At 73.2% G+C, this 57,565-nt stretch carries 40 protein-coding genes; 20 read left to right on the plus strand and 20 right to left on the minus strand.

Translation table 11 applies throughout. The features are described from left to right. The 4 genes from E1284_RS05150 to E1284_RS05165 form a co-directional block, all read left to right on the plus strand. Positions 1 to 500, plus strand: a 500-nt coding sequence (locus E1284_RS05150) for a universal stress protein (RefSeq protein WP_131937597.1), incomplete at its 5' end; no start/stop codon positions are given. A gap of 106 nt (positions 501 to 606) precedes the next feature. Continuing rightward, a complete protein-coding gene (locus E1284_RS05155; protein WP_131937599.1) occupies positions 607 to 1,479 on the plus strand; it encodes a universal stress protein in 873 nt (290 codons plus the stop codon). Between the two features lie 72 nt (positions 1,480 to 1,551). Next, the gene (gene ppk2, locus E1284_RS05160) at positions 1,552 to 2,337 is read left to right on the plus strand and encodes a polyphosphate kinase 2 (protein WP_243714263.1); all 786 of its coding nucleotides are present in this window, start codon (positions 1,552 to 1,554) and stop codon (positions 2,335 to 2,337) included. Positions 2,338 to 2,408: 71 nt separating this feature from the next. Then, positions 2,409 to 5,066, plus strand: coding sequence for a bifunctional acetate--CoA ligase family protein/GNAT family N-acetyltransferase (locus tag E1284_RS05165; protein ID WP_131937603.1), 2,658 nt, complete (start codon positions 2,409 to 2,411; stop codon positions 5,064 to 5,066). A 10-nt stretch (positions 5,067 to 5,076) separates the two neighbouring features. Here E1284_RS05165 and E1284_RS05170 read toward each other — a convergent pair whose 3' ends face one another. The 3 genes from E1284_RS05170 to E1284_RS05180 all read right to left on the minus strand — a co-directional run bounded on the left by E1284_RS05170 (position 5,077) and on the right by E1284_RS05180 (position 9,504). Beyond that, positions 5,077 to 6,441, minus strand: coding sequence for a wax ester/triacylglycerol synthase family O-acyltransferase (locus E1284_RS05170; RefSeq protein ID WP_207923573.1), 1,365 nt, complete (start codon positions 6,439 to 6,441; stop codon positions 5,077 to 5,079). A 165-nt stretch (positions 6,442 to 6,606) separates the two neighbouring features. Continuing rightward, positions 6,607 to 8,628 (minus strand): right-handed parallel beta-helix repeat-containing protein, encoded by a 2,022-nt coding sequence (locus tag E1284_RS05175; protein WP_131937607.1) that lies wholly within the window; start codon positions 8,626 to 8,628, stop codon positions 6,607 to 6,609. A gap of 267 nt (positions 8,629 to 8,895) precedes the next feature. Continuing rightward, the gene (locus E1284_RS05180) at positions 8,896 to 9,504 is read right to left on the minus strand and encodes a TetR family transcriptional regulator (RefSeq protein ID WP_243714264.1); all 609 of its coding nucleotides are present in this window, start codon (positions 9,502 to 9,504) and stop codon (positions 8,896 to 8,898) included. A 156-nt stretch (positions 9,505 to 9,660) separates the two neighbouring features. On the opposite strand from E1284_RS05180, the gene E1284_RS05185 reads away from it, so the two are divergent. Then, complete coding sequence (locus E1284_RS05185) at positions 9,661 to 10,431, plus strand: SDR family NAD(P)-dependent oxidoreductase (protein ID WP_131937610.1); 771 nt, start codon at positions 9,661 to 9,663, stop codon at positions 10,429 to 10,431. Between the two features lie 85 nt (positions 10,432 to 10,516). Next, positions 10,517 to 11,389, plus strand: a complete 873-nt coding sequence (locus E1284_RS05190; protein ID WP_131937612.1) for an enoyl-CoA hydratase/isomerase family protein — start codon at positions 10,517 to 10,519, stop codon at positions 11,387 to 11,389. Positions 11,390 to 11,600: 211 nt separating this feature from the next. On the opposite strand, the gene E1284_RS05195 is transcribed toward E1284_RS05190, so the two are convergent. Further along, complete coding sequence (locus E1284_RS05195; RefSeq protein ID WP_131937614.1) at positions 11,601 to 13,025, minus strand: aldehyde dehydrogenase family protein; 1,425 nt, start codon at positions 13,023 to 13,025, stop codon at positions 11,601 to 11,603. Positions 13,026 to 13,318: 293 nt separating this feature from the next. Between E1284_RS05195 and E1284_RS05200 the strand changes: the two genes are divergently transcribed. After that, entirely contained in the window at positions 13,319 to 14,281 is a 963-nt protein-coding gene (locus tag E1284_RS05200; RefSeq protein ID WP_207923575.1) for a YihY/virulence factor BrkB family protein, read from the plus strand. Between the two features lie 29 nt (positions 14,282 to 14,310). Here the strand turns inward: E1284_RS05200 and E1284_RS05205 are convergent, their stop codons facing one another. After that, complete coding sequence (locus E1284_RS05205) at positions 14,311 to 15,246, minus strand: AraC family transcriptional regulator (protein WP_131937618.1); 936 nt, start codon at positions 15,244 to 15,246, stop codon at positions 14,311 to 14,313. Between the two features lie 104 nt (positions 15,247 to 15,350). On the opposite strand from E1284_RS05205, the gene E1284_RS05210 reads away from it, so the two are divergent. After that, the gene (locus tag E1284_RS05210) at positions 15,351 to 16,094 is read left to right on the plus strand and encodes a class I SAM-dependent methyltransferase (RefSeq protein ID WP_131937620.1); all 744 of its coding nucleotides are present in this window, start codon (positions 15,351 to 15,353) and stop codon (positions 16,092 to 16,094) included. 113 nt (positions 16,095 to 16,207) lie between these two features. Here E1284_RS05210 and E1284_RS05215 read toward each other — a convergent pair whose 3' ends face one another. Further along, on the minus strand, positions 16,208 to 16,894 hold the full coding sequence (locus E1284_RS05215) for a PaaI family thioesterase (RefSeq protein WP_131937622.1): 687 nt from the start codon (positions 16,892 to 16,894) through the stop codon (positions 16,208 to 16,210). A 113-nt stretch (positions 16,895 to 17,007) separates the two neighbouring features. Between E1284_RS05215 and E1284_RS05220 the strand changes: the two genes are divergently transcribed. Both E1284_RS05220 and ligA read left to right on the plus strand, forming a co-directional pair. Next, the gene (locus E1284_RS05220) at positions 17,008 to 17,697 is read left to right on the plus strand and encodes a TetR/AcrR family transcriptional regulator (RefSeq protein ID WP_207923576.1); all 690 of its coding nucleotides are present in this window, start codon (positions 17,008 to 17,010) and stop codon (positions 17,695 to 17,697) included. Positions 17,698 to 17,775: 78 nt separating this feature from the next. Beyond that, positions 17,776 to 19,767 carry an NAD-dependent DNA ligase LigA gene (ligA, locus tag E1284_RS05225; RefSeq protein ID WP_131937624.1) on the plus strand — a complete coding sequence of 664 codons (1,992 nt, stop codon included), beginning with the start codon at positions 17,776 to 17,778 and terminating at the stop codon, positions 19,765 to 19,767. Positions 19,768 to 19,788: 21 nt separating this feature from the next. Here the strand turns inward: ligA and E1284_RS05230 are convergent, their stop codons facing one another. Continuing rightward, positions 19,789 to 20,211 carry a VOC family protein gene (locus E1284_RS05230; RefSeq protein WP_243714265.1) on the minus strand — a complete coding sequence of 141 codons (423 nt, stop codon included), beginning with the start codon at positions 20,209 to 20,211 and terminating at the stop codon, positions 19,789 to 19,791. A 130-nt stretch (positions 20,212 to 20,341) separates the two neighbouring features. Between E1284_RS05230 and E1284_RS05235 the strand changes: the two genes are divergently transcribed. Further along, positions 20,342 to 21,964: a GMC family oxidoreductase gene (locus E1284_RS05235; protein ID WP_207923577.1), complete on the plus strand. Its 1,623-nt coding sequence runs from the start codon at positions 20,342 to 20,344 to the stop codon at positions 21,962 to 21,964. Continuing rightward, a complete protein-coding gene (locus E1284_RS05240; RefSeq protein WP_243714266.1) occupies positions 21,961 to 22,758 on the plus strand; it encodes an enoyl-CoA hydratase/isomerase family protein in 798 nt (265 codons plus the stop codon). The genes E1284_RS05235 and E1284_RS05240 overlap by 4 nt, the downstream gene beginning before the upstream one ends. A gap of 1 nt (position 22,759) precedes the next feature. Here E1284_RS05240 and E1284_RS05245 read toward each other — a convergent pair whose 3' ends face one another. After that, on the minus strand, positions 22,760 to 24,163 hold the full coding sequence (locus E1284_RS05245; RefSeq protein ID WP_131937630.1) for a glucose-6-phosphate dehydrogenase: 1,404 nt from the start codon (positions 24,161 to 24,163) through the stop codon (positions 22,760 to 22,762). Positions 24,164 to 24,407: 244 nt separating this feature from the next. Further along, entirely contained in the window at positions 24,408 to 25,667 is a 1,260-nt protein-coding gene (locus tag E1284_RS05250) for a hypothetical protein (RefSeq protein ID WP_131937632.1), read from the minus strand. 154 nt (positions 25,668 to 25,821) lie between these two features. Here E1284_RS05250 and E1284_RS05255 point away from each other — a divergent pair, with 154 nt between their 5' ends. Together E1284_RS05255 and E1284_RS05260 are read left to right on the plus strand one after the other, a co-directional pair. Then, on the plus strand, positions 25,822 to 26,907 hold the full coding sequence (locus tag E1284_RS05255; RefSeq protein ID WP_131937634.1) for an NAD(P)H-dependent amine dehydrogenase family protein: 1,086 nt from the start codon (positions 25,822 to 25,824) through the stop codon (positions 26,905 to 26,907). Between the two features lie 25 nt (positions 26,908 to 26,932). Next, positions 26,933 to 27,670: a glucose 1-dehydrogenase gene (locus tag E1284_RS05260; protein WP_131937636.1), complete on the plus strand. Its 738-nt coding sequence runs from the start codon at positions 26,933 to 26,935 to the stop codon at positions 27,668 to 27,670. A 126-nt stretch (positions 27,671 to 27,796) separates the two neighbouring features. Here E1284_RS05260 and E1284_RS05265 read toward each other — a convergent pair whose 3' ends face one another. The 9 genes from E1284_RS05265 to E1284_RS05305 form a co-directional block, all read right to left on the minus strand. Further along, the gene (locus E1284_RS05265; protein ID WP_131937638.1) at positions 27,797 to 29,350 is read right to left on the minus strand and encodes a pectate lyase family protein; all 1,554 of its coding nucleotides are present in this window, start codon (positions 29,348 to 29,350) and stop codon (positions 27,797 to 27,799) included. Between the two features lie 32 nt (positions 29,351 to 29,382). Next, complete coding sequence (locus E1284_RS05270) at positions 29,383 to 30,966, minus strand: carbohydrate-binding protein (protein ID WP_131937640.1); 1,584 nt, start codon at positions 30,964 to 30,966, stop codon at positions 29,383 to 29,385. Positions 30,967 to 31,291: 325 nt separating this feature from the next. Then, the gene (locus E1284_RS05275) at positions 31,292 to 32,350 is read right to left on the minus strand and encodes a dienelactone hydrolase family protein (protein WP_131937642.1); all 1,059 of its coding nucleotides are present in this window, start codon (positions 32,348 to 32,350) and stop codon (positions 31,292 to 31,294) included. Beyond that, a complete protein-coding gene (locus E1284_RS05280) occupies positions 32,350 to 33,705 on the minus strand; it encodes a Gfo/Idh/MocA family protein (RefSeq protein ID WP_341770371.1) in 1,356 nt (451 codons plus the stop codon). Before E1284_RS05280 ends, E1284_RS05275 begins: the two co-directional genes overlap by 1 nt. Positions 33,706 to 33,732: 27 nt before the next feature. Next, positions 33,733 to 34,995 carry an ABC transporter substrate-binding protein gene (locus E1284_RS05285; protein WP_131937644.1) on the minus strand — a complete coding sequence of 421 codons (1,263 nt, stop codon included), beginning with the start codon at positions 34,993 to 34,995 and terminating at the stop codon, positions 33,733 to 33,735. Positions 34,996 to 35,034: 39 nt separating this feature from the next. Continuing rightward, a complete protein-coding gene (locus E1284_RS05290; protein WP_131937646.1) occupies positions 35,035 to 35,910 on the minus strand; it encodes a carbohydrate ABC transporter permease in 876 nt (291 codons plus the stop codon). After that, positions 35,894 to 36,901 carry a carbohydrate ABC transporter permease gene (locus tag E1284_RS05295; protein ID WP_131937648.1) on the minus strand — a complete coding sequence of 336 codons (1,008 nt, stop codon included), beginning with the start codon at positions 36,899 to 36,901 and terminating at the stop codon, positions 35,894 to 35,896. The genes E1284_RS05290 and E1284_RS05295 overlap by 17 nt, the downstream gene beginning before the upstream one ends. Positions 36,902 to 37,109: 208 nt before the next feature. Further along, the gene (locus E1284_RS05300) at positions 37,110 to 38,072 is read right to left on the minus strand and encodes an aldose epimerase family protein (protein WP_131937650.1); all 963 of its coding nucleotides are present in this window, start codon (positions 38,070 to 38,072) and stop codon (positions 37,110 to 37,112) included. Then, on the minus strand, positions 38,069 to 39,031 hold the full coding sequence (locus E1284_RS05305) for a LacI family DNA-binding transcriptional regulator (protein ID WP_131937652.1): 963 nt from the start codon (positions 39,029 to 39,031) through the stop codon (positions 38,069 to 38,071). Before E1284_RS05305 ends, E1284_RS05300 begins: the two co-directional genes overlap by 4 nt. Before the next feature lie 145 nt (positions 39,032 to 39,176). On the opposite strand from E1284_RS05305, the gene E1284_RS05310 reads away from it, so the two are divergent. The 4 genes from E1284_RS05310 to E1284_RS05325 are packed head-to-tail and all read left to right on the plus strand — an operon-like array spanning position 39,177 to position 45,084. Continuing rightward, a complete protein-coding gene (locus E1284_RS05310; protein ID WP_131937654.1) occupies positions 39,177 to 40,064 on the plus strand; it encodes an NAD-dependent epimerase/dehydratase family protein in 888 nt (295 codons plus the stop codon). A gap of 12 nt (positions 40,065 to 40,076) precedes the next feature. Then, complete coding sequence (locus tag E1284_RS05315) at positions 40,077 to 41,129, plus strand: mandelate racemase/muconate lactonizing enzyme family protein (protein ID WP_131937656.1); 1,053 nt, start codon at positions 40,077 to 40,079, stop codon at positions 41,127 to 41,129. After that, positions 41,126 to 43,033 (plus strand): DUF6807 family protein, encoded by a 1,908-nt coding sequence (locus E1284_RS43815; RefSeq protein ID WP_131937658.1) that lies wholly within the window; start codon positions 41,126 to 41,128, stop codon positions 43,031 to 43,033. The genes E1284_RS05315 and E1284_RS43815 overlap by 4 nt, the downstream gene beginning before the upstream one ends. Then, on the plus strand, positions 43,030 to 45,084 hold the full coding sequence (locus E1284_RS05325) for an aldehyde dehydrogenase family protein (protein ID WP_165965132.1): 2,055 nt from the start codon (positions 43,030 to 43,032) through the stop codon (positions 45,082 to 45,084). The genes E1284_RS43815 and E1284_RS05325 overlap by 4 nt, the downstream gene beginning before the upstream one ends. 24 nt (positions 45,085 to 45,108) lie before the next feature. On the opposite strand, the gene E1284_RS05330 is transcribed toward E1284_RS05325, so the two are convergent. Both E1284_RS05330 and E1284_RS05335 read right to left on the minus strand, forming a co-directional pair. Further along, positions 45,109 to 50,580 carry an ATP-binding protein gene (locus tag E1284_RS05330; RefSeq protein ID WP_131937662.1) on the minus strand — a complete coding sequence of 1,824 codons (5,472 nt, stop codon included), beginning with the start codon at positions 50,578 to 50,580 and terminating at the stop codon, positions 45,109 to 45,111. A gap of 138 nt (positions 50,581 to 50,718) precedes the next feature. Beyond that, on the minus strand, positions 50,719 to 52,752 hold the full coding sequence (locus tag E1284_RS05335; protein ID WP_131937664.1) for a SpoIIE family protein phosphatase: 2,034 nt from the start codon (positions 52,750 to 52,752) through the stop codon (positions 50,719 to 50,721). 137 nt (positions 52,753 to 52,889) lie between these two features. On the opposite strand from E1284_RS05335, the gene mftG reads away from it, so the two are divergent. Further along, positions 52,890 to 54,455, plus strand: a complete 1,566-nt coding sequence (gene mftG, locus E1284_RS05340) for a mycofactocin dehydrogenase MftG (protein WP_243714267.1) — start codon at positions 52,890 to 52,892, stop codon at positions 54,453 to 54,455. Positions 54,456 to 54,523: 68 nt separating this feature from the next. After that, positions 54,524 to 57,328, plus strand: a complete 2,805-nt coding sequence (locus E1284_RS05345; RefSeq protein WP_131937666.1) for a LuxR C-terminal-related transcriptional regulator — start codon at positions 54,524 to 54,526, stop codon at positions 57,326 to 57,328. The last annotated feature ends 237 nt before the right edge of the window (positions 57,329 to 57,565 follow it).

Here is a 57,565-nt window from a genome sequence, read left to right on the forward strand (position 1 = left end):
CGGTGGCGCTGCGGGTGCCGGCCAGGGCGGATCGGCCGGTGGTGGTGGTGCGGTCGGCGGCGCCGCGTGATGGGCTGGTGGTGGTCGGGGTGGACGGTTCGTCCGGTGGTGATGCGGCGCTGGGGTTGGGGTTTGAGGAGGCGGCGCTGCGCGGCTGGCGGCTGCGGGCGGTCTATGGCTGCTGGGAGCCGGGTGCGGCGCCGGGTGGGGATCTGTCGCTGTTCGGTGATGAGGACGCGCTGCGCCGGGTGTGCGGTGCCGTGCTGGAACGCGCGGTGGCGCCCTGGCGGGTGAAGTACCCCCACGTCCAGGCCACGACGTCGCTGGTGCTGAAGTCGCCGCGCCAGGCGCTGCTGGAGGCGGCCGAGGACGCGACGTTGACGGTGGTGGGTGCGCGTGGCACGGGGGTCGTGGAGTCGCTGACCCTCGGCGCGACCAGTGATGCGCTGCTCAAGCATGCTCCGTGCACGGTGGCCGTTGTGCCGGGCCGCGACCGGTGACGAGTGAGGCCGTCCCCAGCGGGCCGGCTTCACCGCTGCGAGGAGGGTAACCGGAGACAGGTCTGGGGATGTATGGACCCGATCGAACTCGGGAAGTGCGCAGGACATGGATGCAAACGCGATCTCCGGTGTCGTGGTGGGGTACGACGGTTCGCAGAACGGCGTCCGGGCCTTGGACTGGGCTGCGGACGAGGCCCGTGCCCGCGGCCTGCCGCTGACCGTGGTCCACGCGTGGGAGGCCTTCATCGGAGGCTCGATGGCCATGGCGATGGTGGACCTGGGGCCCCTGGCGCAGGAGACGCTGGACGGCGGTGTCGAGCATGTCCGCAAGCATGCGCCCGACGTGCCCGTGCAGGGCGTCCTGGAATGCGGGCAGTCGGCCGCGAAACTGCTCGAAGCGGGCAGGAACGCCGCCCTGATCGTGCTGGGGCCGCGGGGCCTGGGCGGGTTCGCCGGCCTGCTGCTCGGGTCGGTCGGCGCCCAGGTGGTCGCGCACGCCTCCTGCCCGGTGGTCATCGCCAGAGGCGACCCGGACCGGCCCGCGGGGCCGGGGCATGTCGTGGTCGGTGTGGACGGTTCACCGGCGTCCCGGGCCGCGCTGGCGATGGCGTTCACCGAAGCCGGACTGCACGGACTGTCCGTGCACGCGGTGGCCGCCTGGGAACCGGAGCCGGTGAAGGATCCTCCACCGCTGGTCGATGAGGCCGGCATGCGGGAGGCGGCCACAACGCGGCTGGACCGGCTGATGATCCCGCTGCGGGACCGTCACCCGGGAGTGGACGCGCAGGCCGAGGTCAAGGCCGGCGCACCGCGCGAGGTCCTGCTGGACGCCGCGCAGGACGCGCGCCTGCTCGTCGTCGGCTCGCGGGGGCTGGGCGGCTTCCGGGGCCTCCTGCTCGGATCGGTCAGCCACGCCCTGGTACAGCACGCACCGTGCCCGGTGGCGGTCGTCCACGCGGCCGAGAAGCCCGGCGGCTAGCGCTGCCGTGCGCATCGGCCAGACTGTGGGGCGTGCCCGATGCTTGGAGGCGGTATGGGTGGTCCTCGGCGTTTGCCCCGGCGAGTCTACGAGCGCGAGCTGCTGCGGCTGCAGGAGCAGCTGATGGTGCTGCAGGAGTGGGTGCGCACGGAGGGCGCGCGCGTCGCCGTGGTGTTCGAAGGGCGGGACGCCGCCGGCAAGGGCAGCACCATCAAGCGCGTCACCGAATACCTCAACCCCCGCGTCGCTCGGATCGTGGCGCTGCCTGCGCCGAGCGACCGGGAGCGGACCCAGTGGTATTTCCAGCGGTACGTCGAACACCTCCCGGCGGCCGGTGAGATCGTCCTGTTCGACCGGTCCTGGTACAACCGGGCGGGAGTCGAGCGGGTCATGGGGTTCTGTACCGGTCAGGAGTACAGGCGCTTCCTGCACCAGTGCCCGATTTTCGAGCGGATGCTGGTCGAGGACGGCATCCTGCTGCGCAAGTACTGGTTCTCGGTCAGCGACGCCGAGCAGGAACGCCGCTTCCGCAGCCGGCTGGACGATCCGATGCGGAGGTGGAAGTTGTCCCCCATGGACGTGGAGTCGATTTCGCGCTGGGAGGAGTACTCGCGCGCCAAGGACGAGATGTTCGTCCACACCGACATCCCCGAGGCACCCTGGTATGTGGTCGAAAGCGATGACAAGCGCCGTGCCCGCATCAACATGATCTCCCACCTCCTGTCGACCATTCCCTACCGCGAAGTGGAGCGCCCGCGGCTCCAGTTGCCCGACCGCCCTCCGTCCAAGGGATATGAGCGGCCCCCGCGGGACGAGCAGACCTACGTCCCGGACCACGCGGCGACCTTGGTCCGCTGAGGGACCATGGTCCCGGCTTCGGGTGACCTTGGGACGCTGATCGGCGATCAGCCGCGTTGGACGCTGAGGACATGACGGAGCGGCTTTCCGGCGCGCGGGCGTTCGCGCTGCTGACCGACGGTACGCAGATCGAGATCAGGCGCCTCGGTGCGGCGGACCTGGACGCCGTGCGCGGACTCCACGAGGGGCTGTGCGAGGAGAGCCTGTACCTGCGGTTCTTCGGGCTCAACCGCGCGATGGCGGGCGAGGTGGCCGGACGGGTCTGCCGGGCGGACGGCGCCGATCACGCGGCGCTCGGCGCCTGGCTGCACGGCGGCCTGGTCGGCGTCGCGGAGTACGAGCCGACCGGCGTGCCGGGGGAGGCCGAGGTCGCGATGGCGGTCGCCGACCGGATGCACCACCGGGGCGTCGGGACCCTGCTGCTGGAGCACCTCGGTTCGCTCGCCCGCGCCAACGGGCTGGTCGCCTTCCGGGCCGACACGCTGCCGGAGAACAGCGCGATGCTGCGGGTGTTCGCCGACGCGGGGATGGCGGTCCGGCAGCGGACGTCCGGCGGCGTCGTCGCACTGACGATCCCGCTGGCCTGCGACGACGGGTACCTGGACGCGGTCGCCGAGCGCGAGCGGCGGGCGGACGTGGCGAGTCTGGAGCCGCTGCTGCGGCCCCGGTCGGTCGTGGTCGTCGGAGCGTCCCGCAAGCGCGGGACGGTCGGCGCCGAACTGCTGCACAACATCATCGCGGGCGGATACGAGGGCGCCGTGTACGCGGTGAATCCGCATTGCGCGGCGGGCGAGTTGCACGGCGCGCCGTGCGCGGCGACGCTCGCCGACCTCCCCGAGGCGCCCGATCTCGCGGTGGTCGCGGTGCCGGCGCCCTCGGTGCCCGCCGTGGCGGCGGCGTGCGGCCGGTTCGGGATCTCCGCGCTGGTGGTGATCGGGTCCGGGCTGTCCGCCGGCCAGGGGCGCGGTCTGCTGGCCGCCTGCCGGGAGTACGGCATGCGGCTGGTCGGTCCGAACTGCCTGGGCGTCGCCAACACCGGGATCCGGCTGGACGCGACGTTCGGCGCCCGCCCTCCCGCGTCCGGCGGCGCGGGCGTCGCGGTCCAGTCGGGCGGTGTCGGCATCGCCCTGATCGAGGAGCTGTCCCGGCTCGGCATCGGGGTCTCGACCTTCGCCTCGGTCGGCGACAAGTACGACGTCAGCGCCAACGACATGCTCATGTGGTGGGAGTCGGACGAGACGACCCGGCTCGGCGTCCTGCACGTGGAGTCGTTCGGCAACCCCCGCAAGTTCGCCCGGACGGCGCGCCGGGTCGCCGCGACGATGCCGCTGCTGACCGTCCTGGCCGGACGGTCGGCGGCCGGTACCCGCGCGGCGGCCTCGCACACGGCGGCGGCCGCGACCCCGGAACTGACCCGCCGGGCGCTGTTCGAGCAGGCCGGCATCGTGGCCACCGACGACCTCGGTGAGCTGGTCGACGCCGCCGCGCTGCTGGCGGCGCAGCCGCTTCCGGGCGGCCCGCGGGTGGCGGTGGTGTCCAACGCGGGCGGCGCCGGGGTGCTGGCGGCGGACGCCTGCGCCGACGCCGGGTTGACCGTCCCGGTCGTGGGCGAGGCCACCCGGCGCGTCCTCGCCCGCGTCCTGCCCGCCTGCGCGGCGGTCGGCAACCCCGTCGACACCACGGCCGCCGTCTCCGCCGAGGCGTTCCGCGAGGCCATCGAGCTGGTCGCCGCGGACGGCGCCGTGGACGCCGTGCTGGCGCTGGTGGTCCCGACCGCCCTCGGCGACCTGAGGAGCGCACTGCGCGGCTGCCGCAAGCCGATGGCGGCGGTGGTGCTCGGGCAGGCCGAGACGGTCACGATCAGCACGGTCACGATCAATGACGACGCGGTTCCGTGCTACGCCTACCCGGAGAACGCCGCCCGCGCGCTCGCCCATGCCTGGAAGTACGCGCGCGGGCGGGACCTCCCGCAGGAGCCACCGCCCACGCTGCCCGGCCTGCGCCCGGACGAGGCGGCGGGCATCATCGGCGGCTTCCTGACCGGCGAGCCGGACGGCGGCTGGCTGCCGCCCGCCGAGACGTACCGCCTGCTGGAGTCCTATGGGCTGCCGGTGGCCGAGTGGCGCTGGACCCGGACCGGGGACGAGGCGGTCACGGCGGCCCGTGACCTGGGCGGCCCGGTGGCGCTGAAGGCGCACGTTCCGAAGATCCTGCACAAGACCGCCGCCGGCGCGATCGAGCTCGGTCTGGACGGGGAGCAGGCCGTCCGTGCCGCGTTCGGCCGGCTGTCCGAGCGGTTCGGCGGCGATCTGGAGGGCGTGCTCGTCCAGGCCATGGCGGGGCAGGGCGTCGAGGTGCTGTGCGGTGCCGTCCAGGACGAGGTGTTCGGGGCGGTGGTGGTCTTCGGGGCCGGGGGCGTCGACGCCGACGCGCTGGCCGACCGTGCCGCCCGGCTGGCGCCCCTCACGACCCGCGACGCGGGCGAGCTGATCCGCGCCCCGCGGCTGTCGGCCCTGCTGCTCGGCCACTCGGCCCGCCCGGCCGGTGACGTCGAGCGGCTGGCAGAGGTGCTGCTGCGGCTGTCGAGGTTGGCGGCCGACCATCCGGAGATCAGCGAACTGGACCTCAACCCCACGATCGTCCGGCCGGACGGGGCCGTGGCCGTCGATGCCCGCGCCCGCCTCGCACCCCGCCGCGGCTGGGACCCCTACCTGCGCCGGCTCCGCTGAGCCGGGCCCGTCAGGCCGTGGGTGCGGCCTGCGCCGCCTCCTTGAGGAGTTCGTCGATCCCCTCGCGGATCCCCGCGCACAGGGTCTCCAGGTCCGGGACGGCGTCGTGGTCGGCGGTGAGCCCGAACGACAGGCCACCGTCGTAGGACACGATGCCGACGGCGGTGCGCAGCCCGGCCGTGATCGGGATGTAGGGGTCGATCTCCAGCATCCGGCACCCCATCGCGTACAGCGGGAAGGACGGACCCGGGACGTTGGTGACGATCGTGTGGATCAGCGGCTGGCGCAGCCGCAGCGCCGTGCGGGCGGCCGCGGCCAGCAGGCTCGGGGCACCGCCGAAGAGCTGGACGAACGCGTCGAGACCGGCGGCCTGGTCGCGGCTCTTCAGCCCGTCCATCTGCTCCCTGATGAGGCGCAGGCGCCGCACCGGGTCGGCCTCCCCGCACGGCAGGTCCACCGGCACCGCCGACACCCGGTTCGACGGGACGCCGCGCTCGGCCGCCGACCGGACCGACACCGGCACCATGGCCCGCACGATCGACTCCTCGGCGAGAAGGCCCCGCGCCTGGAGGAGATCGCGGAATCCGCGGGCGGTCGCGGCCAGGGCCACGTCGTTGACCGATCCGCCGAACGTGCGCCGGATGCGGTCGACCTCGTCCATCCCGGCGTAGGTCCGGGTCCAGCGCCGGCGCGGGCCGGTCGGCCCGTTGAGCGCCGGCGCCCCGGACCCCAGGAGCCGCGTCGCGTACCCGGGGACCGCGCTCGCGACGGCGAACGCGTCCCGCATCGCGGGCAGGAACAACCGGGTCGCCTGCCGTCCGAAGCCCTTCAACCCGTCCATGACGCCGTCCCGCAGCACGGATGCGGCGGACGGTTCGGGCTCGGGCGTCCACACCCGCGGCTGCGCGGGCGCCCAGTCCGGGTCGGTCTCGAGGAGCACCGCCAGCAGGTCGATGCCGGCCAGTCCGTCCACCATGCAGTGGTGCACCTTGCAGACCAGCGCCCAGCGGCCGTCCGCGAGTCCGTCGACCAGCCACACCTGCCACGGTGACCGGGTGAGGTCCAGCGGCGGGCCGAGGAGGCGGCCGGCCAGCTCGTGCAGTTCCTCCGGGCCGCCGGGATCGGGCGCGGCCGCGTGCAGGACGTGGTCGCCGATCGCGAAGCGCTGGTCGTCCACCCAGACGGGGTGCGCCAGGTTGAGCGGGACGGTCCGGACGCGCTGCAGGCAGCGCGGCGCGAGCCGCAGCCGGGCGAACACCTGCCGCACGAGGTCCCGATAGTCGGGTGCGGGACCTTCGAACACGGTCACCGTCCCGATCTGCAGCGGGCTCGTGTCGTTCTCCGCGAAGAACATTCCGGCGTCGAGCGCGTTCATCCGTTGCATCGTGCACCGCCCTGTGAGGTCTCATTCCGAGCCAACCTCAGGGCGGGCCGCCGTCCCATCCGGCGTTCGTCCCCACGCCGCGGGCCGAAGGTCCCTGCCGGGTGCCGGGCGAACCCGACCGCGTTGCGGCGGCCCGTCGGGCACCCGGATGTGTCGTCAGGGGAGTTGCAGGGGGAAGGCCGCCGCTCTGGCGTAGAGCTTGTAGAGCTTGAACGGGCCCGCGAAGGGCAGTCCGCAGGCGTTGTCGAGCATGCCGGTCGCGTGCTGCTCGGTCAGCGTCGTGCCGCGCGCTCCCGGATGGTCGATCTGGCCGCCCATGAACACCGCCATCTCGGCCAGCATGTGGTCGCGCTGGTCGGTCGTCATCTCCCGCCAGGAATGGCAGGTCATCGCGGCGAGCATCGCGTCGTCGAGCTCGCTCGTCTCGGGGTGCTCGTGGTCGCCGACCGGTGCCGTCCCGAATGCGGCTCCGGCGGCGGCCTTCGGGGTGGTGAACCAGGGGCATGGGCCGCCGGGCTTCAGATTGGCCATGCACGTGAGCAGTTCGAGCTCGTTGCCCAGATTGCCGAATCCGAAGCTGAGGAAGGGCGCCTTGCCGTTCAGGCAGTCCGGCAGATTACTGGGCGAACTGGTGACGGTGCCGTTGGCATACCAGCAGTTGCCGGTGTTGCCGGGGAAGGCGTCCCACCAGAAGTCCGTGCCGTTGCCGGCCATCCGGTTGCCGTAGAACTGGTTGCGGTGCGACGTGGACAGCTTCAGCGGGTCGCAGCCCGTCATGGGCTGGTCGGCGCAGACGAACGCGTCCGGAACGGCGAAGAGCATGGCCCCGCGCCGCCGGTTGTCGCGGAACGTGTTGTTCCGGACGACGTTGTCGTCACCGCCCGCGATCCACATGCCCGTCCCCACCGGAACCGGCACGGTCGGGACCACGTCGCTGCCGGCCAGGTACGGGTTGAAGTTGTTGGAGAAGAAGTCGTTGTTCTCGACGAGGTCGCCCTGCTGGGGGAATCCGGGATGCCCGGCGGCGGTGAACACGTCGGTGGTGAAGCCGAGGGCGTTGTCGTAGAAGTTGTTGTGGTGCACCCAGGTGGCGCTGCCGTCGGTGCCGGAGTAGCCGCTGGTGTTGTGGTGCGAGTCGCAGTAGCGGATCTCCTGGCTGTAGCGCGCCTTCGGGTAGACGCGCTCGTCGCGTCCGGCCCCGGTCTTCGCGCCCGACCCGGGATACAGCCCGGAGTCGCCGTTGCCGGCCGCCTCGCAGTTCTGGATCACGCCGTGGTCCTCGACGAAGGTGAGCACGCCGTACTCGCCCGCGTAGAAGGTCTTGAAGCTGTCCAGCAGGTACCCGTTGCTTTCCAGCACATAGATGTCGTGCTCGTTGGCATGCCGGACGGTCAGGTTCCGCAGCACGAAGCCGTCGGCTCGGTCGGCGCGGATGCCCACGTCCTTCGCCGAGTTGCGCGGGCCGCCGTTGCCGGACGACGGGTCGCCGGCCTCCACGACCACGTCGTCGGCGCTCACGCCCGACCCTTCGAGCTGGAGGTTGCAGCGCACGCACGCGCCCCGGTTGGGGATGCCGTGCCGGTCGACGAGCGGCGGGTCCGGGTCCTGGCCGCCGCCGGGGGCCCGGCCGAGCACGGCGATCAGGTTGGCGTCGTTCTGGCAGGTGTACTCGCCGAGGTAGGAGTACGCGCCGGTGCTCAGCTTGTACTGGTCGCACGCGGGGTCGTGCGTCGGCTTCCGGCGTGCCGTGGGCTCGGTGTAGACGCCCGGCAGCACCACGACCCGGTCGTTGTTCCGCGAATCGGTCACCGCGGGCTGGATCTCGCTGTACCGGCACCGGTCGAACAGCGCCCGGTTGATCCGCTTCAGGTCCCGCGCCCTGGTGGCGCTGAGCGTCCGGTGGTCGTGCGGCCGGACGTCGTAGCCCGACTTCAGCGCCCGTTCGATCGAGGCGTCCAGCCGCTCCAGCGAGTCCGGCCGGCACACCACGCGGGTCGTGCTCCCCGGGACGGTCTCGACGGCCGACGCCAGACTGCGCGGCGTCGGCACCGTCCCGCCGGCGCACGGGCTGACGGAGCAGTCGGGACCGGGAGCCGGCCAGTACGACGGCCGCTCGATGTGCGCCTGCGCCCCCGGCACCAGGCCGAGGACCAGCAGCGCGGCGGCCGCCACGGGCACCCATAGTCTCCTCGGAAACCGCAGGCCCATCGGGAACTCCCTCGCTCAGCGCTCCACGTGATCCCCGAACGCTTGCTCGGTGCCCATGGAACCACGATCACCAAACCCGAGGAAGTCTCACAACCCGGCAGTTCTCTGATGACCGTTAGAGGCCACCACGGCCGGCAGGGCCAGGACTCCGGCGGGTACGCCCCTCCTGGTGCATCCTCGTCGAAAGTAGCCAACAGCGGCTGCAAGGAGGCCGATCGGTGGGCCGGGCGCCATGCCTTAGCGGCTGTCGTCGATCACCGCGCGGAGGGCGGTGAAGGCCTCGGTGTACTTCTCCGCCGGTGATCGTGCGGCGCCCTCGTCCAGCCAGCGTTCGGTGGCCAGGCGCACGGCGCACAGGACGATGCCGGCCACGAGACGGGGAGCGAGGGAGCGGCCGCCCGGGGCGATGCCGGCGCAGCGCGCTTCGAGAGCGGCGGCCAGGGCGTTCTCCCAGGAGACCAGTTCGGCGTCGGCGTGGGCCCGTGCCGTGCGGGTCTCGGCGCGGATGCGGGCTTCGAGCCGGGTCATCTCCCGGTAGCGGCGCCAGTTGGCGGTGATGTCGACGAACGCGTTGCACAGGGCGGTGAAGGCGTCCTCGTGTTCCGGGCGCGCGTCCAAGGCGGCCAGCACCGCGTCCAGGCGGCCGTAGTGCAGGCCGATGACGAAGCAGCTCTCCTTGGAGTCGAAGTAGCGGAAGAACGTGGAGCGGCTGATCTCGGCGCGCTCGCAGATGTCCTCGACGCGGACCGCCTGCATGCCGCGCTCGGCGACGAGTTTCACCGCGGCCTGCGCGGTCGCGGTGTACATGCGCTGCTTCTTGCGCTCCCGCAGACCCGGCTCGTTCATAGGATGCATATTGACACTCTGTCTCAGTTGATGCAAAGTCTCCGCAGGCGCCCGGTCATCGGTCGCCGGGGGAGTCGGGAGAGAGGGCGTCGGTGTTGCTCGATCAACGGTGTTCCAGGTCGGAGTGCGGAACTCCGCTCTCACTGGACGGTCCGCATGGACGCTGAACGCCTGCGCACACTCTTCGATCTGTCCGGACGGGTGGCGGTCGTGACCGGCGGCACGCGGGGCATCGGACGGGCGATCGCCGAGGGGTTCGCCGCCGCCGGGGCGAGCGTCGTGGTGGCCAGCCGCAAACCCGAGGCCTGCGCCGAGACCGAGGCGCACCTGACGGCGATGGGCGGATCGGCGCTCGGCGTCCCCGCCCATCTGGGCGACCTGGACGCGCTGGACGCCCTGGTCACGCGCACCGTCGACACCTTCGGACGGCTCGATGTCCTGGTCAACAACGCCGCCAACCCCCTGGCGCTGCCGCTGGGGGACATCACCCCCGAGGCGTTCGCCAAGTCGCAGGAGGTCAACGTCCGCGGGCCGGTGTTCCTGGTGCAGCGGGCGCTCGACCACCTCACCGGTAGCCCGTGCGCGTCGGTCGTCAACGTCGTGTCCGCCGGGGCCTTCCTGTTCTCCCCGTACGTGTCGATGTACGCAGCGGCCAAGGCCGCCATGATGGCCTACACCCGTTCCATGGCCGCCGAGTTCGCCCCGCGCGGCATCCGGGTCAACGCCCTCGCGCCGGGCACCGTCGACACCGACATGGTCCGCAACAACCCGCCCGAGTTCCAGAAGGCCATGGAGCAGGCCGCCTTGCAGCAGCGCATGGCCCACCCGGACGAGATGGTCGGACCCGCGCTGTTCCTGGCCTCCGACGCGTCGAGCTTCGTCACCGGCCAGGTCCTCATCGCCGACGGGGGCCTCGTCCCGCGCTGAGCACCGTCCACGGGCCCGGTGTCATGCCGCGGGCTCCCGGACGGTCCACGACGGCGAAGCCGACTCCACGAGCTAAGGAATCCCCATGCTGACCGACAGCAGCGCCTACCTGCGCGACACGCCCGCCACCGGCCGGACGGTGCGCGTGGAGGAGCCCGCGCCGGGCGTCCGCCTCCTCACGCTCGACCGGGAGCACCGGCTCAACGCCATGTCCGGCGAGCTGATCAAGGACCTGCACGCCGCGCTCGACGGCATCGCCGTGGACGAGGGCTGCCGCGCCGTCGTCCTCACCGGGGCGGGACGGGCGTTCTGCGCGGGCCTCGACCTGCACGAGCCCCCGGCCCGCGATGCCGCTCCGCCGGCGGCGGAGGAGGACGCGGCACGGCGCCGCAGCCCCCAGGCGGCCATGCACGTCCAGCAGGCCATCGCCTCACTCGTCCCGAAGCTGCGCAACCTGCCGCAGCCGGTCATCGCCGCCGTCAACGGACCGGCCGCCGGCGGCGGCTTCGCCCTGGCACTGGCCGCCGACATCCGGATCGCCGCCGCGTCCGCCCGGTTCAACGCGGCCTTCGTGAAGATCGGCCTGTCCGGCTGCGACATCGGCGTCAGCTGGCTGCTGCCCCGCCTGATCGGCGCCGGGCCCTCCCACGAACTCCTGCTCACGGGCCGCTTCGTGGACGCCGCCGAAGCCCTGCGGATCGGCCTGGTCAGCCGCGTCACCGAGGACGGCGCGGTGGTCGGAGCGGCCCTGGAGACCGCGGCGCTCATCTGCGCCAACAGCCCCATGGGCGTGTGGATGACCAAGGAGGTCGCCTGGAGCCAGCTGGAGGTCGGCAGCCTCCAGGCCGGCATCGACCTGGAGAACCGCACCCAGATCATGACCTCCTACACCCGCGACCAGACCGAGCAGATCACGTCCTTCCTGGAGCGCCGTCCGCCGGAGTACACCAACTCCTGACCGCCGTGCACGACTCGGCCCGAAGGGACCGGGCGTCGATGCGGACCCGGCCCCGAGTTCATCTCCTCGCCACTGGAAGAGCTGGTTCTCGGTGTAGAGCCCCGCACTCGGCGATGCCGTGCGCCTCCAGGGACCGGAGGAGAGCGATGCGCCACAGGGGTGAGCCGATCTCGCCGCCTGAGTGGGCGGGCGAGATCGGCTCAGGTGCAGGTCAGGCGTTGTGGCCCATGATGGCCTTGGTCTCCAGGAATTCCTCGAAGCCGAACTCGCCCCATTCGCGGCCGTTGCCGGACTGGCGGTAGCCGCCGAACGGGGCGTTGAAGTCGGGGCCGGCGCCGTTGAGGTGGACGTTGCCGGTGCGGATGCGGCGGGCCATCGCGCGGGCGCGGTCGGCGTCGCCGGAGATGTAGCCGGACAGGCCGTAGAGGGTGTCGTTGGCGATGCGCACCGCGTCGTCGTCGTCCTCGTAGCCGATCAGGACCAGCACCGGTCCGAAGATCTCCTCGCGCGCGATCGTCATGTCGTTGGTGACGTGGGAGAAGACCGTCGGGCGCACGTAGTACCCCGTCTCCAGGCCCTCGGGCTTGCCGGGACCGCCGACCTCGACCTTGGCGCCCTCGCCGATGCCCTTCTCGATGAGCTGCTGGATCCGGCCGTACTGGGTGGCCGAGACCACGGGGCCGATCGCGGTGGTCTCGGCGCGCGGGTCGCCGACCGCGACGTTCCGGGCCGCCTCGGCGGCGATCGCGGCGGCCTCGTCCATGCGGGCGGCCGGGACGAGCATCCGCGTCGGGGCGTTGCAGGACTGCCCGGAGTTCGTGCACAGGCCCGCCACGTCCCGGGCGATGGCCGCCGGGAGGTCGGCGTCGTCCAGGATGATGTTGGCGGACTTGCCGCCGAGTTCCTGGGCGACGCGCTTGACAGTCGGGGCGGCCGAGCGGGCGACCTCGATGCCGGCGCGGGTGGAGCCGGTGAACGACACCATGTCGACGTCCGGATGCGCCGACAGCGGCGCGCCGACGCCGAGACCGTCGCCGTTGACGAGGTTGAAGACGCCCGCGGGCACTCCCGCCTCGTCCAGGATCTCGGCGAACAGGACGGCGTTCAGCGGCGCGACCTCCGACGGTTTGAGCACCATCGTGCAGCCCGCGGCGAGGGCCGGCGCGACCTTGCAGGCGATCTGGTTGAGGGGCCAGTTCCACGGGGTGATGAGCCCGCAGACGCCCGCCGGCTCCCGGACGATCGTGGTGGAGCCCAGCTGCCGCTCGAACTCGTAGCCGGCCAGCACGTTGCGGACGGTGGCGAAGTGCCCGAGGCCCGCGGGCGCCTGCGCCGCCCGGGCCAGGGACAGCGGCGCGCCCATCTCCTGGCTGATGATGTCGGCGAGCTCCTCCATCCGCCGGCCGTACACGGCGATGATGGCGTCGAGCAGGTCGAGGCGTTCCTGCCTGCCGGTCAGCGAGTACGACTCGAACGCGTCCTTGGCGGCGGCGACGGCGGCGTCCACGTCGTCCGGGCCGCCCATGGCGATGGACGTGATCGGCTGCTCTGTGGCGGGGTTGACGACCTCGATCGTCGTGTCGCCGCGCGGTGCGACCCACCGGCCGCCGATGTAGAACTGCTGGACGTGGTCCACCGATACCCTCCCTGCGGGCGCGGCGCGCCCGAGGCCGCCGACGACCGAATCCGAACGGGGTTCTACTAGCTCCCGGGGCCTCAGCATAGGCCGCCCGCCGCAGGGAAGACCATGGCGAGCGCGGACTTTCCGATCCGGGGCCGCGAACCCGCCGGGCCCGATCCCGTGGTCGCGCTTCGGGACCGTCCCCTTCTGAACCCTCCACGCCGATCACCGACCGGCTGCGGCGGGCCCCCCGGCGGGTTCGGCAACGGTGCGCGGGGAAGGGGACGCCCGTGGGAGTGGTCGGTCGCGTGGACGCCTATCAGAGGCGGCATGGCTGGGCGGGGCTGCCGCTCGCGGTGGTGTACAAGTTCGTGGACGACCAGGGCGCTTATCTCACCGCGATGATCACCTACTACGGGTTCGTGTCGCTGTTCCCGCTGCTGCTGTTGCTGGTGACCGGGCTGGGTTTCGCGTTGCAGGGCAGCCCCGGGCTGCAGGCGCGCGTCCTGGATTCCGCGCTTGCGCAGTTCCCCGTCATCGGGGACCAGATCGGCGCGAACATCCATTCGCTCCACGGCAACGTCCTGGCGCTGGTGGCGGGTGTCGTGGGAAGTCTGTACGGCGGGCTGGGCGTCGTGCAGGCCGCCCAGAACGCTCTGAACAAGGTGTGGGGGGTGCCGCGCAACTCCAGGCCGAACCCGGTGGCGTCCCGAGTGCGCAGCTTGGCGCTCCTGGCCATCGGCGGCGGGGTCCTCCTGGCGACGACGCTGCTGTCGGCGGTGACCGCCTACGCCGGTGTCCTCGGCGTTGCCGTGCGGTCGGGGGCCGTCGTGTTCGCGGTCGCCGTCAACACCGTTCTGTTCATGGTGGTGTACCGGGTGCTCAACGCCCGGCCCCTGACGCTCGCCCAGGTCCGGACGGGGGCGATCGCGGCCGCGCTGGTCTGGCAGGTCCTGCAGTGGGCCGGCACCTTCCTGCTCGGACACATGCTCAAGGACGCCACCGCCACCTACGGCATGTTCGGCATCGTGCTCGGCCTGCTGACGTGGATTTATCTGGGCGCGGTCACGTTCGTGGCCGGCGCGGAGATCAACGTCGTCCGCGACCGGAGGCTGTGGCCGCGCAGCCTTCTGACGCCCTTCACCGACAACGTCGAGTTGACGGCGGCGGACCGGCGCGCCTACACGTCCTACGCCGAGACCGAGCGGCACAAGGGCTTCGAGAACGTCGACGTCGACTTCGACCCGCCTCCCCGCGACCGCTCGGAGTGACCTCTCCGCCGGTCTGACCGCCGGGGTCGTCAGGGCCAGGCCCGTTCGGTGCGGCGCCAGCGCTGCGGCGTGATGCCGTAGCGGTTGCGGAACCGGCGGACGAGGTAGGTCGCGTCGCGCAGGCCGGTTCGGGCGGCGACGGCGTCGAGCGGCAGGTCGGTCTCGCGCAGCATGCGCCGGACCTCGATCATGCGCCGTTCGGTGATCCATTCGAGCAGAGGGCGTCCGGTGCGCTTGCGGAGGACGGTCGTGAGGTGCCCGGGGGTGTAGCCGAGCGCGCGGGCGACGTCCGCGGCGGAGACCGGGTCGCGGAACGTGCCCTCGATCTCGGCGAAGACCTGCTCGACGAGCGGGTCCGGCGCCGCCGGGGCGGACGGGGCCAGCCGCGCGGACGCGACCAGGAGCCGGGTGAGCGTGGCGGCGACGGCCTCCCGGGCCCCGAGGCGGCCCGGGTCGGTGAGTTCCCCGGCCAGGTCCGCCAGCCACGCGGACCAGGTGTCCCGGGCGGCGCCGGCGACCCGGCCGCGGCCCGTGGCGGGGGTGAACAGGGCGAGGAGGGGGTGGTGCATCCAGGTCAGCGGGGACACCGAGGCGAGGGCGGGGACGGCGTCCGGCGTGAACGCGACCGACCAGGAGTCGCAGCGGGCCAGTTCGGTGACGGTCGTGACGCCGATGACCTGACCGGGCGACAGGGCGTGGACGTCGCCGGAGCGCAGCGGCCGCTCGGCGCCGTCGATGGTGACCGAGCCCGTGCCCTCCTCGATGTAGACCAGGACGAGGAAGTCGTGGGCGTGCCGGTGGTTCGGCGGGAGCGCGGAGTGGGCGGTCGCGGTGTCGAACCGGGTCACCGAGACGGCGGGCGCGCCGGGGCGCTGCTGGTAGCGGTAGACGGGCGTCCCGTCGAGCCGCACCGTGCGCAGCCTCGACCCGGACCCCGGCGGGGCACCGACCGAAGAATGTCCCATGACGCCCAACGTATGTCCTGCTCGGCGAACGCGGAATGTCCAAGACTGGCTGGTGACGACACCGACCGCGGGCAGACCCGCCACCGATCGCACAAGGGGTACCCATGCCGGCTTCCACCCAGGTACGCATCCTCGACCAGCGGACTCCGGAGGAGCGGGACCGCCCGTTCCTGCCCGGAGCGGGCAAGACCTGGCTCCTGCCGTTCTACGACGCCTTCACCCGGGTGGGCGGCGTCCGCGCACTGCACGAGCGCGCGGTCGAACTCGCCGCCGTGCGGCCCGGCCAGACGGTGGCCGACGTCGGCTGCGGGACGGGCAACCTGTCGTTCGCCGTCCTCGCCGCCCAGCCGGGCGCGCGGGTGACCGGACTCGACCCCGACGGGGACGCCCTGCGCAGGGCCGCGCGGAAGGCCCGCCGCCGCGGCGTCGCCCTCACCCTCGTCCGCGGATACGCCGACCGTCTCCCCGCCCCGGACGCCTCGTTCGACCATGTGGTCTCGTCGCTGGCCCTGCACCACCTGGACGCGGGCGATCGGAGCGCCTTCGCGCGTGAGGCGTTGCGCGCCCTCCGTCCCGGAGGAACGATCACGATCGTCGACTTCGGCGGACCCTCGTCCGATGCCGAGGGCGACGGCCGTGAGGCACATGGCCACGGTCCGGCCCACGCCCTCCGGCACCTGCCCCGGCTCCGGCGCCCCCGGACGGCGCACGGTCCGGCCGGGGACGGCGATCGGGACCCCGGCATCGCCGCGCTGCTCACCGAGGCCGGATTCGGCGACGCCCGGGAGGTCGGGCACGCCGACCACAGGTTCGGGCGGATCACCTTCGTGCAGGCGACCCGCCCCTGAAACCCCGGTGGCCGTTCCCCGGCGGGGTTGGGAAGTGCGGTCCTGACGCCGAACCGGCTGCTGCTCCCGCTCCCTGTGGAGAGCGGCCACGGCGGCCAAAGGCATAGTGGCCTCTATGCTGACGTCTGCTCCTGCGGGTCGATGCGCAGCCCCGCCGGCTCGATGAAGATCCCGTCGGCTTCGACGGTCACGCCGTCGGCATCGGCGATCGACGCGACGACGAACACCTTGCGCCCCTCTTCGCGGGCGATGCTCGCCTCCAGGCGGAGGGGCCCGAGGGGAGTGCCGCGCCGGTACCGCATGGTGAGCGTCCCCGTGAAGGTCGTCCGGCGCATCGCGGACGCCGTCACCCCCATGATGTGGTCGAGGAGCATCGCGGAGACCCCGCCGTGGACCAGGCCGGGAGGGCCCTCGTAGGCCGCGCCGAGGACCACGTCGGCATGGCATCCCGACGCGTCGTGCACGACCTCCAGGGGCGGTGCTATCGCGTTCGCCGCGCCCACCACGGCGTTGCCCCAGTTCCAGGCCCGCATCTCGCCGTTGAACCTGACGCCGGCCGGGCCGGGCAGCTGGGAGGCCCGCAGCCGGTCGACGAGCCCGGCGAGGTCGTCGCGGATCCGGTGCACCTCGCCGTCGTCGACGGTCGTGCGGATCGCGGCGTCGACCAGCTCGCGGACGGTCCCGGCCAGCGACGCCAGCACCGCCTCCCGGCGGTCCACCTCGGGGGTGGGCGTGTCGTCGCGGACGAAGCCGCCGATGCTCAGCGCGGACACTTCGGGAAAGGGAGGGCGGCTCGTCATGCGCCGACCGTATACCGGAAGTGGCGGCGCGACCAAGCATGACATAGAGATATCTATGCTCGTTGTGGCCGGTATCGCCCTGCCCGGCGTCCCGCCCGATCTACAATCGCCCCGTGACCGAGCCCTCGACCGAACCGGCCGCGGAGCCGAAGGGCGCGGCGGGCCCCGGCATCGCCGGCGCACCGCTCAACGCGCGGGGCGCCCGGCTCAACCGGCGCGGCCTGGAGACGCGCGCCCGCGTGATCGGGACGGCGATCGCCATGCTCGCCGACAGCGAGCACGGCGGCGAGGTCAGCGCCAACCTCATCGCCAAGCGCGCCGGCGTCACCTGGGGCACGGTCCAGCACCAGTTCGGCGACGTCGACGGGCTGTGGGCCGCCGTCCTCGAAGAACTGGGGAACCGGGGCGACATGCTGCCGTGGAAGGAGATGGACGACGGGTCCGTCGCCGAGCGGATGAGCCGGATCGTCGACGCGCTCTGGTCGGGCCTCGACTCGCCCGCCGGCCGGGCGGTGGCGACGCTGCGCGGCCTGCTGCCCCGCAGCACCGCCGAGTTCGCCGAGACCCACCCCCGCACGGCCGAGCAGCTCGCCGTCTGGGACCGCCGGTGGCGGCGCGCCTACGCGCGGGCGTTCCGCGGGCTCGTCGTCGACGCCTACCGCCTGGAGCGCGTCCGCCACCTCCTCCCGGCCGCCGTCCGCGGCCTGTACCTGGAGCAGCGCCTGAGCACCTGGACCGACATCGACGAGGCCCGCGCCGTGCTGGCCGAGTCGATCGCCGGCTACCTCGAATCGCCGTCCTGAACCTCCGGGAGGCGCCGCCGGCGTGCTGCCGGCGTCGGGGCGGCGGACACTGTCGGTGGCTTCGCGTTTAATCGGAGGGTGGACGTCGACAAGCGCATCGCGGAGCTGACCGCCGAGGTCAAGCGGCTGAACGACCTGTACTACGGCACCGGGGACAGCCCGCTGCCGGACGCGGACTACGACGCGTTGAAGGACGAGCTGGCGGCGCTCGTCGCCGAGCACCCCGAGCTGGAGCCGGCCGACAGCCCGCTCGGCGAGGTCAACGCGCCGGCGGAGCTGACCGGGCCGACCGTGCGGCACGCGCGCCCGATGCTGTCGCTGGCGAAGGCGACGAGCGAGGAGCAGATCCGCGCGTTCTGCGAGCGCTTCGGCGGCCAGGTCTTCCGCGTGTCGGAGAAGCTCGACGGGCTCTCGCTCAGCGTCGTCTACACCGACGGGGAGCTCGACTACGTCGCCACCCGCGGCACCGGCGCGGTCGGTGAGCTGGTGACCGAGAAGGTGCGCCACGTGATCCCCGGCCTGCCGGCCCGGATCGGCGAGGCGGGGCGCGTCGAGGTCCGCGGTGAGGCCGTGATGCTGCGGTCGGTGTGGGCGGCCTACAACGAGGCGCACCCCGACCGGACGCTGACCAATCCGCGCTCGGGCGCCGCCGGGACGCTCGTGCTGAAGGACCCGGAGGCCGCGGCGCAGGCCGAGCGGCTGCTGCGCTTCTTCGCCTTCGGCGCCGACCGCGGCGGCGCCGCCGTGGACGTCCCGGCGGGCTTCGAGCCGGTCGCCCAGTACGTGTGCGCGAGCGCCGGCGAGGTGATGGACGCCATCCACGAGATCGGCGGCCGCCGCGACGGGCTCGACTACGACATCGACGGCGCGGTCGTGCGGCTGCACGAGCCGGTGGCGTTCGACGCGGCGGGCTTCAACAGCGCCGAGCCGCGCGGGGCGATCGCGTTCAAGTACCCGCCGGAGGAGAAGCTGACGACGCTGCTGTCGGTCGAATGGCCGGTCGGCAAGATCGGGCGCGTCCCGCCGCGCGCGAAGGTCGCGCCGGTGTTCGTCGGCGGCGTGACGGTGGAGAACGTCACCCTGCACAACCCGCGCCTGATCCGCGAGCGCGACCTGCGGATCGGCGACACGGTGGCGGTCGTGCGGCGCGGCGACGTGATCCCGTTCGCGGGCCGCTCGCTGCCGGAGAAGCGCGACGGGAGCGAGACCGAGATCGTCCCGCCGACGCACTGCCCGTCCTGCGGCAGCGAGCTGGAGGTCCGCGGCACCGGCGAGGAGCGCTGGTGCGCGAACCTGCAGTGCCCCGCCCAGGCGACGCGCCGGCTGATGCACTGGGCCTCGCGCCAGGCGGCCGACATGGAGGGCGTCGGCGACACCTGGATCGAGAAGCTCGCCGAGGACGGCGTGCTCAAGCGCCGCAGCGACTTCTACGACCTGACCGCCGAGCAGCTGCTCGGCTACGAGCGGATGGGCGAGGTCAGCGCACGGAACATGGTCGACTCGATTGCGTCCTCCAAGGGCATCGGGCTGCGGCGCGCGCTGATCGGGCTGGCGATCCCGATGGCCTCCGAGGGCACCGCCAAGCGCCTGTGCCTGGCCGGCTACGAGCGCATCGAGGACGTCGCGGCGGCGACCGCCGGGGACCTGGTGGCGATCCGCGACATCGGCCCGAAGGCCGCCGAGAGCATCGTGGCCTTCTTCGCCCGCCCGGACGTGGGGGAGGAGATCGCGGCCCTCCGCGAGCGCGGCGTGAACCTCGACGTCCTCCCCGAGGACCGCCCCGTCGACGCGGCGGCGGCCGGCGACTCCCCGCTCAAGGGCAAGTCCGTCGTCATCACCGGCGCCTTCACCGACCCCCGCTCCGGCGCGAAGATCAGCCGCCCGGACGTCACCCGCCTGGTCGAGAAGGCGGCGGCGGCGTCCGCCTCCTCGGTCTCGGCCAGCACCGACTACCTGCTCGCCGGCGACAACGTCGGCGCCTCCAAGACCGCCAAGGCCGAGAAGCTGGGGGTGACGGTCGTCTCCCAAGAGGAACTGTGGCGCTGGCTGGCCGAAGCCGACGTGATCTAGCCCCTCGGGCCCCGGCCGTCATCAAGGGGACGCATCACCGCCGTTCCGGTCGTCGGCCGGGCCGAGAAGGTCCCATCTGTTGCCGGCGATGTCGAGGAACACGGCGACCCGCCCGTAGGGCTCGGTGCGGGGCGGGCCGACGAATGCGACGCCGGCGGCCGTCATCCGGTGGAAGGCGGCGTCGAAATCGTCCACTCGGAGGAAGAACCCCACGCGCCCGGCCACCTGGTTCCCGATCGCGGAGGCCTGTCGAACGCCGTCCGCGCAGGCGAGCAGGATCCCGGTCTGCGCACCGGGCGGCCGGACGACGACCCACCGCTTGGGGCGGCCGTCGTTGGTGAGCGAGGGCGAGTCCTCGACCAGGTCGAACCCCAGAGCGCCGGTGAAGAACGCGATGGCCCGGTCGTAGTCGTCCACGACGATGGTGATGAGGTCGAGTCTCACCCCGGTGAGCATAGGCGCCGGTCCGGGACGCGGGCGGGTCCGTTGCGCAGGGTTGGTAGAACGTGTTCTACTTTGCTCTGGAACGTTGACTGGACAGTTGTCCAACCCCCTGGTGTGCGCGGAGGAGCCCGTGGTCCGAGCCGATTACGTCGTCGTGGGTGCGGGCAGTGCCGGGTGCGCGGTGGCGCGCCGGCTCGCCGAGAGCGGCGCGAGCGTGGCAGTGCTGGAGGCCGGCCGGCGGGACACCGCCCGCGGGGTGAAGAACCTGCTGGAGATCCCGGGCGCGGTCGCGGTGCTGATGTCGACGCCGCAGCTGAAGAGGCTCGTGGACTGGGGCTTCAAGTCCGTGCCGCAGACGGCGGCGTGGGGGCGGGTGATCCCGCAGGTCCGCGGCAGGGTGCTGGGCGGCTCCAGCTCGGTGAACGGCATGCTGTTCGTGCGCGGCAACCGGCGGAACTTCGACGACTGGGCCGCGGACGGCGCCACCGGATGGTCCTACGACGACGTCCTGCCGGCGTTCAAGCGGCTCGAGGACTGGGAGGACGGCGCCGGGGAGGTGAGAGGGGCCGGCGGCCCGGTCAAGGTGCGCCGCCAGAAGGACCTCACCGACGCGGCCCGCGCCTTCATCGACGCCGCGACCGACCGGCTGTCCGTCCCGTTCCTGGACGACTACAACGGCCCCGAGCAGGAGGGCGTCGGCGTCTTCCAGCTCAGCGCGGACCGCGGCGTCCGCTACTCCGCCGCCCGTGCCTACCTGCGCACCGACCCGCCGGACAACCTCCTCGTCCTCACCGGCGCCTCCGCGACCCGGATCGTGGTGAGCGGCGGCAGGGCGACCGGCGTCGAGGTCGTCGGCGCCGACGGCGAGACCCAGGTCGTCGCCGCCGACCGGGAGGTCATCGTCTCCGCCGGCGTGTTCGGCTCGCCCAAGCTGCTGCAGCTGTCGGGGATCGGCCCGGCCGACCACCTGCGGCGGCACGGCATCGAGGTGGTCAGCGACCTGCCGGTGGGCGACAACCTGCACGACCACCTGTTCGTGCCGGTGTCCTTCCAGATGGACTCCGCGCTGCGGCGCCCGACCCCGGCGTACTTCATGCGGGGGCTCGCCCAGGCGCGGCTGCGCCGTTCCGGGTGGGCCAGCGGCTCGCAGTTCGAGGCCACCGGCTTCGTCCGCACGTCCCGGGCCGGGGCGATCCCCGACCTGCAGCTGCACGCGCTGTACTGGGTCTACCCGTTCCCCAACCAGGACGGCGACAAGGCGGTGCGCCCGCCGACGACCAAGCCCGGCCTCAGCGTGTTCCCGACGCTGATCTACCCCGAGAGCCGGGGCACGGTCCGGATCGCCGGCCCCGACCCCGCGCTCCCGCCGCTGATCGACCCCGCCTACCTGTCGGCGGGCAAGGACGTCGAGGTCCTGATGGAGGGCATCTCGATCGTCCGCGAGGTGATGGAGGGGACCGGCGACAACCGGGGGGAGATCCGCCCGGGGCCCGACTACGCCGACCCCGCGGAGCTGCGCCGGATCCTGCCCAACATCGTCCACTCGGTCTACCACCCGGTCGGCACCTGCCGGATCGGGACGGACGAGCGCGCCGTCGTCGACCCGCGGCTGCGGGTCCGCGGTGTCGAGAACCTGCGGGTGGCCGACGCGTCGGTCATGCCGTCGGTGACCGGGGGCAACACCAACGCGCCCTCGATCATGATCGGCGAGCGCTGCGCGGACTTCGTGCTGGAGACGGAGGGACGGCGGTGACCGAGACCGCGATCCTGCTGGTCGAGGACGCCGACCGCGTCCGGACGATCACGCTCAACCGGCCCGGGGCGCTCAACGCCTTCAACGAGGCCCTCTACGACGCGCTCACCGACGCCCTGCTGGAGGCCGCCGGGGACCCCGCGGTGGCCGTGGTCCTGCTGACCGGTACCGGCCGCGCGTTCAGTTCCGGCACCGACCTCGTGGAGATGGCCGAGCGGGTGGCCGACCCGGACTTCACGCCGGGCAGGCACGGATTCATCGGCCTCATCGACACGCTGGCCGAGTTCGACAAGCCGCTGGTCCTGGCGATCAACGGGCTGGGCCTGGGCATCGGGCTGACCGTGATCGGGTTCGCCGACCTCGTCCTGATGTCCGAGGACGCACGGCTCAAGACACCGTTCACCAGCCTGGGAGTGGCGCCGGAGGCCGCGTCGAGCTACCTGCTGCCGCGCCTGGTCGGCCGCCAGAACGCCGCCTGGATCCTGCTGTCCGCGGAATGGATCTCCGCGGCCGAGGCCAGGGAGATGGGACTGGTCTGGCGGGTCTGCGAGCCCGCCGCCCTGATGGACGAGGCGCGGCGGGTCGCGGGCACGCTGGCCAAGCGTCCGATCTCCAGCCTGCGGGAGGTCAAGCGCGACATGACCGCGCCGCTCCGCGAGGAGATCCGGCGGGCCCGGGAGCGGGAGAACGACGGGTTCGCCCGGCTCATGGGCGGCCCCGCCAACGCCGAGGCGCTCGCGGCGTTCGCTGAGGGACGCGACCCCGACTTCACCTCCCTGCCGCCGGGCTGGTAGCTCACGGCCGCGCCTCGCGACCGTGCTGCGGGTCGGCCCTGACCAGCGCGTCCGCGGGTCCGCCCGAGCCGGCCGGATACCCCTCCAGCGGCACGAGGTCGCCGGCCCAGGCGGACATGACGGGGGCGAGGACGCGCCACGCCTCCTCGGCCTCGTCGCTCCGGATCGACAGGGCGGCGTTGCCGTGCAGGACGTCCAGCAGCAGCCGGCCGTAGGCGGGCAGGTCGGGCGCCTCCATCTGCGCGGTCATGGTGAGCGGGGTGAGGGTTCGCGCGCCGGAGCCGATGCCGGTGAGCGCCAGCGTCATGCCTTCGGGGTCGAGCCCGAAACGCAGCACGTTGGGCAGGGCTTCGCCGTTGTGGCCGAAGGGCAGGTGGGGGACCGGCCGGAAGCGGACGGCGACCTCCTTGCGGTCGTGCTTGAGCGCCTTGCCGCTGCGGAGCCGGAACGTGGTGCCCGACCAGCGCCAGCTTTCCAGGTGCAGTTCCACCTCGGCGAAGGTCTCGGTGGTGCTGCGCGGGTCGACGCCGTCCTCGTCGATGTAGGCGGGCACCTCGCGGCCGCCGATGCCGCCGGCGAGGTAGCGGGCGCGGCGGGTCCGGCGCCGGACGTCCTGGTCGGTGAGAGGGCGTATCGAGCGCAGGACGTCGATCTTGCGGTCGCGCAGGTCGCGTTCGCCGAGGCTGAGCGGCGGCTCCATGGCCACCAGGCACAGCACCTGGAACAGGTGGTTCTGCACCATGTCCTTGAGCGCGCCGACGCCGTCGTAGTAGCCGGCCCTGCCTTCCAGGGCGAGGGACTCGTCCCAGACGATGTCTATCTCGGAGATGTGCGCGCTGTTCCAGAGGGGTTCGAGCACGCGGTTGGCCAGGCGGCTGCCGAGCAGGTTCTGGACGGTGGTCATGGCCAGGAAGTGGTCGACCCGGAACACCGCCTGCTCGGGGACGACCTCGGCCAGCAGCCGGTTCAGCTCCCGGGCGCTCGCCAGGTCTTCGCCGAAGGGCTTCTCCAGGACGATCCGGCTGCCCGCCGGCAGGCCCGCGCGGCCCAGGGCGGTGATGCTGCCGGGGAACACCGCCGGGGGCAGCGCGAGGTAGAGGGCGACGGGCCCTTCCCCGCCGATGAGGGAGGCCAGGTCGGCGGAGTCGGTGGCGTCGGCCTGCCGGTACTCGGCGGTGCCGGCGACCCGGGCCCGCGCGTCGGCGGGCGCGGAGCCCGCGTGCCGGTCGAGCTGCTCGGCCGCCCAGCCGCGGAACTCTTCGCCGCTCCAGCCCTTCCGGTCGGCGCAGACCAGCCGGAACCCGTCGGGGAGGTGCCCGCCGGCGCGCAGGGCGGCCAGGCCCGGGAGCAGGTAGCGGGCGTTGAGGTCGCCGGTGGCGCCGAAGACGACGAGCCGGTTGATCATCGTGCCCCTCTCTCTCGCCCGGGCGAGGGTGACGCCGGCGGCATCCGGGTCTCCAGAGGCTCGCGCGGCGGTCGGGTCGGACCGCGTCATCGCAGCGTAGATGACCGACGGTCGGCATTCGCCGTTGCCTTGATCAAGCATGATCGAAGTGCTCGCACGAGGCCACGGTCCCGGGCCCGCTCGCCGACCGGCGCGCCACCGCGATGGCCCGGACCGCCATCGACCTGGCCCGCCCCTGACGCCGTCAGACGGGCGTGATCGGCAGGGAGCGCCGGGGCTGGAAGGTGAAGCCGGCGCCGGTGCTGAACCGGACGACGGCGACCTCGTCGGCCTCCGGGGCCGGGTCGTCGCGGCGGACGACGGTCAGCCGCCACTCGTCGTCGCCGCCGGTGACCTCGACGTCGAGATGCGCGTCGAGGGCGCGGGCGATCGCCTGCAGCGGCGCCGTCCAGCCGGGGCCGCACAGCGAGATCCAGGCGTCGTCCTCATGGGCGGGGGACGGGCGGACGGCCACGCCGGCGCCGTCGAAGTCGGCGTCGACGTAGGCCGACGGGTTGAGGAGCGGGTGGACCGCCAGGAGGCGGGCCGCCCCCTCCGCGCTCTGGGGCAGGCCCAGGGCGCGGGCGAGCCGGCCGGCGGCGACGCCGGCGATGCCCACCAGCTGCTTGCGGCGGATCCGGAGCAGCTGCTCGGCGCCGGCGGCCCGCTCGGCGACGGCCAGCGCGAAGGCGTGGTCGAGCAGGTGCATCTGCAGGCACACCTCGTCGGCGATCCGGACGAGCGCGGAGTGGGAGAAGGCGGCGAAGTCCAGGTCGGACAGCAGGGGGCCGGAGTAGTCGGCGAGGCCCTCGTCGGCTCGGTCGATCGGGGCGAGGCCGAGGCGGGCGGCACGGGACCGCTCGTTGACGGCCAGCAGGGGGATGCCCGCCGCCTCCGGGTGGGACTCGTCGATGGTCACCGTCCAGGCGCAGTGGGGGTGCCGGTCGGCCGGCGTGCGGGGCGGCCGGTGGATCGGCCGCACCTGCGCCCTGGGGTTGGTGGCGACCGCGGTCGCGTCGAAGGTGGGGTCCTCGATGTCGTGGCACATGGACCGGACGTAGTCCTCGCCCATCGGCTCGACGTCCATGAGGGCGCCGCAGTGGTCGAGGTGGAACTCGCCGTGCCACCGGTCGTGGACGGTGTAGCGGAAGTCCATGAACTGGGGCGGAGCGCCGATGTCGAGCTGGAGGCCCTTGAAGATGGTCGGGACGTCACCCCTGCCGGGGACCTCGGGGGCGTAGCCCAGCGCCCGCTGCATCCGCCGGGTGTAGATCGGGCTCGAGGCCGCCCACTCCTCGATCGCGATCCGCGCCATCTCCTCCCGACCGAACGCCGAGATGCACCACGCCATCCCGGAGCGGTCGATGAGCTGCCCGATGAGCAGCAGCTCGGGCACGGCGACCGCGAGCTGCTCCCGCGTCAGGCCGGCGTAGCGGCTCCGGGGTGTCACTGGCGAGTGGGGCATCTGCCGGTCTCCTTGGTGGGCCGCGGGATCAGCGGTGGACGGGCCGCGCCGGCCGGACGATTCCGTTGCGCGCGGCGCCATGGTAGAACGTGTTCTACTAGTGTGGAACAGTGACTGGACAGCTGTCCAGTATGCCGGCCGGCGAAGGAGCAGCATGGCCATCCGCGTCCTGCACGTGGCGACCGGCAACGTCGGCCGCATCGCCCTGGCGCAGCTGATCGAGGACCCCCGTTTCGAGCTGGCCGGACTGGTCGTGTCGAGCCCGGAGAAGATCGGGCGGGACGCCGGCGAACTCGCCGGCCTGGACGTGGTCACGGGCGTGGCGGCCACCGGCGACCTGGACGAGGCCCTCGCCCTGCGGCCGGAGTGCACCGTCTACTGCGCGCTGGGGGAGACCCGGCTGTCCGGGGCGCTCGGCGACGTCCAGAAGATCCTCGCCTCGGGCAGCAACGCCGTGGCGTCCTCGCCGGTGCCCCTCATCCACCCGTGGGGCGTGCTGCCGGACCGCATGATCGAGCCCGTGGAGGACGCCTGTCGGAAGGGCGGGACGAGCCTCTTCGCCACCGGAGTGGACCCCGGCTGGGTCAACGACCTGCTGCCGTTCGCGATCGCCGGCACCTGCCAGCGCGTCGAGCAGGTGCGCTGCTCGGAGATCGCCGACTACGCGAGCTACGACGGCGGCCCGGTCGTGTTCGACTTCATGGGCTTCGGCCGGCCCGTGGGGGACCTGCCGAAGATGTTCAGGCCGGGGATCCTGGCGGCGTCCTGGGGCGTGAGCCTGCGGATGCTGGCCCGGGGGTTCGGGTTCGAGCTGGACGAGATCACCGAGTGGTTCGAGCAGGAGCCGGCGCCGGAGGCGTTCGACGTGGCCGCCGGGCACATCCCCGCGGGCGGAGTGGCGGCCATGCGCTTCCAGATCCGCGGCGTCGTCGGCGGCAAGGAGGTCCTGGTCATCGACCACACGACCCGGCTGCGCGGCGACCTGCGCCCCGACTGGCCGCAGCCCGCGCAGGACGGCGGCTCCTACCGGGTCGAGATCGTCGGCGAGCCCTCCTACCGCGTCGACGTCTGCCCGTCCAGCGCCAGGGGCGACCACAACTACGCCGCGATCGCCTCCGGCGCCGGGCGCATCGTCAACGCCATCCCCGACGTCGTGGCGGCGCCGCCGGGGCTGCGGACGCCGCTCGACCTGCCCTTCAACACCGCACGCGGCGTCTTCGCGGCCGCGCTGGCCGGCTGAGACGCCGGCGGAGAGGAGACCGGCGATGGGACGCGTGGACGGGAAGATCGCGCTGATCAGCGGAGGCGCGCGCGGCATCGGCGCGGCCAGTGCGCGGGCCTTGGCCGCCGAGGGCGCCAGGGTCGTGCTCGGCGACGTGCTCGACGACGAGGGCGGAGCCGTCGCGGACGAGCTGGGCGACGCCGCCCGCTACGTGCACCTCGACGTGACGAGCCTCGACGACTGGACGGCCGCGGTCGAGACGACCGTCCGCGAGTTCGGCGCCCTGAACGTGCTCTTCAACAACGCGGGCATCGCCAACGGCGCCGCCATCCAGCGCTTCTCGCCGGAGAAGTGGCAGCGGATCATCGACGTCAACCTCACCGGCCCGTTCCTCGGCATCCGCGCGGCCGCCGACGCGCTGATCGCGGCCGGCGGCGGCTCGATCATCAACAACTCCTCCATCGAGGGCCTGCGCGGCACGTCCTGGGCGCACGGTTACGTGGCCTCGAAGTGGGGCCTGCGCGGCCTGACGAAGTCGGTCGCCATCGAACTCGCCCCGCACGGCGTCCGGGTCAACTCGCTCCATCCGGGACTGATCCGCACCCCCATCACCGAGGGCATCCCCGACGACATGGTCCCGATCCCGCTGGGACGCCCCGGACAGCCCGAGGACGTCGCCTCCTTCGTGGTCTTCCTGGCGAGCGACGAGTCGTCGTTCGCCACCGGATCGGAGTTCGTCATCGACGGCGGCACGGTCAACCAGATCCCCCACAAGACCTGACTGCGGCTCACAAAAGGTCGCCGGGTGCGTTGACCTGCGGCGTGTTGTTGTTATGAGCGCGTCGAAAACAACAACACGCCGCAGATCAACGAGGTGGGGACCCGGTCGACGTCCGGGGGCGTCGCGCTAGCCGGCGTAGGTCTCGAACTCGGCGACCCGGGGGGTGCCGGTCGAGCCGGTGATGTTGAAGGTGATCTTGCGCAGGGACACGGGGGCGAAGGCGATGACGCCCGCGCCGCTGCCGGAGGCCAGCACGGCGCCGGTGTCGTGGTTCAGCACCTGCCAGGCTCCGATGGCGCCGGCGGCGCCGGCCGCCTCACGTATGTTGATCTTGGAGACGGTGGTGGCGGAGCCCCACTTGATCGAGATCTCGCCGGTCGAGCCGGCCGGCGACCAGTAGGTGCTCATGTCGCCGTCCCGCACGTTGCCGTAGCTCGTCCCGCTCGCCTTGCTGGAGCCGTCGGAGCCCGCCCCGATGCTGAGGTTGGTCCCGCTGGGCTGCGTCGGGGTCGGCGTCGGGTCGGTGGGTGTCGGCGTCGGGTCGGTCGGGGTCGGCGTGGGCGTGGGGCTCTGCGCGGAGCAGTCGCCGTCCGACACCCGCAGGCCCTTGCCGGCGCCCGCGGTCCGGCTCACGATGTCCGGCACGCAGGCGGCGCTGTCGAGGCTGTAGGAGTAGGGGATGCTCACCGAGGTGTTGGACTGCGGGTCCGGGCCGGCGGGGTGGTTCTCCTCACCGGGCTCGGTCCACGTCACGTTGTCGTAGATGTTGCCGCCGACCTGCCAGTACCCGAGTTCGTCGGTGTAGAAGGTGCCGAGGACGTCCTTGGAGTCCTCGAAGTAGTTGTTCTCGACCTTCACGTGCGCCCCGACCCGCGAGTTGATGCCGGACTTGACGAGGCCGAGGAAGTGGTTGTCGTAGGTGTGGACGGTGCCGGCGCGCAGCAGCGGCGTCCGGGAGTCGATGTTCTGGTACAGGTTGTGGTGGAAGGTGACGAAGCCGTTCCCGGTGTCGCTGTCGCTGGACCCGATGAGCCCGCCGCGCCCGGAGTTGCGCAGGACGCTGTAGGACAGCGTCACGTACCGGGTGCCGTCCTTCATGTCGAAGAGCCCGTCGAACCCCTCGTCCTCGCCGCCGGAGGCTTCGAGGGTGGCGTGGTCGACCCAGACGTTGTGGACGTCGCTCTCCATGCCGATGGCGTCGCCGCCGTTGGACGTGGGCGAGCCCGACTTCTTGACGTTCCGGACCGTCACGTTCTGGATGATGATGTTGCTCGCCTCGCGGATGTGGATGCCGAGCTGGTCGAACACGGCTCCGCTGCCGACCCCGATGATCGTGACGTTGCTGATCTGCTTGAGCTCGATCCTGTCGTCGGCGGTGTTGCAGCTGTCTCCCGACACCTTGCTGGTGTTGCCGTGGTTGATCGTCCCCTCGACCTCGATGGTGATCGGGGTGCTGCTGCCGGCCCGGTTGCACAGCGCCGCGTGGATCGCGGTGCCCGTGGTCGCGCGCACCGTCCGGCCGCCGGCGCCGCCGGTCGTCCCGCCGTTCTGGGTGGCGTAGCCGGTGGCGCCGCCGGCCGCCGCCGACACCTCGGGCGTCGACAGGACCATGCCGGTGGCGGCCGCGAGGGCCGCCGCGCCCGCCGCCGCGGAGAGCCGCAGTGCGACTTGTCGTCTCATCCTTGCCTCTTCTCTCGTTCGCGCGCTGGGGGTTACGGGGTCGCGGCACTGCCGCCGAAGGTCACGACGAGGTGGCCGTCCGAGCCGAAGTACCAGCCGAGGGCGCCGGCGTAGGACGAGCACCGGGAGCCGTTCGAGCCGGTCCAGAACTGGTTGGAGCCGTCGGCGCTGCCGACCGTCTTGTCGTTGGACCCGTCGCCGTCGAACCGGCATGAGGTGTTGTCGCGGAACGTCGAGCTGCCTTCGTCGAAGGAGAAGTTGCGCTCGGCGTTGTCGACGCTGACGTTGTCGGAGATCGTCATCGAGCCGGGGTTGCTGTTGTAGGTGAACCCGTGGTGGCCGTTGTCCACCGCGAACGAGCGGCGGACGACGTGGTCGACCGGGATGTCCTCGCCGCCGAGCTTGTAGCCGTTGCGGTCGCCGCTCCCGGCCTGGCCGCCGTTGCTGAGCGTGCCGTTGCCGTAGGACAGCGAGTCCTCGATGGTCACCGGGCCGATGGGGCCGGTCTCGTCCTTGGTGTAGAGGTCCCAGCCGTCGTCGATGTTGTTGTGGGACACGTCGTAGCGGAACACGTTCCCGGGGCCTGAGGTCAGCTTGGCGGCGAAGCCGTCGGCGTCCTCACCGTCGGAGTCGGCGTTGTCGTGCGACTCCGCGCTGAGGATGAGGTTGTTGGACGGCCACTGGCTCTCCGGAGTGTCGGACGTCCTCCGGGACAACTGCAGCCCCGTGTCGCGGTTGAAGCGCGTCACCGTCCGCTCGATGACGTTGTTGCTGCCGCTGACGAAGATGCCGTTGTCGCCGGCGTACTCGACGACGATGCCGTACACGTGCCAGTACGACCCGTTCACGGCGAGCCCGCGGTTGGCGGAGTTCTCGCTCATGGCCGAGAAGTTCAGCACCGGGGTCTCGCCCGGGTAGGCGGACAGCCGCGTGCGGGCGCCGGAGCCGCCGCCGCTGCCCTGCGGGATGGTGACGGTCTGCGAGTAGCGGTACGTCCCGCCGCGCATGTAGATCGTCCCGCCGGGGGCGACGCGGGCGATCGCCGAGGCCAGCGTGGTCGGGTCCGACTGGGTTCCGGACGCGCCGCCGGCGCCGTTCGGTGCCACGTACAGCGTGTCGCCGCCGGTCGGCGGCGGGGTGTCGTCGCCGTCGGTCTCGACGTCGATGTAGTCGATGTTCGGCAGGCCGTTGCCGGTGGTGGCCGTGAACCGGACGGTGTTGGAGCCCGCGTTCACCGGCACCGCGATCGTCGACGTCGTCCAGGAGTCCCACGAGCCGGTGCCCGCGAACTGCGCCGTCGACACCGTCGAGCCGTTCACGGCGACGTTCGCGGGACGGGCGGTGCCGGTCCCGTTGGCGAAGCGGACGCTTAACGTCGCCGTGCCCGCGGCGGGGGCGGTCACGGTGAACTGCGCGTACGCGCCGGTCTCGTTCTCGGTGTTGCAGAATCCGCTGCCGGAGTAGCCGGCGTGGTCGGAGTCGATGGTTCCGGAGCACACCGCCGGGGATTCGCCGGCCTCGTACCGGACGGTCGCGGCGTGCGCCGCGGTGCCGGACAGCGCGACCAGCGCGCCGGCCACCAGGCCGCCGCAGGCGATGACGGGTTTCATGTGCATTGCTGTCTCCAAGCTCGGTCGGCTTGGCCGACCAGAATTCGGGAAAAAGGGGGCGGCGGGGAAATGGCGCTGCGGTGATGGTCGGATCAGCCGCGCGCCGCCGCGCCGGATTGCTGCCGGGAACTGTTCTCCATGGGGGCGGCCGGGCTCGCCGGTGGGGGAGCGGGCGCATGGGAGCGGCCCTTCTGTGGCGATCGCGGCTGCGCCGTTGCGGCCGCTCGATGGCGGGGAAGCGAGCCGGACGTTCCGTTGTCCGGTGCTAAGAAAGCGCTTTCTGGAACGGTATGCGTTTACCCTTGGAACGTCAATGGGGTTGCCATTGTTTTCATGGGGCCCGGCGGCGGCTGATTGGCGCTGCCGTGTCGGTGAGCCAGCTGAACGCCGCGTCTTGCATGGTGCGGTCGAATTGGTGGGAGGTGTCGAAGAAAACGCCGGTGTAATGGCCGGGCGCATTCCGGTAGGCGGCGGTGATCTGGCGGTGGGCGCGGGCCGTGCCGGCGGCGGGGAAGAGCGGGTCGGCGGTGGCGTACAGGACCATCAGCGGGGCCGGGGCGCGGGCGGCGACCACGCCGGGCCAGTCGGCCAGGCGGGTCAGGCCCGGCGGGAACAGCATCCAGGAGTGGGCGGCCACGTGCTCGTCGCGGAAGTCCCGGAAGGAGGAGACCATCGCGGCCACGGCGACCGCGCCGATCCCGGGGTCGAGCGCGCCCAGCAGCGCGGCGCGCGCCCCGCCGCCGGACAGCCCGATCGTTGCGACCGACGCGATGTCGGGACGGGAGCGCAGGTACGCCGCCGCCGCGAGGTCCTCGGAGGCGAGCACGCCGGCGAACGAGGTGCCGAGCAGCGTGCAGGCCTTGGCCAGCACGTGCTCGTGGTCGCGGGCGGCCGCCTCGTAGCGGCCGGGGTCGCCGTCCGGCCCGGTCAGCGGGAAGCGGCGGCTGCCCCAGGCGAACACGTCGTGGGCCAGCACCGCGAAGCCCCGCCGCGCCAGCTCGCCCGCGTAGGCGCGCCCGCCGTAGAGGCGGTCGCGCAGCCGGGCGACCCCGGCGTCGGGCGGGTCCGGCCCGTCCGCGATCTTGTCCTTGCCCGCCCGCTTCATGCCCGCGTGGCAGTGCATCGCGACGACGCCCGGCAGCGGGCCCGCGGCGCCGCGCGGGCGGAGCAGGTAGGCGCGGGTGCGCGGGCCGAACCCGACCGTCCAGGACAGCTCCTCCCCGGCCAGGTCGCCGTCCGTCCAGCGGCGCTCGACCCGGACGTCCGCGGCGCCCAGGTCGAGGACGCCCAGCGCGTCGCGCAGGCGTTCGGGCAGGTCCGGGCCCGGCGGGGGGAACAGGCCGCGGTCGCGCGCCGCGATCTCCGCCAAGCCCGAGAACGCGCCGAGCATCAGTCCGCCGCCCGGGTGCCGCCGGCGGTGAGCGCGACGGGCGCGCCGGTCGCCGCCGACCGGTTCGCCGACACCCCGATCATCACGCTCGCGACCCCCGCACGGTATCCGGCCCGGCGGGCGAGCGGGTCATCCGACGGCCCCCGGAACACGTCGTCGAGCAGCAGCGCGTCGCCGCCGCCGTGCGCGCCCGCGCCCTGCTCGATCACGATCTCCTCGGGCCGCCGCCAGTGCCGGTGCAGCACGAGGCGCTCGGACGCCCCCTCGGCGTGCTCCTTCCCGGACGCGGTCGGGTCGATCGCCGCGTGCGGCGGCGTCCAGGCGCGTTCGACGACGTCCAGTTCCAGCCGTCCGGCGGTGCCGTTGATCACGACCCGGTACCCCTCGGCGGGCGCGTGGGCGTTGAGGGAGTAGGTCAGCAGCGCGCCGCGCTCGTACCGGACGAGGACCGACATGTTGTCGTCGATGGTGACGCCCTCGCCGAACACGTCCTGGTCGCGGATGTAGCCGTCCTCGTGCTCGGCGTCCAGGTAGAGGCGCTTCAGGCGGGGATCGGCGGACATGTCCAGCAGGAACGGGTCCGTGCCGAGCCCGGGCGCGCGGTGCGCCCGGCCGGGGCGGTCCGCGAGCCCCCGCGCGCGGGCGTTGCCGGCGCCGTAGAAGCGCAGCGACGTCTGCGCGTAGACGGACGCGGCGGCATCGGCGATCCACCAGTTGACCAGGTCGAAGTGGTGGGTGGCCTTGTGCACCAGCAGGCCGCCGGAGTTCGCGCGGTCCCGGTGCCAGCGGCGGAAGTAGTCGGCGCCGTGGATGGTGTCGAGCGACCACCCGAAGTGCACCGAGGTGACCTCGCCGATCGCGCCGGCGGCGATCAGCCGCCGGACGGCGCTGTTGCGCGGGGAGTAGCGGTAGTTGAAGGTGACGATGAGCCTGCCGGTGCTCCGCTCGGCGGCGGCGGCGATGGCCGCGCAGTCCTCGGCGGTGGTGCACAGCGGCTTCTCGACGACGACGTCCTTGCCGGCGTCGAGGGCGGCGACGACGTAGCGGGCGTGGGCGGCGTCGACGGTGGCGACCACGACGGCGTCGGCGAGGTCGAGCATCGCGCCGAAGTCGCCGGGCGCGAAGCACGGCACGTCGCGGCCGATGCGGTCGAGGTAGTAGCCGAGGCGCGTCCGGTTGGGATCGCAGAGGGCGGTGATCTCGCCGGTGTCGCTCCAGCCGCCGAGCAGCGCGTCGACGTACATCTGCGCCCGGTGGCCGAGCCCGACGAAGGCGTATCGCATGGTGCGGGAACTCCAGGGAGCGGGGGTGGCGCCGTGCGGCCCGGCCTGTTCACGGGCCGCACGGCTCGTCATCGGGTCGTCGTCCCCAGGGGGACGTCCCTACTGGGACAGGGCGTTGTTCGCCTCGGTCAGGAAGGTCTTGGCCGCCTGGTCCGGCGACGCCTTGCCGAACAGCACCGAGTCGGTGGCGCGCTTGAGGATGTCCTCCATCTCCATCGCGCCCTTCGGCGGGATGGAGATCGGGCTGAGGTCGCCCTTGATCGCGTCCATGAAGGCCAGCACCTTCTGGTCGGCCGGGGACAGCTTGCCCTTGATCGCGGTGACGACCTCCGCGTTGGTGGGCAGGCCGCGGTCGCTGAGCAGGATCGCGCCCGCCTCCGGGTCGTTCACGAGGAAGTCGACGAACTTCCCGGCGGCGGCGGCCTCCTCGGTCTTGGACGAGATCGTGTAGTACATCGCCGGCTGCAGGAACATGCCGGACGTCGTGGCGCCCGGCGCCTTCGGCATGCGCAGCAGGTCCAGCTCCTGGCCGGACCCCTTGGTCAGGGTGTCCAGCTGGTTGCTCCACCAGCTGCCGAACGCGCTCTTGTTGGTGCCGATCAGCGCCTGGTCGGGCTTGGTGCCGGTCTCCAGCATCTCATCGGCGCCGGGGCCCGCCTTGGTGTCGATGATCTTCTTGATCAGCGCCCACCAGTCCTTGATGGTCTGCTCCGACAGGGCGACCTTGCCGCCGGCGTAGTACTGCTCGCCGCGCTGGGCGGCGAAGATCTGCAGGAACGCCGGGTTCTCGTTGTACTCGGTGCCCCAGACGTCGCCGCCGCTCTTCTCGGTCACCTCCTGGGACATCGCGATGTAGTCGTCCCAGGTCCAGGTCTTGTCGTCGGGGACCTTCTGCCCGTACTTCTCCAGCGTCTTCTTGTTGACGATCATCGGGAACGCGTTGACGCCGGTGGGGATCGCGTACTGCTTGCCGCCGACCTGCCCTGCCTTGAGGACGTCCTGGTCGAGGCCGGCGGTGTCCACCTTGCCGTTCAGCTCGGCGAGGACGCCGCGCCCGGCGTACTCCGCGAGTCCGCGGATCTCGATCGACATGACGTCCGGGGCGTCGCCGGCCGCGGTCTTGGTGGCGAGCTTCTCGTAGTAGCTGTCCCAGTCGGAGAAGTCGCCCTCGACGTCGATCGCGGGGTTCTTCTTCTCGAACGCCGCGATCGCCGACTCGGTCAGCTTCTGCCGCGAGTCGCTTCCCCAGTAGGAGAAGACGATCTTGGTCTTGCCGCCGGAATCGCCGTCGCCGCCGCTGCCGCACGCGGTCGCCGACAAGGCGATCGCGGTCACGGCGGCGGCCGCCAGGATGCGCTTCATTTCTGCTGTACCTCCGGGGGGAAGGGAAGGTTGGAGGGGCTATTTGAGGCCGGTGGTGGCCATTCCTCGGACGAGGTATTTCTGGCCGGCCAGGAAGAAGCCGAAGATCGGGCCGAGCGAGATGATCGACATCGCGAACATCGGCCCCCAGGAGGAGTCGCCGCTGGAGTCCAGGAACTGGCGCAGCGCGACCGGGGCCGTGAGGTTGTCGGAGTTGGTCAGGTAGAGGTTCTGGGTGAAGAAGTCGTTCCACGTCCAGATGAAGGTGAAGATCGCCGTGGTGGCCAGCGCGGGGACGCACAGCGGCATCACCACCTGCAGGAACGTGCGGAAGTGCCCGGCGCCGTCGATCGCCGCCGCCTCGTCCAGCTCCCGGGGGAGGGTGCGGATGAACTGCACCATCAGGAAGATGAAGAACGCGTCGGTGGCGAGGAACTTGGGCACGATGATCGGCCAGATCGTGTTGATCCAGTCGATCTTGCTGAACGCGATGTACTGCGGCACGACCGTCACGTGGTGCGGCAGCATGATCGAGACCAGCATGATCGCGAACCACAGCTTCTTGAGCGGGAACTCCAGCCGCGCGAACGCGTAGGCCGCCAGCGAGCAGGCGAGCAGGTTGCCGACCACCGCGAGCGAGGTGATGACCGCCGAGTTCCACAGGTAGTAGCCGAAGGAGTGCTTGAGCGCGCCCCAGCCGTCGGCGTAGTTCTGGCCGGTCACCTCACCGGGGATCAGGCCCGGCTCGCGGAAGATCACGTCCTCGGGCTTCAGCGAGCTGGAGATCATCCAGAGCAGCGGGTAGAGCATGAACAGCCCGAACGCGATCAGCAGCGCGTGCTTGGTCAGCCGGGAGGCGGGCCGGAACAGGACCGGGACGCGGCCGCTCGGCGGGCGCCTAGTTGTCGTCGCCATAGAAGACCCAGAATCGAGACATGAGGAAGTTGACGGCGGTCAGGGCCCCGATGATGAGGAGGAGCACCCACGCCATGGCGGCCGCGTATCCCATCTCGTAGTTCTTGAAGCCCTTGATGTAGAGGTAGAGCGTGTAGAAGAGCGTCGAGTCGACCGGTCCGCCGTTGCCGCCGCTGACCACGAACGACTGCGTGAACGACTGGAACGACTTGATGATCTCCAGCACGGCGTTGAAGAAGATGATCGGCGTGAGCAGCGGCAGCGTGATCGAGCGGAACTGCCGGAGCCGGCCGGCGCCGTCCACCCGGGCCGCCTCGTAGAGGTTCTGCGGGATCTGCCGCAGCCCGGCCAGGAAGATGACCATCGGGGCGCCGAACGTCCAGACGTGCAGGATGATCAGCGTCCACAGCGCCGTGTCGGGGCTGGTCACCCAGCCCTGACCCTCGTAGCCGAACCAGCCGAGGAAGGTGTTGACGATCCCGTCGACCCCGAAGATCTTCCGCCACAGGATCGAGATCGCCACGCTGCCGCCGAGCAGCGAGGGCAGGTAGAAGATCGACCGGTAGAACGACAGCCCGCGCAGCCCCTTGTCCAGCGCCAGCGCCAGCCCGAGGGCGAAGGCCAGCTGGAGCGGGACGGACACGAAGACGTAGGTGGTCGTGACCTTGAGCGAGTTCATGTACCGGTTGTCGGCCGTGAACAGCTTGTCGTAGTTGTCCATGCCGACCCAGTGGGCCGGGGCCAGCAGGCTGTAGTCGGTGAACGACAGGTACAGCGAGGCGATCATCGGTCCGAGCGTGATGACGAACAGTCCGATGAACCAGGGGGCCAGGAACAGGTAGGCGGCCCATGCCTGTGAGCGGGCGCGGGAATTCTTGCGGCGTCCGGGGCGGTGCCGGAGACGGCGTCGTGCGGGCGCCTGCGCCGGGGGCGTGACCGGGGGTCCGGCCGTCCCCGGTGCCGTCTCGGCCGCGGCGGGCCTCAGCGTCATCACTGGCCCTTCGATGAGTCGGAGGTGGTTGAGATAGCGCTTTCTTAGCGCGAAGCCGGAGATGACGTCAACCCTTTGCAGTGAGATTCCTCACTGCCGCCAGCGGGTTGCTTTCATATAACCCGAGGTCAGGATGGCAGTCGAGGACGGAGCGTCCCTCAATGATCTCCGTCCTCGTCTGCTCGTTACTACAACCGTTTGCAGTCGGTCATGCGGTGCCGAAGCGGTAGCCGGTGGTCGAGACGCGCTCCTCCCCGGGCCGCAGGACGGGCGACGGGAACGCCGGCCGGTTCGGCGCGTCGGGGAAGTGCTGCGTCTCCAGGCACAGCCCCGCGAACGGGCCGTACGGGGCGCCGTCGCCGCCCAGCATGTGGCCGGTGTAGAACTGCACGCCCGGTTCGGTGGTGGTGACCTCCATCCAGCGCCCGCTGCCCGGATCGGTGACGGTCGCCCGGCCCTGGAGGACGTAGCAGTGGTCGTAGCGGCCGCCGAGCCGCGCGTCGACCCGGCTGGGGGCGGTGAAGTCGAACGGCGTCCCGGCGACCGGCGCCAGTTCGCCCGTGGGGATCTTCCCCTCGTCCACCGGCAGGTAGCGGTCGGCCTCCAGCGTCACCACGTGGCCTCGTACGTCGCCGCCGCCCGCCAGGTTGAAGTAGGAGTGGTTGGTCAGGTTGACGACGGTGGGCGCGTCGGTCGTGACCCGGTACTCCAGCCGCAGGGTGTCGCCGTCCAGGACGTACCGGACGCGGGCCGTCAGCTCTCCGGGGTAGCCCTCCTCGCCGTCCGGGCTCACCAGGCCGAGCAGCAGCTCCGCCGGGCCCGCCGACTCGACCCGCCACACCCGCTTGTCGAACCCGCGGACGCCGCCGTGCAGGCTGTTCTCGCCGTCGTTGACCGGGAGCCGGTACTCGGTGCCGTCGAGGGTGAACCTGCCGCGGGCGATGCGGTTGCCGTACCGGCCGACGACCGCGCCGAAGTACCGGCTGCGCAGCCGGTAGTCCTCCAGGGTGTCGAGGCCGAGGACGACGTCGGTGCCGTCGGCCACCTCCAGCCGCTGGAGGGTCGCGCCGTACGTCAGGACGGCGGCGCGCAGCCGCCCGTTGTCGAGGACGTGCCGTTCGACCTTCTCGCCGCCGGGGGTGACGCCGAAGGCGGTGTCGTGATCTGTCATGGGAGTCCTTTCGGGGGAGCGGTGGACTCGCGGACCACCAGGTGCGTTTCCAGGACGGTGGCCGCGCTCATCGACGTGATGAGCAGGTCGACGGCCATGCGCCCGGCGTCCGCCGTGGGCATGGCGACCGTGGTGAGCTTGGGCCGGTACAGGCGCCCGGTGATGCTGCCGTCGATGCCGATCACGCTGATGTCGCGGGGGACGCCGATGCCGAGCTCGTCGAGGCCCTCGATGAGGCCGATGGCGACGAGGTCGTTGTAGGCGAGCACGCCGGTCACCCCGGCCGCCGCGACCTCGGCGGCGATGCCGAGGCCGCCCTCCTCGGTGGGCGCGTTCGGGCCGATGACGACCGTGTCGAGGCCGGGCACGTCCGCGACGGCCTTGCGGATCTCGCCGCTGGTCCAGGAGCCGGCCGGCCCCGACACGAGCGCGACGCGCCGGTGGCCGAGCCCGGCGAGGTGCTCCATCGCGGTGCGGGCGCCGCGGGCGACGTCCATGACGACGGTCGTCACCCCGCGCAGCCGCCGGTTGACCAGGACGAACGGGATCGTCTCGACCAGCTTCTCCAGCGCCTTGTTCGAGGAGCGGGGGCTGCACAGTACGATGCCGTCGACCTGCTTGGAGAAGGCGAGGACCAGCTCCTCCTCCTTGGCCGGGTCCTCGTCGGTGTCGGCGACGAACAGGTGGTAGTCCCGGGCGCGGGCGGCGGCCTGCGCGGCCTTGATCAGCGGCGGGAAGAACGGGTTGGCGAGGTCGGCGACGATCAGCCCGAGGTTGTCGGTCCGGCCGGTGGTGAGCGAGCGGGCCGCCCGGTTGGGCCGGTAGCCGAGCGACTCGGCGACCGCCAGCACCCGGGTCCGCGTTTCGGCGTTCACCATGTGCGGCGCGGAGAAGGTTCGCGAAACCGTCGATACGTGCACGCCGCACGCGTGCGCCACGTCCCGGATAGTCACTGCCATGGCGCCTAGCTTAACGCAACCGTTTGCACGTTCGTAATGATCGCTCTCACTGTTTCTGCTGGTCGCACGCTGTTCACTTGACGTGCCGGTGATGTGGGCGCGATGGTTACTGCAACTGGTTGCAGCGAGCTGAGGAGTCCATGCGGTGAGCAGAGTGCTCGTCACCGGAAGCGCGGGCCGGCTGGGCCGCAGCGTCGTCACCACGCTGGCGGCGGCCGGCCACGAGGTGATCGGCGTCGACAGCGCCCCCGGCACACCGGGGGAGGCCGCCGCGGAGCTGCCCGCCGATCTCACCGATCTGGGCGAGGCCCATTCGGTGATCACCCGGTTCCGGCCGGACGCGGTGGTCCACCTCGCCGCCATCGCGGTGCCCTTCGGCCGGACGGACGCGACGACGTTCCGGGTCAACACCCGGTTGGCGTTCAACGTCTGCGCGGCCGCGGTGGCGCTGGAGGTGCCGGAACTCGTCGTCGCGAGCAGCCCGACGGTGATGGGCTACGGCGCGCCGGGCGGCTGGACGCCCGAGTACCTGCCGCTGGACGAGGAGCATCCGCCGCGGCCCTGGAACGTCTACAGCCTGTCGAAGCTGGTCGCCGAGCAGACCATGGAGACGTTCGCCCGCACGGCCGCCGCCACCCGGATGGCCGCGTTCCGCCCCTGCTTCGTCATCGCGCCCGAGGAGTGGGAGGGCGCCCCGACCCAGTCCGGGCACACCCTCCGCGAGCGGCTGGACCGGCCCGAGATCGGCAGCGTCTCGCTGTTCAACTACCTTGACGCCCGCGACGCCGGCGAGTTCATCGGCGCCCTGCTCGCCCAGCTGCCGGGGCTGGAGCGCAACGGCGAGGTGTTCTTCGCCGGGGCCGGCGACGCGCTGGCCCGCGAGCCGCTGGCCGAGCTGCTGCCCCGCTTCTTCCCCGCGACGCGGGAGGCCGCCGCCGCGCTCACCGGCACGTCCCCCGCGTTCTCCTCCGCCAAGGCCGAGCGCCTGCTCGGCTGGACCGCCAAGCGCAGCTGGCGCACCGAACTCGCCTGAAGGGGCCTCGCCGTGATCAAGGATCTGTCGGTCGAGCCGCGGTCGGTGCCGCTGGCCCGGCCCTGGGGCGCGGACGTGCCCTGCAACCACGTCCTGCTCGTCACGCTCATGCTGGACGACGGACGCTCGGGGACCGGGCTCTCCTGGACCCCGCAGATCGGGGCGCACGCGGTCAAGGCGCTGCTGGAGCACGACATCCGCGACGCGGTGATCGGGCTTCCGGCGCACCCCGGCGTCGTGTGGGACAGGCTGTCCGCCCGTCTCGGCGAGGCGGGACGGTCCGGGATCGTCCCGATCGCGATGGCCGGCGTCGATCTCGCGCTGTGGGACCTGGAGTGCGGCGGCCGGTCCCTGGTGGACGTCCTCGGCGCGCGCCGCGACAGCGTCCCGGTGTACGGCAGCGGGATCAATCGCCACTACCCGCTGGACGAGCTGACCGCGCAGGCCGCGCGCTGGGCCGCCGCCGGGCACCCCGCCGTCAAGATCAAGGTCGGGCGGCCCTCGCTCGCCGAGGACGTGGCGCGCGTCGCCGCCGTCCGGGAGGTCGTCGGCCCGGACACCGCGCTGATGGTCGACGCCAACCAGCGGTGGGACCTGCACCGGGCCAGGGTGGCGCTGCGGGCGCTGGAGCGGTTCGACCTGCTCTGGGTCGAGGAGCCGCTGCCCGCCGACGACCTCGCCGCGCACGTGGAGCTGCGGCGGAGCACCGGTACGCCGATCGCGGTCGGCGAGAACGTCGCCACCGCGCACGGGTTCCGCGACCTGCTGACCGCCGGGGCCTGCGACGTCGTCCAGCCGAACGTGGTCCGGGTCGGCGGGATCACCCCGTTCCTGCGCATCGCCGAGCTCGCCCGGGTGTTCGACGTGCCGGTGCACCCGCACCTGATGACCGAGCTGTCGGGCCAGCTCGCCCTCGCCCTGCACCACCCCGCGATGGTGGAGGTCCCGGAGGACGCCACGCTCACCGACCTCGGGCTGCTCGCCGACCCGTCCCCGGTGGAGGTCACCGGTACCGCGCTGTGCGCGACGGGCGCGCCGACGCGCTGGTCGAAGGGGCGGGCGTGAGGGGGCCGGTGAAGGTCGTCGTCGCCGGGGTCAACGGCTACGGGCGCCACCATCTGCAGAACGTCCGGCGGCTCGCGGCGGCGGGCCGGGCGGAACTGGCCGGGGTGTGCGACCTCCGGCCGCCGGCCGGGCTGGACGTGCCCGTCTCGGCGGACCTGGCCGCGCTGGTCGGGCGGACCGGGGCCGAGGTCGCGGTGATCGCCACCCCGATCCACACGCACGCGCCGCTGGCCGCGGCGGCGCTGCGCGCCGGGGCGCACGTGCTGCTGGAGAAGCCGCCCGCGCCGTCGGTCGAGGAGTTCGGGACGATCTCCGCGGCGGTGGCCGAGACCGGGCGCGCCTGCCAGGTCGGCTTCCAGTCGCTCGGCTCGGACGCGATCGCGGCCGCGCGGGAGGTGCTCGGCGAGCCGGTCCGCTCCATCGGGGTGGCCGGGGCCTGGACCCGGCCGCTGGCCTACTACACCCGCTCGGCCTGGGCGGGCCGCCGCCGGCTGGACGGCGTCGACGTCATGGACGGGGCCCTCACCAACCCCTTCGCCCACGCCGTGGCGTCAGCCCTGGCCGTCGCCGGCGCCGACACCGTCGACTCGATCGACGGCATCGAGCTGGAGCTGTACCGCGCCAACGCGATCGAGTCCGACGACACCTCCAGCGCCCGGCTCCGGCTGGCCGACGGGACGGTCATCGCGATCACCGTCTCGCTCTGCTCCGACCGGCGCACCGAGCCGTACCTGCACCTGCACGGCGAGACCCGCTCGGCCCGGCTGTTCTACACCCTCGACGAGATCGAGGCCGGCGGGGTCAGGACCGGCTTCGCCCGGACGGACCTGCTCGGCAACCTGATCGCGCACATCCGCGACGGCGCGGACCTGCTGGTGCCGCTCGCCCGCACGGGCGGCTTCACCCGGCTGCTCGACGCGATCCGGCGCGCCCCCGAACCGCGCCCGGTCGAGGGGCGGTTCGTCCGGACCGAGCCGTCCCGGCTGGTGCTGCCGGGCATCGAGGGCCTGGTCGTCCGCGCGGCGGAGGATCTCGCGACCCTCTCCGAGCTGGGCTTCCCCGGCAGCCTCGGCTCGGTCGGGAGGCCGTGGCCGGAGACGGTGCTGCGGGTCGGCGCGCGGGAGGTGGCCTCCTATGTCCAGCGCGGGGACCTGCAGGCGACCGACGCTCCGCGGCCCCACCTGCACCCCGTCCGGACGCTCGGCGGGACGGTCGTCACCGAGACCCAGCCGGACGACCACGTCCACCACTTCGGGGTGGGCGTCGCGATCTCCGACGTCGACGGGGCGAACTTCTGGGGCGGCTCCACCTATGTCCGCGGTGAGGGCCCGACGATGCTCCCCAACCACGGGCGGCAGCGGCGGCGGACGCTTCGCCCTGTCGACGGCGGCTATGCGGAGAGTCTCGACTGGGTCGGCCCGGACGGCACCGTCCTGGCCGGTGAGGACCGCACCCTCACCGCCCGTCCCGTCGCCGATGCGTGGGCGCTGGACTTCGCGTTCACGCTGACCGGCCGCACGGGGAAGCCGCTCGTCCTGCAGAGTTCCGCCTGCAAGGGCCGGGCTGGCGCGGGCTACGGCGGGTTCTTCTGGCGTGCGCCCAAGGGTTCCGCCGGTCTGGCCGTCTTCACCGCCGAGGCGTCCGGGGAAGAGGCCGTGCACGGCAGCGTCACGCCGTGGCTGGCACTGACCTCGGACGCGTGGAGCCTGCTGTTCGTCCAGACCACCGGGCTCGACCCCTGGTTCGTCAGGGTCGCCGAGTACCCCGGCGTCGGCCCGGCGCTGGCCTGGGACGAACCGCTGGCCGTTCCCGGCCGTGTGGACCGGGCGATCACCGTGGTGGTCGCCGACGGACCCCTCGCCCCCGGCCGGGCCCGCGACCTCGCCGCCGAGGCGGCCCCGTGAGGATCTTCATCGCGGGCGACTCGACCGCCGCGGACTACCCGTCCGGCCAGGCGCCGCAGGCGGGCTGGGGGCAGGCGCTGGCCGCGCTACTGGACGTCCCGGTCGTCAACGCGGCCTACCCCGGCGCGAGCGCGCGCAGCTCGATCGAGCAGCTCGGCATGTACGACCGGATCATGGCCGGGATCGGCCCGGACGACGTGCTGCTGGTCTGCTTCGGCCACAACGACGGCAGGCACGACCAGGCGCGGTTCGGCGCTCCCTACGGCGCCTACACCTCCTGCCTCCGGCGCTACGTCGACGGGGCCCGGTCGCGCGGCGCCCGCCCGGTGCTGGTGACCTCGGTCGAGCGTCGGACGCCCGACGGCTCCCCGACCCACGGCGAGTACCCGGCGGCGATGAGGGCGCTGGCCGCCGAGGAGCACGTCCCGCTGGTCGACCTCCAGGCGGCCAGCGCCCGCCGCTGGCGCGACCTCGGTCCGGGCGCCACCAAGAGGCTCTTCCTGTGGCTCGGCCCGCACCCCAACTATCCGCGCGGCAGCGCCGACGACACCCATTTCACCGCGGCGGGCGCGATCGAGGTCGCCCGGCTGCTGCTCGCGGAGGCCGGGCCGCTGCTGCCGCCCGCCGCCCGCACTCCCGCCGCGCCGACCTGGAGATCCCCGCTGCCGGTCCGGAGCATCGACGCGCGCACCGGCCGCCCCCGCAAGGAGTACGCGGCGGCCACCCCGCAGGAGGTCGGCGCGGTCTGCCGCCGCGCCGCCGACCTGCTCCCCGTCCTCGACGAGGCCGGGCCCCACGAGCGCGCCGGAATGCTGGACGCGATGGCCGCCGCCCTCGACGCCCGCGGGGACGCGCTCGTCGCGGCGGCCGACGCCGAGACGGGCCTGGGCGGGGAGCGGCTGGCCGCCGAGGTCGCCCGCACCGGCGGGCGGCTCCGCCGGCTCGCCGGGATGCTGCGCGAAGGATCGTTCCTCGACGTCCATCTCGACTTCGCGCCGACCGGGCCCGACGTGCGCCGCATGAACGTCCCGGTCGGGGCGGTCGGCGTGTTCTGCGCTCCCGGCCTCCCGTTCGCGTCCGGTGCCGCGGGCGGCGGCACCGCCGGTGCCCTCGCGGCGGGGTGCACCGTGGTGGTCAAGGCACACGGACTCCACCCGGAGACCGCTGCCCTCACCCTCGGCGCGCTCCGCGCGGGCGCCGCCGAAGCGGGCTTCCCCGAGGACGTGGTCCAGCTGGTCCACGGACGCGACGCGGGCACCGCCCTGGTCAAGGACGCCCGCGTGAAGGCGGTCGCCTTCGCCGGCTCGGCGCGCGAGGGCCGGGACCTGCACGACCTGGCCAGGGCGCGGCCCGAGCCGATCCCGTTCTACGGCGAGCCGGGCGGTCTCGACCCGCTGGTCGTGACGCCCGGCGCGGCGAAGGCCCGGCCGGCGGGGATCGTGGAAGGGGCGGCGGCGTCCGGCCTCGTCCTCGTCCCCGCGGGCTCGGGCATCGCCGAGGCGATGGCCGGGCATGTCAGGGACGCCGCCCCGCAGACGCTCCTCGGCGACGCCGTCCGCGCCGCCTTCACCCAAGGCGTGGCCGAACGCACCGCCATTCCCGGCCTGCGCACGGTCGCGACCGGCCGGCCGGGCGACGACCGCCAGGTCGCCGCCCACCTCCTGGCGGGACCGGTCTCACTCCTCGGCCGGTCGGAACTCCTGCTGGAGGAATGCCTCGGCCCGATGACCGTCGTCCTGGAGTACGGGAGCGAGCACGACCTGGCCGAGGCCCTCGCCGCCGTCCCCGGCACCCGCACGGTCACGCTGCACAGCGAGCCCCACGAGACCGGCCTCGCCGCACGCCTGGTCGCCCTGGCCCGCGACCGCGCGGGCCGGCTGGTGTTCGACTCCCGCCCGACCGCCGCCGAGACGGGCACGGCCGCCATCACGCGCTTCCTGCGTCCCGCCACCTACCAGGACTGCCCGCCGCGCCTCCTGCCGCCGGCCCTGCGCGATGACAACCCCTGGCGGCTTCCCCGCCGCGTGAACGGCGCCCTCGTCCTCCCCTGAGCAGCGAGGACGAGGGCGCGGTCGTCACGGCAGCCGCGCCTCGATGGCCTCGATGATCCGCGGGCGGAGCTCCGCGGCCGGGATGACCGCGTCGACGGAGCCGACCTCGACCGCGCGCCGGATGTCGTGCACGCCGTCGAACTCGGTGGCCACCTCGCCGAGCTTCTCCGCGCGGACCGAGGAGCGCAGCTCCTCCAGCTCGGCGAGCAGGGCGGCGCGGTCGGGACCGGTGGCCGCCGCGACGCGCGACTCCAGGTCGCGGACGCGCGGGTCGGCGGCGGTGCGGGCGTCCACGTCGCGGGCGAACACCACCGCGGCGGCGGGGGCGCCGCCGAGCACCGAGGCGAACGAGCCCTCCAGCGCGAGGACGGTCATGTTCGGGTTCAGCGCCTTGGAGAACACCACGAAGGCGCCGCCGTGGTAGCGCGAGATCACGCAGAACACGATCGGGCCGCGGAAGTTCACGATCGCGCGGCCGATCTCGGCGCCGTACTCCAGCTGGAGCTTGCGCAGCGACTCGGGCGAGCCGTCGAAGCCCGACAGGTTCGCCAGCACCACCAGCGGGCGGTTGCCGCTGGCCGCGTTGATCGCCCGCGCGGCCTTCTTCGACGACTGCGGGAACAGCGTCCCGGCCGTGTAGGAGTCGGGGCCGTCGGTCGGCGGGAACCCGCGCCGCGGCACCGAGCGGGACTCGATGCCGAGCAGGCACACCGGCATGCCGCCGAGGTGGACGTCCTGCACGACCGCGGTCTCCGCGTCCGCCATGCCCGCCCAGCGCTCCAGGACCGGGTGGTCCTGGTCGGACAGGGCGCGCATCACGGTGCGGATGTCGAACGGCTTCTTGCGGTCCGGGTTGGCCTCGGCGGAGAAGATCTCGCCGACCGTGGTGAACTCGCTGCCCTCGACGGTGTGCGGGAAGTCCGACACGTCGCGGTCGACGGGGTCGGACGTCGTCGTGCGGCGCGGCGCGTCCTCGCCGGGTGCGACGTAGGTGTGGTCGTAGTGCGCCATCAGGACGTCCCGGGCCGCCATCAGGTTCGGCGCCCAGTACTGCGCCTGCCCGTTCGGGCCCATCACCCGGTCGTAGCCGCCGATGCCGAAGTTGTCCTCGGCGGACACGCCGCCGGAGAAGTCCAGCGACTGCTTGCCGGTGAGCACCATCGCCGACTCCGGCGTCATGACGAGGACGCCCTTGGTGTGCATCAGCATCGTCGCCTCGGCGTTCCAGTACGGCTGCGCGCCGACGTTGATGCCCGCGACCACGACGTTGATCTCGCCGCCGTCCTGGGTGAACTCGACGATCCGCTTGAGCGCCGCCGCCACCCAGTCCATGTTCTCGGTGCCGGACTCCATGGAGATCCGGGCGCCGGCGGACAGGGCGTACCACTCCAGCGGCACCCGCATCCGCTCGGCCAGGTCCAGCGCGGCGATCACGCGGCGGCACTCCGGCTCCGACAGCGCGCCGAGCGCCTTCGTCGGGTCGCCGAGCAGCACGACCCGGGCGATGCCCTCCGGGTGCCGCTCGGTCGGCGTGGTGACGACGCCCGCGACGATCGCCGCGGTGTTGCGCCCCTTCGGCCGGTCGACCGGCACCAGCGCGTGCCGCTCGTCCAGGTCGTGCTCGGCGAAGTCGCCGAGCAGCCCGGTCAGCTCGTACGGGTAGACGGTGTTGCGGCTGCGGGCGCGCAGCACCTTCTGCCGGTAGCCGTCGACCGGCTCGACCGGCGCGTCGGACGGCTCGCCGACGGTCAGCGTGGTGCCGCCGGCGGCGTCGAAGGAGATCCGCACGGCGACCTTGGACAGCTCGCCGGTCTCCCGGTCGCGGCGCCGCGCGATGAACTCGATCTCCTCCAGCCCGGCGCCCGCGGCCGTCGGCAGCATGCGCTCGACGAGCATCTCCAGCTCCGCGCGGGTGAGGTCGCTCGGCGGCCAGACGTAGATCACGATCCGGTTGGTGGGCAGCCGCTTCTTCGACGGCCGCCGCTCCTGGGCGCGGCGGATCGAGTCCAGGCAGGTGGCGAGGGTGAACTCGGCCGTCGGCAGCGTGCGCAGGTTGCCGTCGTTGTCGCGCAGCTCGGTCAGGTCGCGGACCTGCGCGAACGCCACCAGGCGGTCGTCGGACGGGTTCTCCCGCGCCACGCACTGGAAGAGGTAGACCTCCTCGTCGGACGAGGGCAGCCGGGTCAGGTCGAACTTGCGCAGCCGCTCCAGCCGCATCCGCTCGGCGATGTGGGGGTGCAGGCCCCGGATCAGCCGCTCCTCGGCCATCCCGGCGGCCGACGGGCGGAACGTGAAGTGGTGGTGCATCACCGCGCCGCTGCTGCCCGCGACGGTGGCGGTGACCCGGCGGACCCGGTCGGGCAGCGGATGGGCGGTGATGACCTCGTGCAGCGCGGCGGCCATCGCGTCGAAGTCCTCCGGCTGGTTCTCCCAGGAGAGGTAGATGTCGGCGTCGATGGCGTCGATGGCGTCGTCGCCGTCCGCGAGCTCGGCGAGGCCGCGCAGCGCGCCGCCGAACGCCTCGAAGCCCACCGCGGCGGACACCAGGCAGGAGCCCCCGCGCTCGGCGACGACGAACGTGCAACCGCCGGCCTCGCGGGTGCGGACGCCGGTCAGCCCCTTGTTGCCGTAGTAACGGCGGGTCAGCACCTCCAGCATGACCGCGTTGTCCCAGTTGCCGCGGAACAGCCGCTGGCCGAGCAGCCGCACGAGCGGCTCGGTGCTGCGCACCATCTCGGCGATGCGCTCGGTGCGGTCCGGCACGTCCGGCTGGAGGTCCAGCAGCCGCAGGTGCCGGCGGACGTCGGCGTACACGCGGGCGCGGTTGCGGCGCAGCAGCGGCTGGGCGTACCAGGCGAACACCACGCCGCACGCGAGGTCGTAGACCACCGGGAAGCGGACCTGCGCCGCGGCGATCAGCCGCTCCAGCGCGAGGCCGGCGGGCTCGCGCAGCGCCTCGGCCGGCGGCGGCTCCCGCAGCCACGCGCCGAGCAGCGCGGTGATCGCCGCCGCGTCCGCGGAGGCGCGCTGCTGGGCGAGGAAGACACGGAAGACGGCGGCCTCCAGCGCGGGGGAGCGCTCCAGCTCGGTGACGCCGTAGTGCCCGAGCGCCTTGGCGAGCGCGGCCTGGTAGGCCGCCGGCAGCCCGGCCCGCTCGACGTCCAGGCTCTGCAGGTAGGTATGGAAGTACTCGCGGGCGCTGTGCACGTGGCCGCCGTCGCCCGCGTCGCCGCCGCCCGCCGGCCGATCGCGGCTCAGCTCGGCGAGGTCGGCGAACACCTCGATGAGCGCGAGCTCCGCCTCCAGCGGCCGGTGGCCCTCCGCCGCGGCGGCGCGGCGCGCGGCGAGGTAGTCGTCGAGGACGCGGCGCTCGTCGTGCGGGTCGACGTCGAAGCCGAGCAGCAGGCTGCGCAGGTCCTCCCGGCCGCGCGCGGCGCGCTCCCGCGCCGGGACGGTGCCGGGCGCGGCGGGCAGGTCCAGCTCGACGGCGCCGGTGGACGCGGCCTCCTCGGCGGCGCCGTCGGCGAGCGGCTCCAGCCGCAGCAGCGGCGCGCCGGTCTCCACCTGGCTGCCCACGGACACGACGCATTCCTTGAGCCGCGCCCGGAACGGCGCCCGCAGCACCGTCTCCATCTTCATGCTCTCCAGCACCAGCACCGGCGCGCCCGCCTCGACCTCGGCGCCCGGCTCCAGCGGCGTGGCGACGACCAGCGCGGGCGCGGGGGAGCGGACGACGCCGCCCTCGTCCCGGCTGACCCGGTGCGTCACCCCGTCCACCTCGACCAGGTGGACCGGCCCGTGCGTGCCGGTGAGCAGCCGGTACCGGGTGCCGTTGACGACGATCTGCCCGCTGTGCCGGTCGTGGCGGTCGAGTTCGACGTCGGCGGTGCGGACGTCCTCGCCCGCCTCGATGCCGACGCGGAACCGCCGCGCGCCGACCCGCGCGACCCGCACGCGGTACCCGGCGCCGCGCAGCTTGAGGTCGAGCGGCCGGCCGCTCTCGTGCCGCACCTGCGGGCGCCCGCCGGACGCGGTCGCCAGCAGCCGCTGCCGCGCGGCGCGCTCACCGTCCTCGTACGCCTCGATCGCCGCGGCGGCGAGCGCGACGGCGGAGTGCCGGTGGGAGACGAGCCCGCCCTCGGCGCGGACGCGGTCGATCCAGCCGGTGTCGGCGCTCGCGCCGATGACCTCGGGCCGGTCCAGCAGGTCGAGCACGAAGCTCTTGTTCGTCGCGCCGCCCTCGATGATCACGGTGGTCTGCGCCATCGCGCGGCGCAGCCGGCCGAGCGCCTCGTCCCGGTCCCGGCCGTAGGCGATGATCTTGGCGATCATCGAGTCGAAGTCGGCGGGGATGGTGTCGCCCTCGCGGACGCCGGTGTCGACCCGGACGCCCGGCCCGGCGGGCAGGACCAGCCGGGCGATGCGGCCGGGGGCGGGCGCGAAGTCGCGGTCGGGGTCCTCGGCGTTCAGCCGGGCCTCGATGGCGTGCCCGCGCTCCTGCGGCGGCGCGCCCTCCAGCCGGCCGCCGGACGCCACGTGCAGCTGCGCCCGGACCAGGTCGAACCCGGTGGTGGACTCGGTGATCGGGTGCTCGACCTGGAGCCGGGTGTTGACCTCCAGGAACGCGAACAGCCGGTCGCCGGGGTGGTAGAGGAACTCGACGGTCGCCGCGCCCCGGTAGCCGACCGCGACGGCGAGCCGCTCGGCCGACGCCTTCAGCTCGGCGACCTGCTCGGCGCCGAGCACCGGCGACGCCGACTCCTCGATGATCTTCTGGTTGCGCCGCTGCACCGAGCAGTCGCGGACGCCGAGCGCCCACGCCGTGCCCTGGCCGTCGGCGATGACCTGCACCTCGACGTGCCGGGCCCCGGTCACCAGGCGCTCCAGGAACACCACGCCGCTGCCGAACGCTCGCGCGGCCTCCTGGCTGGTGCGCTCGTAGGCGTCCGCCAGGTCGTCCTCGTTCGTGACCACGCGGATGCCGCGCCCGCCGCCGCCCGCGGTCGCCTTCAGCATCAGCGGGTAGCCGATCCGGGCCGCCGACGCCAGCGCCTCCTCCAGCGTCGCGACCGCGCCGCGGCTCCACGGCGCCACCGGCACGCCGACCTCCTCGGCGATCAGCTTCGCGCCGATCTTGTCGCCGAGCTTGCGCATGGCGTCCGGGCTCGGGCCGATGAAGGTGACGCCGATCTTCTCGCACAGCTCGGCGAACGCCGGGTCCTCGGCGACGAAGCCCCAGCCGACCCACGCCGCGTCCGCCCCGGTCTCGACCAGCGCGCGCTCCAGGACCTCCAGGTCGAGGTACGGGCGGGCCGACGCGGGACCGAGGTCGTGGGACAGGTCGGCCTCGCGGACGAACGTGGCGGTGCGGTCGACGTCGGTGTACAGGGCGACCGTCTCGATCCTTGCGCCGGTCTCCGCCGAAAGGGCCCGTACGGCATGGATGAGCCGCATGGCGGCCTCACCGCGGTTGACGATGGCGACACGACTGAACACCGACCGAGCCCTCCTGTTGACCACGCCGCGTGACGGCGGCTCCGACGGTGCCACCTTTCCTCCTACCGGCCCGTAGCGCCATGTCGCAGACATCGCACGCTGAGCGCCGGGAGTTGTGGGAATCGTGCAAAGCCGCGCTCACCCCGGGACGCGGGCGGCGATCACGGCGATGTCGTCGGTGCCGGTGGTGGGCAGGCCGGTGAGGATGCCGTCGCAGAAGGCCGGCAGGGGAGCGGCGGCCAGTTCGGACGCCTTGCGGCGGAGCCGGGCGAGGCCCACGTCCAGGTTCTCGCCCGGGTGCTCGACCAGGCCGTCGGTGTAGAGCAGGAAGGTGGAGCGGGGCGGCAGCGGCTCCACGGCGCTGAGGTAGCTCTGCTCGACGAGCAGGCCGAGCAGCGGGTTGACGGCCTCGTCCAGCAGGCGGGCGTCGCCGTCGCAGGTGACCAGGAGCGGCGGCGGGTGCCCGGCCACCGCGAAGTTGAGCAGCCGCCCGCTCTCCGCGGTCCCCTCGACCCGGGCCAGGACGCAGGTGGCGGTGCTGTCGGGCGCCAGTACCTCCATCGCGATGTTGAGCCGCCGCAGGATGTCGCCCGGTGGCTCCTTGCGGTCGACCGCCAGCCCGCGCAGCATGTTCCGGAGCTGGCTCATCCCGACGGCCGCGGCCAGGTCGTGCCCGGCCACGTCCCCGATGACCAGCACGGTGGCGCCGTCGCGGAGCACGAACGAGTCGTACCAGTCGCCGCCCACCTCGGCCGCGGCCGGGCTGGCACGGTACCGGGCGACGATGTCGATGCCGGGGATCTCGGGCGGATCCGCCAGGAGGCTGTGCTGCAGGGCGAGCGCCACCCGCTGGGTGCGCTGGTAGCGCATGGCGGTGCTCAGCGCGTCGTGCGCGTGGTCGAACATCTGACCCATCAGGTCGACGTCGTCGTCGCTCAGCGGTGCCCGGTCGCCGCAGACGGACGCGGTCACCACCGCGGCGACCTCGCCGTCCACGACCACCGGCATCAGCACCATGCTGTGGGCGCCCGCGACGGCCATCCACCGCGCGGTGCTCGCGGGCAGCAGGTCGGCCGGCGGCCACCCGGGCGGGAAGGTGCGGCGCAGCGGGCGCCGCCGCCGGAGCGCCGCCGCGAACCCGCTGTCGGAGGCGAACCACTCCTCGCCGAGCGGCACCCTGCCCGGCAGCCCGGACCGCGCGGCGGTGGCGACGCGGCGGACCAGGACCGGCGCGCTCGCGGGGCGCCCGGAGAACTCGGGCAGCACGTGCACGCCGCAGCCGTCGGCGAGGGCCGGGACGAGCACGTCCGCGAGGGCGCCGAGCATCTCCCGCAGGCCGGTGTGCTCGGAGGTCGCGACGGCGGCGCGGCCGAGCAGGTCCAGGCGGCGCTGCCGCCGCCAGCGCAGCTCCACGTCGGCGCAGGTGCCCACCCACTCGATGATCTCGCCGCCCTCGTACACCGGCGCGGCGTTCACCTCGAAATGCCGGTAGTCGCCCTCCACGGTGCGCAGCCGGTAGACGTGCCGCCAGGGGTCGGCCGAGCGCCGCGCCTCCGCCCACGACCGCCGGGTCGGCTCGCGGTCCTCGGGATGCAGCGCCCCCAGCCAGCCCGTGCCCCGGAACTCCTCCCAGCCCTGCCCGGTCACCCGCTCCCAGCCGGGGCTCGGCTCGATGGGCTCGCCGTCCGTCCCGGTCACCCACACGATCTCCGCGCTGACCTGGACGAGGCTCTGGAACCGGTGCAGCAGCCGGCGCCGCGTCTCGGCCATGTCGTCCGCCCGCCGGGCCGCGTCGATCTGCTCGGTGACCTCCGCGGTGACGGCGAGCACCCCGGGCTCGCCGTCCTCGAACCGGGAGAGGCTGAAGGAGAAGAAGCGTTTCCGGGGGCCGGTGCCGGGGTAGGCGAGGCGCACCGGCGCCTCGGTGACGTTGACCGCCCGCCCGCTGGCCAGCACGCCGTCGAACAGGTCGAAATACTCCTGCTGCATCAGGTCGCCGAACGCCTCCCGGATCGGCGTCCCGAGCGGGCGGTCCCCGAAGGTCGCGCGGTAGGTGGTGTTGAGGTACACGAGTCGGTGGTCCCGGCCGCGCGTCACGAGTACGCCGACCGGCGCGAGGTCGAAGACCTGCAGCGTCGGCCTGGCCTGCCCCTCCTCCCGGGCGTCGTCCATGGTCCCCCCGTCGGCCGGCCGTCCTCCCGGTCGCCGTACCCCGGGAATCGGCCGAATATGTGACCTGCCCGGTCTCTCGCGGCGGCGGGGCGCCATAGTGGCGGAACCGGAGTCGGGAGATGCGGAACGAGGCGCGGATGAGCATGACGACGGGCCGGGGCGCCCGCCCGCCGGTGCGGCGGCCCGACGTCCTGGTGGTGGGCGCGGGCGGGGCCGGGGCCGCGCTCGCGGCGCGGCTCAGCGCCGACCCCGGCCGCCGGGTCCTGGTGGCCGAGGCCGGGCCGGTGCCGCGGGACGCCTCCGGTTTCGCCGCCGACCTGCTCGACGCCCGGCTCGTCCCCGGCGCGCGGCCGGGGCACCCCGCCGTCCGGGCGTACCCGGCGCGGCTGGTGCCGGGCACGTCCTACCTCGCGGCGCGGGGCCGGATCCTCGGGGGCTCGACGGCCGTCAACGGCGGCTACTTCGTCCGGGCGCGGCGGGCGGACTTCGCGCGCTGGTCGGCCGCCGCGGGCGATCCCGCCTGGTCGTACGAGCGGGTGCTGCCGCTCCTGCGCCGCCTGGAGACCGACCTCGACCACGGGCCGGGACCTCAGCACGGCGGCGACGGCCCGGTCCCCGTCCGCCGCACCGGCCTGAGGCATCCGGCCGCCGCCGCCTTCCAGGCCGCCGCCCGTGAACTCGGGCACCCGGACGAGCCGGACAAGAACGCCCAGGACCCGCCGGGGTTCGGCCCGGTCCCGTCGAACACGGTGGACGGGCGGCGGATCAACACCGGGATCGCGTACCTGCTCGGGGCCCCGGCCCGCAGGCCCAATCTCACCGTGCTGGGGGACTGCCCGGTGCGTTCCGTGGTCGTCAGCGGCGGACGGGCCTGCGGCGTGGTCGCCGACCACGACGGCCGGCGGACGGTCCTGGAAGCGGGCGAGATCGTCCTCGCCGCGGGTTCCCTCGCCACACCCCACCTGCTGCACCTGTCGGGGATCGGCCCGGCGGCGGACCTCGAACGCGCCGGCATCACCGTCGTCCACGACCTGCCGGCGGTGGGCGCGCGGCTCAGCGACCATCCGCAGGTCGTCGTGGAGTGGGTGCCGCGGTGCCGGATGGGCGAGCCCTCCGGTTCCTGGCTCGGCGGCGCCCTGCACGTGTCGTCGTCGTCCGGCGGCGATGCCGGCGATCTGGAGATCCTCCAGTCGCTCGTGCCGATCGGGGGCCTGATCGCGGGCCTGCCGGGCGTTCCGGGCGCTCCGCTGCCGTTCCTCGTCTCGGTGCAGACCCCCCGGACGAGCGGCACCCTGCGCACGATCTCGCCCGACGCCGGGGTCCCGCCCCGGATCGACTACGGCTACCTGCGCACGGACGGCGACCGGCGCCGGATGCGCGAGGCCGTCCGGGCGGCCGCGGCGATCGTGGCCGCCGACGCCTTCGGCGAGGTGAGCGACGGCCTGGCGGACACGGTGCCGCTGGACGACGACGGCCTCCTCGACGCCTGGATCCGCGCCCGCATCGGGACGTCCCAGCACACCTGCGGCACCGTGCCGATGGGGCCGTCCGGCGCGGTCGACGCGCAGGGTCGCGTGCACGGCCTGACCGGGCTCCGGGTTGCCGACACCTCGATCCTGCCGGCCGCCCCGCTGCGCGGACCGGCCGCCACCGCGGTCCTCGTCGGCGAGCTGCTCGCCGACGCACTCGCCGCCGGATCTTGACGGCGGGTTCGGAGGGGTTTACCGTCCGCACGGGGTCGTTCGGGGGCCTGGCGTCCGGAGGCCGCGCGATGACACAACGGGTCCGGGTCCGTGCCACTGCGGCGCTCGGCCGGGCCGACGTGCTCGGCGTCGTCCGCGACCACCTCGCCGCGGGCGGCGGCGTCGTGCTGACCGGGCCCGTCGGCATCGGGAAGTCCACGCTGTTCGCCACGCTGGCGGCCGAGCACGCCGCGGCCGGCTACCGGATCTTCGCCTGCTGCCCCGCCGAGACCGAGCACCGGCTGCCGTTCCTCGGCCTCATCGACCTGATCTCGCAGGTCGCCGACGAGGTCATCGACCGCCTTCCGGACCCCGAGCGCCATGCCCTGCGCTCCGCCCTGCTCCTGCAGGACGTCCCGACCGGGGAGCGCGACCTGCTGTGCCTGCGGCTCGGCCTGCTGCACGCCTTCCGGACCCTGTGCGCCGACCGGCCCGGACTGGTGCTGATCGACGACGCCCAGTGGCTGGACCGCCCGACCGGGGAGCTGCTCGCGTTCGTGGCGCGCCGGGCCGCCCGGCTCGCGCCCCCGCTCCGCATGGTCGCCTCCGTGCGGCCCGAGCCCGGCCCCGGCGGACCGGGGGAGGACGGCGGGAGCTGGCGGGACGCGGCCGGCCTGTGCCCGAAGCCCGTGCTGACCGTCCGGGTGCCGCCCATGTCGGTGCCGGAGCTGGCCGTGCTGCTGGGCGACCGGTTCGGCCGGTCCTGGCCGCGGGCGCAGCTCGCCCGGATCCACGAGGTGAGCGGCGGCAACCCGTTCTTCGCGGTGGAGCTGGCGCGCAGCGTGCTGGAGAACCCGCAGAGCGACGAGCTGCTCATCCCGCAGAGCCTGTCGGTGCTGATCCGCAAGCGGGTCGCGGCGCTGTCCCCGGCGACCCGCGAGGCGCTGCTGGTGGCGAGTGCGGCGAGCCGGCCGTCGGTCGAGCTGCTGCGCCGGACGGGACGCGCCGGCCTCGCGGAGGCCGAGCGGCGGGGCATCGTCGACGTCGACTCCGGCGGCCAGATCCGGTTCACCCACCCGCTGCTGTCGGCCGTCATCTACGCGGAGGCCGAGTCCACCGAGCGGAAGGCGGTGCACAGGGCGCTCTCCCAGGCCGTCCGCGACCCGGTGGAACGCGCCCTGCACCTGGCCCGGCTGGCGCCGGGACGGGACCGGCGGATCGCCGACACGCTGGACGGGGCCGCGGCCGTCGCGCGCCGCCGCGGCGGCATGTCCACCGCCGCGCACCTCGGCGAGCTGGCCGCCGACCACACCCCCGAGGCGGCGCGCGGCACCGCGGTCGCCCGGCGGCTCCGCGCCGCCGAGGACGCCGTCGCGGCGGGCGACTACCCGCTGGCCAGGCGGCTCGCCCGGCTCGTCCTGGAGATGACGGTGCGGCCGGAGGAGCGGGTCCGCGCCTGGATCGTGGTGCTCGACTCCTCCGGCCAGGCGCTCGCCGAGGTGGAGGAGGTCTTCCCCAAGGCGATGGAGGACGCGCGCGGCGAGCCGCTGCTGCTCGCGCCGCTGCACTACCGGCTGAGCTGGCGGGCGTGGATGGTGCGGGGCTCGGCGCGGGCCGCGCACGTGCACGCCCGCCGCTCCGCCGAGCTGGCCGCCCTCGCGGGGGACCGCAGGACGGAGCTGTTCGCCCTGTCCAAGCAGGCCAACATCGAGCTGTTCCTCGGCCATCCGGACGCCGAGCGGACGCTGCGCCGGGCGCTGGCCGACCCGCAGGAGCCGCAGGTGATGTGGCACCACAACGGCCCCGTCTACCTCAAGCACCGCCACCACCTGATGCACGACCGGGTGAACGAGGCCCGCGCCGAGTTACGGGCGCTGATCTACAGCGTCCGCCAGCGCGGCGTGGTCGAGAGCCTGTGCATGTGCCTGTACTGCATGACCCAGGTGGAGATCTACCAGGGCCGCTGCCGGCAGGCGCTCGCCCTGGCCCGGCAGAGCCTGGACCTGGCCGAGGACTCCGGGCTGAGCCAGGGCCCCTCCTGGTACGCGCTCGCGCTGGCGGAGGCGGCCGGCGGCGACCTCGGCCGCGCGCTGTCGGCCGCCGAGCAGGCCGTCCAGCACAGCGCCGACGACGGCGACCAGCTGTTCCTGCCGCGCGCGCTGCACGCCGAGGGGCTCGTCCGGTGGCAGCTCGGCGACGCGGCCGCGGCGGCGCGGGTGCTCGGCCGGGTCCGCGCGCTGGAGACCGGGCAGGGGCTCGGCGACCCGTCGCTGCGCCGCTGGCACGCCGACCTCGCGGACGCCCTCGTCGCCGTCGGCCGTGTCGCGGAGGCCGCCGCCCTGGTGGCCGAGACCAGGGCGCGGGCCGCGCGGCTCGGGCGGCGCGGCGTCCTCGCCGTCCTGGAGCGCTCCGCCGCGCTCGTGCGCGCGGCCGAGGGCGACCACGGCGCCGCCGACGACGGCCTGGTCCGCGCGGCGGAACTGCTCCAGGCGCTGCCCTACCGGCTGGAGGAGGGCCGGGCCTGGCTGGAGCTCGGCATGCTCCGCGCCCGGCGGGACGACCCGGCACGCGGCCGCGCCGACCTGCTGCGCGCGCGCCGCGTCTTCGCCAAGGCCGAGGCGAAGCCCTGGCTGGCCCGGACCCAGGCCGAGCTCCAGCGGCTCGACCTCGATGGACCGGTCCGGCGGACGTCCGGGGACGACGCGCTGGGCGTGCTGTCCGACGTCGAGCGCAGGGTCGCCGCCCTGGTCGCCGAGGGCGCCACCAACCGGGAGATCGCCGCCCGGCTGTTCCTCAGCACCAAGACGGTGGAGGCCGCCCTCACCCGGACGTTCCGCAAGCTCGGCGTCCGCTCCCGGGTGGACGTCGCGCGGCTCGCCGTCTCCGGCCGCTGAGGCTCGCGAACCCCCACGCATAGGGATATCCCTATGCATTCCTCATCAGGCTTTTTCCACGGCCGGTACCTCCTCAGACTCGCGCATATCCACCCCCGTCACCACGGGCTCCCCTTCTCAGTGGTGAAAGGACATCCATCCCCATGTCCCAACGGACCCTCGCGATCGCCACGTCGGCGGCGGCAGTCGTCGCGCTGACCGGCGTCGCCCTCGCCCAGCCGGCCGCGGCCACCCCGC

Origin of the sequence: Actinomadura bangladeshensis, from assembly GCF_004348335.1 — a bacterium.
In the GTDB taxonomy this organism is placed as follows: Bacteria; Actinomycetota; Actinomycetes; order Streptosporangiales; family Streptosporangiaceae; genus Spirillospora; species Spirillospora bangladeshensis.

Bases quoted from the DNA above. Each gene is read 5' to 3' on its own strand.
- E1284_RS05270 (WP_131937640.1), bottom strand. From the start codon at position 30,966: ATGCACATGAAACCCGTCATCGCCTGCGGCGGCCTGGTGGCCGGCGCG.
- E1284_RS05190 (WP_131937612.1), top strand. From the start codon at position 10,517: ATGCTGACCGACAGCAGCGCCTACCTGCGCGACACGCCCGCCACCGGC.
- E1284_RS05300 (WP_131937650.1), bottom strand. From the start codon at position 38,072: ATGACAGATCACGACACCGCCTTCGGCGTCACCCCCGGCGGCGAGAAG.
- E1284_RS05255 (WP_131937634.1), top strand. From the start codon at position 25,822: ATGGCCATCCGCGTCCTGCACGTGGCGACCGGCAACGTCGGCCGCATC.
- E1284_RS05215 (WP_131937622.1), bottom strand. From the start codon at position 16,894: ATGACGAGCCGCCCTCCCTTTCCCGAAGTGTCCGCGCTGAGCATCGGC.
- E1284_RS05290 (WP_131937646.1), bottom strand. From the start codon at position 35,910: ATGGCGACGACAACTAGGCGCCCGCCGAGCGGCCGCGTCCCGGTCCTG.
- mftG (WP_243714267.1), top strand. From the start codon at position 52,890: ATGAGCATGACGACGGGCCGGGGCGCCCGCCCGCCGGTGCGGCGGCCC.
- E1284_RS05295 (WP_131937648.1), bottom strand. From the start codon at position 36,901: ATGACGCTGAGGCCCGCCGCGGCCGAGACGGCACCGGGGACGGCCGGA.
- E1284_RS05170 (WP_207923573.1), bottom strand. From the start codon at position 6,441: ATGAACGCGCTCGACGCCGGAATGTTCTTCGCGGAGAACGACACGAGC.
- E1284_RS05245 (WP_131937630.1), bottom strand. From the start codon at position 24,163: ATGATCAACCGGCTCGTCGTCTTCGGCGCCACCGGCGACCTCAACGCC.
- E1284_RS05250 (WP_131937632.1), bottom strand. From the start codon at position 25,667: ATGCCCCACTCGCCAGTGACACCCCGGAGCCGCTACGCCGGCCTGACG.
- E1284_RS05305 (WP_131937652.1), bottom strand. From the start codon at position 39,031: ATGGCAGTGACTATCCGGGACGTGGCGCACGCGTGCGGCGTGCACGTA.
- E1284_RS05185 (WP_131937610.1), top strand. From the start codon at position 9,661: ATGGACGCTGAACGCCTGCGCACACTCTTCGATCTGTCCGGACGGGTG.
- E1284_RS05285 (WP_131937644.1), bottom strand. From the start codon at position 34,995: ATGAAGCGCATCCTGGCGGCCGCCGCCGTGACCGCGATCGCCTTGTCG.
- E1284_RS05265 (WP_131937638.1), bottom strand. From the start codon at position 29,350: ATGAGACGACAAGTCGCACTGCGGCTCTCCGCGGCGGCGGGCGCGGCG.
- E1284_RS05165 (WP_131937603.1), top strand. From the start codon at position 2,409: ATGACGGAGCGGCTTTCCGGCGCGCGGGCGTTCGCGCTGCTGACCGAC.
- E1284_RS05275 (WP_131937642.1), bottom strand. From the start codon at position 32,350: ATGCTCGGCGCGTTCTCGGGCTTGGCGGAGATCGCGGCGCGCGACCGC.
- E1284_RS05345 (WP_131937666.1), top strand. From the start codon at position 54,524: ATGACACAACGGGTCCGGGTCCGTGCCACTGCGGCGCTCGGCCGGGCC.
- E1284_RS05210 (WP_131937620.1), top strand. From the start codon at position 15,351: ATGCCGGCTTCCACCCAGGTACGCATCCTCGACCAGCGGACTCCGGAG.
- E1284_RS05155 (WP_131937599.1), top strand. From the start codon at position 607: ATGGATGCAAACGCGATCTCCGGTGTCGTGGTGGGGTACGACGGTTCG.
- E1284_RS05260 (WP_131937636.1), top strand. From the start codon at position 26,933: ATGGGACGCGTGGACGGGAAGATCGCGCTGATCAGCGGAGGCGCGCGC.
- E1284_RS05205 (WP_131937618.1), bottom strand. From the start codon at position 15,246: ATGGGACATTCTTCGGTCGGTGCCCCGCCGGGGTCCGGGTCGAGGCTG.
- E1284_RS05180 (WP_243714264.1), bottom strand. From the start codon at position 9,504: ATGAACGAGCCGGGTCTGCGGGAGCGCAAGAAGCAGCGCATGTACACC.
- E1284_RS05335 (WP_131937664.1), bottom strand. From the start codon at position 52,752: ATGGACGACGCCCGGGAGGAGGGGCAGGCCAGGCCGACGCTGCAGGTC.
- E1284_RS05280 (WP_341770371.1), bottom strand. From the start codon at position 33,705: ATGACGAGCCGTGCGGCCCGTGAACAGGCCGGGCCGCACGGCGCCACC.